This window comes from Pseudomonas sp. PI1, from assembly GCF_000812405.1.
Taxonomy (GTDB): Bacteria; Pseudomonadota; Gammaproteobacteria; order Pseudomonadales; family Pseudomonadaceae; genus Pseudomonas; species Pseudomonas citronellolis.
On record NZ_JWMC01000101.1, the window covers coordinates 1 to 57,208 of the forward strand.

The window sequence follows — 57,208 nt, forward strand, 5'->3', positions numbered from 1 at the left end:
CTCGGCGAAGCCGCCTACGATCGGAATGGCCAGTCCCGCCGCGAACAGTACTACCTGTGGCTCGACCGCCTGCCCCTGGCCACCCTGAGCACGGCCTATGACGACCAGGGCCATCCGGGCAACCCCCGCGTGCTCTACCTGCACAGCGACCACCTCGACACCCCGCGGCTGGCCAGCGACGACGACCAGCGCCTGGCCTGGCAATGGCAATCCGACGCCTTCGGCAACGGCCAGCCCAGCAGCCCGGACAACGCCGTGGTGAACCTGCGCTTCCCTGGGCAGTACTACGACGCCGAGAGCGGCCTGCACTACAACTACTTCAGGGACTACGACCCGCAGACCGGACGGTATGTGGAGAGTGATCCGATTGGGCTCAATGGCGGGCTAAATACTTACGCTTATGCAGGGTCTAATCCAGTTGGACTGGTCGATCCTAACGGATTGAGCCCTACAGCCGGGGCAGGTGCAGCAGGCGGTTTTTTTGTCGCAGGGCCACCTGGAGCAGTGGTTGGGGGGCTTATTGGTCTTGGGGTAGGTGCCTGGGGTGCAAATGCCGCTTGGGATGCTTATCACGAGAACGCTAATGAAGATGGTGGTGCATCTGCAGATTCGAGCCCAGGAAGTGCTGCGGACAAGGCTAGGGAGCGTAAGGAATACAGTCGGATTTGCAAAACTCCGATACCGCCGACTGGAGACCAATGCAAAGATGCTAAAGCTAATCTCGATAGACTTCAGCAATGCTTGGCGTTACGTGAGAATTTCAGTAAGAAATGGTTCAACGATAATGAAGCCGGGCATATTACAGAGATAAACAATACCAGAAAGGCTATTGAGAATTTGAAGGATTTCCTACGGAGGGTTTGCGGTGAGCAATGCAACTAACCAAGAGAAACTTTCACTGCTGCTAGCGGAATACTCGAACCTTCCCGAGTTTAGTGGCTTAGAGTGTGCAGACGTTAATAGCGCGAGCTTATTTGGAGATAAGCCCATTCACATTGCTGCAACACGTGGCGACATTAATGAGATTCAGCTGATATTGAGTCAAGGAGCTGACATTAACTGTAAAGGGGAGCATGGATATACAGCTCTGCACGATGCAGTTGAACAGGGCCATAGAGACGCTGTCGATTATCTTCTAAAGCATGGCGCAAATCCTGAAGCTCTAAATGATGATGGAGTTTCACCAGCTGAACTTGCCAAGTTGCTGGATGAAAGTGAGATCCTTGTCCTACTCCACGAGGATGATTTTTAGGTTGGATCATGATGCATGCGAAGCGCTACGGCTTGAGGGGATGTCGTAGCGCTTCACCCAGACTCCTTCTCTGAGTGTCTGAGTAATCTCATACCATTCTTCAATATCGTCAAAAGGCCGGTCATCTCGGCATCAACTGTATTAATTTCACCAGCAGGGTGTTTAGACCTTTTCGGTTTAAGTATCACGCTGGGCCAGCGCCTTATGTTTGGAGCAGCGGCGTCAGAGTTAGGTATCCGTGGCGAGCTTGCTAGATCTACCGTAAAAACCCGACTGAAGCTATCGTTTGTCAGGTTCTCGTTGACGTTTCCAAACTCTTGCCGGATGGACGATATGATTCCAGCGCTTTGGATTCATCTCGGAGGTATGACCGCATTCGTGAAATCAAAGAAAAGATAAAGCCTGAATATCTTGAGGTTGATTTGGTTTTGCCAGTCAAGGGTTCAGAGGAGCAGGAAGGAGGTTTTTGTCGCCTTCTACGCTGGCAGAACTCAGTCTTTTAGGCGGAACGCTCTCGCTTCAATTCATTTAGGCTTTGGGGTGAGTATCCTGGGCTTCTGAAGGCTTGAGTTCTGCAGATTTCTTATGTGTTCAATGATGAGATTGAAACTGTGTCACCCTGAGCGCTACTGCCTGCAATAGGCTGTAGCGCTCATTAGCGACTTTCACCATGTACTTCGTATATTCAAGGGGACTCAGCAGCAACAGGAAGTATTGGTGTTGGCGGCTTAGGAGCTGCGATATTAGTATGCGAAATGCCACCACCACCCGAAACAAGCTGCGGTCCAGACTGGAAAGACAATATTCCCAGTGGGGGAGCAGTGTCCGGAGCTCCCGGACGCGCAGGGCTATTTGTAGGTGGGCAGTTAAACCCCGACGGAACATTTTGCGCTTACGGAGGACTTATGGGTGGTATTCCTGGACCAAATTTCAGTACTGGTCCTATTGAGTATTAATCCAATGACTCATTATTTCTTTGCAGCACTTAGTCTATTCTATCTAACTTTAATGATTGCGGCATATCCCTATGCCAAGACAGGGCAAAGAATTATAGCAATTGGTCCCTGGTGGTGTTTATACAGAAAAAGCTATACAAATAGCGCCCAAAAATTTTGCACTCTAGGCCAAATTATCTTAACAATTGACCTAATGTTACTTTTATGCATTTTCATCTTCTAAAGAAGCATGAAATTGACGTTACCACCGACACCGGCCTTGTGCCGGTGTCTCTCACTTCAACAAGGCCACAATCGGCACGAGGTTTATCCCCATGTCGATACCCTTAGCGCTTTTCGATTAGCGCCCCAGGGCGAGCCTGATAATGTAAGTCAGCTCCGCCCAGGGCCTTGTACAGCGCCACCAGGTCCAGGCGCAGCTGGCCGTCGCTGTCCACCAGGTCGCGGCGCGCCTGCAGGTAGTTGCGCTGGGCGTCCAGCTCCACCAGGAAATCGGTCATGCCGCCGGCATAGCGCGCCTTGGCCATGTCGTAGGCCTGCCCGGCGCTGTTCAGCCGCGCCTGCAACTGGGCGTTGCGCTGGCGCTCGGCGCCGTAGCCGCTGAGGGCGTCGTCGACTTCCTGCCAGGCCTTGAGCACGGTCTGCTGGTAGTTCACCGCGGCTTCCTGCTGCTCCAGCTTGCGCAGGGTCACCTGGGAGCGGCGCCGGCCGTTGTCGAAGATCGGTACGCTCAGGCTCGGCCCCACCGCCCACTGGCGGCTGCCCCAGTCGGAGAGGTCGCCACTCTCGAAGGAGGAATAGCCGAAGCTGGCGCCCAGGCGGATGCTCGGGTACAGCTCGGCCACCGCCACCCCGATGTTGGCCGTGGCGGCGTGCAATTGCGCCTCGGCGGCGCGGATGTCCGGGCGCCGCCGCGCCACTTCCGAGGGCAGGCCGGGGCTGAGGTCGGGCAAGACGGCGGATTGCGCGGGCGGCGTCTTCAGCTGCGCCTGCAACTCGCCCGGCTGCGCGCCGACCAGCACGCCGAGCTGGTTGATCGCCTGGCCCTCGGCCGCCTGCAGTTGCGGCAGGCGCGAGCGCAGCTCTTCCAGCTGGCTGCGCTGGCGCACCAGGTCGAAGTCGTCCACCAGGCCGCCGTCGGCGCGGGCCTGCACCAGTTCCAGGGATTCCTCGGTGGCGCGCAGGTCTTCCTGGGTCACGGCGATCTGCTGCTGCACCCGGCGCAGCTCGAAGTAGCCGCGCGCCACCTCGCTGGCGACCAGCAGCCGCGCCTGTTCCAGCAAGGCGCGCTGCTGCTCGACGCGGGCGTCGGCGGCCTCGATGGAGCGGCGCACGCGGCCCCAGAAGTCGATTTCCCAGGAGGCGTCGAAGCCGGCTTCGTAGAGGGTGAAGGGCTGGGCCAGGGTCTTCGCCAGCTCGTCGCTGTCGCCCGGCGCCAGGCTGGAGATCATCCGCGCGCTGGCGCCGCGCTCGCTCTGCCGTTGGCGCTGCACGTCGGCCTTGCCGTCGACGTTCACCCCGCGCTGGGCAGCGACCATTTGCCGCTGCATGCGCGCCTGGGCGAAGCGCAGCGCGGCGCTCTGCAGGTCCGGGCTGGCCGCCGTGGCGCGGCGCTGCAGGTAGTCCAGCGCCGGGTCGGCGAACTGCGTCCACCACTGCGCGGGGATGGCCTGGCCGCCCTGCCCCGCGCTCAGCAGCGCGGCATCGCCGGCATGGGCCGCGCGCCAGTCGGCCGGGGCCTGCGGCTGCGGCGCCTGGTAGTCCGGCCCCACCGCGCAGGCGCCCAGCGCCAGCAGCAGCGGCAGGAGGAAGTAGGGATTGGGCGACGACGGCATGGCGGCCTCCGGTCAGGCGAGTCGATTGCGGAACAGCCAGGCGGACAGCGGCAGGGTCACGCTCGCCACCACCAGCATCGGCAACAGGTCATGGGCCACCTCGAACAGGCTGGCGCCTTCCAGGTAGATGCGCTGGATCAGGTCGATGGCGAAGCGCAGCGGGTTGATGTAGGTGGCCATCTGCAGCGCCTCGGGCATGTTGCGCACCGGCGTGGCCAGGCCCGAGAGCAGCATGATCGGCATGATCAGCACGAAGGTGTAGAGCATCGCCTGCTGCATGTTCAGCGACACCGCCGAGATCGACAGGCCCAGGCCGACGCAGGAGACCATGAACACCAGCAGCCCGCCGTAGAAGTCCGGCAGCGAGCCGGCCATGGGGATGCGGAACCAGTACAGCGCCATCAGCAGCACCAGCGACGCCTGCACCAGGCCGATGAGGATCGGCGGCAGGGCCTTGCCGAGCATGATCTCCATGGGCGAATAGGGCGTGACCAGCAACTGGTCGAAGGTGCCCTGCTCGCGCTCGCGGGCCACCGAGAGCGCGCTGAGCATCAGCGTCTGCAGCATGCTCAGCGAGGCGATAAGCGCCGGGATCAGCGGCCAGCGCGTCTCCAGGTTGGGGTTGTACCAGGCGCGGGTGACCACGCTGACCGGCGCCTGGACCAGGCCGCGCTCGCGATTGAAGTCGTTGACCACGCTGGCCAGCCCGGCCGCCGCGGCGCCGGCGGTGGTGGAGTTGCGCCCGTCGAGGATCACCTGCAGCGGCGCCGGCTCGCCGCGGGTCAGGCGCGTCTCGAAGTCGGCGGGAATCTGGATCACCAGCAGCGCCTTCTCGGCGTCGATCACGCTGGCGATGTCGCGCGGCGCGCGCAGGGTCGCCACCCGGTGGAAGATGCCGCTGCCGTCCAGGCGGTTGGCCAGGCGCTGGGACGACTCGCTGTGGCTCTGGTCGAGCAGCGCGTAGGGCGCGTCGTTGAGGTCGAAGGTCACCGCGTAGCCGAACAGCAGGCTCTGCATCAGCACCGGCGCCAGCAGCACGATGCGGTTGGCCGGGTCCTTGAGGATCACCAGCAGCTCCTTGCGCCAGAGATTGGCCAGGCGACGCAGCAGTTCGGCGAAGGCGCCCATCTCAGTCCAGCCTCTTGCGCGTGGCCAGCTGCGCCAGGCCCAGCAGGACCACGGCGTAGCCGGCGAGGATCAGGCAGTTGCGGATGATCAGCGGCCAGAAGTCGCCGGCCAGGAACAGCGACTTCACCAGCTCCATGAAGTAGGTGGCCGGCAGCAGGTTGCCGATCACCCGCACCGCGGTAGGCACGTTGCGCAGGTCGAAGATGAAGCCCGAGAGCATCATCGCCGGGAGGAAGCTGGCGAGCAGGGAAATCTGGCTGGCGAGGAACTGATTCTTGGTCACCGCCGAGATCAGCAGGCCGATGCCCAGGGCGACGAACAGGTAGAGCATGGAGCTGACCAGCAGCGCCAGCAGCGAGCCGTACATGGGCACGTGGAACAGCAGGCGCGCCGCCAGCAGGCACAGCGCCAGGCCCAGCAGGCCGACCAGGAAGCAGGGGATGATCTTCGCCAGGAGGATTTCCACCGAGCGCACCGGGGTGACGAACAGCGCCTCCAGGGTGCCGCGCTCCCATTCGCGGGCCATCACCAGCGCGGTGAGGAAGGCGCCCACCAGGGTCATGATCAGCACGATCAGCCCCGGCACCAGGTACCAGGTGCTGGTGTTGGCGGCGTTGAACCACATGCGCTGCTCGATGCGCACGCCGCCGGATTGCAGGCCGGCGTTGCGCGCCGCCTGCTTCTCGCCCCACAGCGCCAGAGCCTGGTTGAGGTAGTTGCTCACCCCCGAGGCGCGGGTGGCGTCGGAGCCCTGCACCAACACCAGCACCTGGGCATCGCCGTCCTGCAGGCGGCGGCTGAAGTCGGCGGGCAGGTAGACCAGGGCATCGGCCTGGCGCGACTCCAGCATCCGCCGGCCCTCTTCGAAGGACTTCAGCGGCAGCGGCCGCAGGTATTCCGAGTCGCTGATGCTGGCGAGCAGGTCGCGGGCCTGCGGCGCCGGGTCGTCCTGCACCACCGCCACCAGGCTGTGGCGCACGTCCAGCGACAGGCCGTAGCCGAAGATCAGGATCAGCGCGATGGGCAGGCCGATGCCGATCATCAGGTTGCTGCGGTCGCGCAGCAGCTGGCGCACTTCCTTGCGAGTCAGCGACAGCAGCCGGCGCCAGAACGAACCGCTCATGCGCGCGCCTCCTGCTGGTGCTGGCGGGCCTGCTCGACGATCTCGATGAAGGCCTGTTCCATGTTCAGCGAGCTACCCTGGCCGCCGGCCTGCTCGCGCACCTGCTGCGGCGTGCCCATGGCGAGGATGCGCCCGGCGTCCTGGATGACGATGCGGTCGCAGTACTCGGCCTCTTCCATGAAGTGGGTGGTGATGATGATGGTGGTGCCGCCGGCCGCCAGCGCCGTGATGCGCTGCCAGAAGCCGCGCCGGGCCAGGGGGTCGGCGCCGCTGGTGGGTTCGTCGAGGAAGAGGATTTCCGGCTCGTGGAGCAGGCCCACGGCCATGGCCAGGCGCTGCTTGTAGCCGCCGGGCAGCTGGCCGCTGGGCTCGCCCTCGTGGCCGGAAAGGTCGAACTGCCGCGACACCTCGTCCATGCGCCGCCCCAACTGCCTGCCGGCGAGGCCGTAGGCGCCGCCGAAGAATTGCAGGTTCTCGCGCACCGAGAGGTTGCCGTACAGCGAGAACTTCTGCGACACGTAGCCGATCCGCCGGCGCGCCTGGGCGCGGGCGTGGCGCAGGTTGACGCCGGCCACCTGCAGGCTGCCGGACGACGCCGGCAGCAGCCCGCAGAGCATGCGGAAGGTGGTGGTCTTGCCGGCGCCGTTGGGGCCCAGCAGGCCGAAGATTTCGCCGCGGGCCACGCTGAAACTGGTGCGGTCCACCGCGGTGAAGTCGCCGAACTTGCGCACCAGGTCCTTCACTTCGATCACCGCCTCGCCGTTGCCGGAAGTACCGCCCGGCGCGGCGGCCTTGAGCGCCTCGGTATCCACCTGCTCGGCGCCGGTCCTGGCCCGCAGCAGGACCATGAAGCCGTCCTCCAGGCGCGCGTCCACCTCGCGCACCGGGGCGCCGTCGAGCAGTTCGTCCAGGCGCTTTTCATCGGCATCGCGCTGGCGGATGAAGCGCACCTCGCCGCCCTGGGGCACCGCGTCGATGATGTTCTGCGGATCGTCCAGCAGCCGCGCCTGCAGCTTGCGCGCCGGCTCGCCGGCCGGCGGCACGGCGATGCGGCAGAGGCCATCGGCGTGGCGGCGGATGTCCTCGGGCAGGCCCTGGGCCAGCAACTGGCCCTGGTGCAGCAGGTACACCTCGGAGCAGCGCTCGGCTTCGTCCATGTAGGAGGTGGTCAGCAGCACGCTCAGGCTCTCCTCCTCCACCAGTTGCTGGACGATCTCCCACAGCTCGCGGCGCGACAGCGGGTCGACGCCCACGGTCGGCTCGTCGAGCAGCAGGAGTTGCGGCGAGCGCACCAGGGTGCAGGCCAGGCCGAGCTTCTGCTTCATGCCGCCGGACAGCTTGCCCGCAGGGCGGTCGGTGAAGCGTCCCAGGTCGGTCATCGCCAGCAGGCGCTCGAAGCGCTGGCGGCGCTGCTGCGCGCCGACGCCATGAAGGTCGGCGTAGAGATCGAGGTTTTCCTGCACGCTCAGGTCTTCGTAGAGGCCGAAGCGCTGCGGCATGTAGCTGATCAGGTCCTGCACCCGCTGCGGGTGCGCCTTGACGTCGATGCCGAGCACCTCCAGCTCGCCGCCGTCGGCGCGCAGCAGCCCGGCCACCAGGCGCAGGAAGGTGGTCTTGCCGGCGCCGTCCGGGCCAACCAGCGCGGTCAGCGCGCCCTTGCGCACCTGCAGGTCGAGGCCGTGCAGGGCCTGCACGATCTGCCCGGATTCCTTGACCAGGAACTGCCTGGCGACGCCGCGGGCGTCTATCACCAGGTCCATCAGTCGGCCTTCCCGTCGCGCAGCTGGTCGCCCTCGGCGATGCGCACCGTGGCCGGCATGCCCAGGCGCAGGCGGTTGCCCTTGTCCTCGACTATCACCCGCACCTCGTAGACCAGCGCGGTGCGCAGCTCCTCGGTCTGCACGGCCTTGGGGGTGAACTCGGCGACGTCGGAGATGTAGCCGACGCGCCCCTGCACCGGCTGCTGCGGATGGCTGTCGGTGCTGACGCTGGCGCGCATGCCCGGCTTGATGTGGCCGAGCTGGGTTTCGTTGACGTACACCCGCACCCACTTCGGATCGGTGATGGCCAGGGCATAGACCGCGCGCTGCGGCGAGGCCATGTCGCCCGTCTCCAGCAGGCGCGAGCGCACCGTGGCGTCCTGCGGGGCGCGCAGCTGGGTTTCGTCGAGGTTGTGCTGCAGCAGCGCGAGCTGGGCGCGGGCGCCTTGCAGCTGGGCCTCGGCCTGGGCGATGTCCTCGGCGCGCGGGCCGATCTTCGCCAGGCGCAGGGCCTTTTGCGCATCCTCCAGCCGGGCCTGGTCGACCTTCAGCTGGGCGCTGGCGTTGTCCAGGTCCTGCTGGCTGACGGCGCGCCCGCCGGGGCTGTTGGCGCGGATGCCCTGCAGGCGGCGCAGCTGGATGCCGGCCAGTTCGACCTGGGCCTTGGCGCCGTCCACCTGGGCCTTGGCGCGGTCGATGTCCTCGGGGCGCGAGCCGTTGTGCAGGCGCAGCACGTTGGCTTCCTGGGCGGCGATCTGCGCCTTGGCCTGGTCGATCTGCAGCTTCAGGGTGCGGCTGTCGAGGCTGGCCAGGACCTGCCCGGCCTTGACCGCGTCGCCCTCCTCCACGCGCATCTCGGCGATGCGCTCGCTGCCGGTGAAGGCCAGGGACACCTGGCGGATGTCGACGTTGCCGTAGAGCACCAGGTCGCCGCCCTGCTCGGCCTTCGAGTGGAAGTAGTACCAGGCCCCCAGGCCCGCTACGGCGAGCAATGCCAGGACAACGATGAGCTTCTTGCGCATGATGACGACCCGCTAGCCAGTGGCGACGAGAAACAAGCATACAAGCATAGACCAGTAATTCAAATTTGAATTTGATCTATGCAGGCTTTAGTCTGCTACACCTGATCCAGCAGGGTGCAGTCATGCCTAGCTCTCCTTCCAAGCCCCGCCCAGCGCCGCAACGCGCCCCCCGCCAGGACGGCGAAGCCACCCGCCGGCGCATTCTCCTGGCGGCCGGCGAACTGTTCGCCGAGCGTGGCTACGCCGACACCACCAGCAAGGCCATCTGCCAGCGCGCACAGTGCAACATGGCCGCGGTGAACTACCACTTCGGCAGCCGCGACGGCCTCTACCGCGCGGTGCTGCAGGACATGCACAAGCACCTGATCGGCTACGACCAGCTCGAACAGCTGACCCGCAACGAGCGCCCTCCCCGCGACAAGCTCGCCGGCCTGATCGCGGCGCTGACCCTCAACGTCGCCAACGGCCAGCGCTGGCAGGCGCGCCTGTGGGCCCGCGAGCTGCTGACGCCCTCGCCCTTCCTCTCCGAACTCATCGACCGGGAGGCCATGCCCAAGGTGCGCCTGGTGCTGGCGCTGCTCGGCGAGGTCACCGGCATCCCCGCCCAGGAGCCGGCGCTGCTGCGTTGCCTGTTCAGCGTGATAGCGCCCTACCTGACGCTGCAGGTGATCAGCCGGGAAATCCCCACGCCGCTGACCGGCCTGTTCGAACAGCCGCCGGAAGACCTCGCCCGCCACCTGCAGCTGTTCGCCCAGGCGGGGCTGGAGGCGGTGGCGCGGGATTACCGCGACGGGCGGCTGTAGTACGGCGCGGGCCGGCCTACAGCGCCGCCGGTGGGGCCCATCCTACGGGTGGGAACGCCATGTCTCCGGGCAATCTGGAGGAGCGGACCTTGTCCGCGATAGCCGGAGGTATCGGCGCGGTTCGCGGATGAGATCCGCTCCTACGCGGCCCCACCCACGCCATTCCCCCGTAGGATGGGTTGAGCGAAGCGATACCCATCGCCATGGCGGGTCGGGCCCGGAGTGCCCGGGAACAGGTGACCCGGAACGCGCCTGGAATCACGGTCAAACGGCGGGTAACGCCGTAGGCGTTATGCGCCCTACGCAATGACCAACCATGACGTAGGGCGCATGACCGTTCGCGGTCATCCGCCGCAAACAAAAGGCCGCATCCCGGTAGGAATGCGGCCCTTTCTCGTCCAGCGCAGGCGGGATCAGGCGGTAGCCCGTGCCTCGCCCTTGCGTTTGATCAGGTAGCAGATGCCCATCAGCACCACCCATACCGGGATGGCGTACACCGACACGTCGATGCCCGGGATCTGCAGCATGATGCCGAGGATGAACACCACGAAGGCCAGGCACAGGTAGTTGCTGAACGGGTAGAACAGCGAGCGGAACGAGGTCTTCACGCCCTCGCGGTCCTTGGCGCGGCGGAACATCAGGTGGGCCAGGCTGATCATCGCCCAGTTGATCACCAGCGCCGCCACCACCAGCGACATCAGCAGCTCCAGCGCCTGGTGCGGGATCACGTAGTTGACCACCACGCAGGCCAGGGTGATGAAGGCCGAGACGCCGATGGCCAGCAGCGGCACGCCGCGGTCGTCGACCTTGGCGAAGGCGCGCGGGGCGTCGCCCTGCTCGGCCAGGCCGAAGAGCATGCGGCTGTTGCAGTACACGCAGCTGTTGTAGACCGACAGCGCCGCGGTCAGCACCACGAAGTTCAGCACGTTGGCCGCGACATCACTGCCCAGCAACGAGAACACCTTGACGAACGGGCTACCGCTGTACGGGTCGCCGGAGCTGTTGATGCTCTGCAGCAGCGCGTCCCACGGGTACAGCGAGAGCAGCACGGCCAGGGCGCCAATGTAGAAGATCAGGATGCGGTAGATCACCTGGTTGATCGCCTTGGGGATCACCTTCTTCGGCTCCGCCGCTTCGGCCGCGGTGATGCCCACCAGCTCCAGGCCGCCGAAGGAGAACATGATGATCGCCAGGACCATCACCAGGCCGGAAATGCCGTTGGGGAAGAAGCCGCCGTGGCTCCACAGGTTGCTCACCGAGGCCTGCGGGCCGCCGTGGCCGCTGGCCAGCAGCCAGATGCCGAGCAGGATCATGCCGATGATGGCGGCGACCTTGATGATGGCGAACCAGAACTCGGTCTCGCCGAAGGCCTTCACGTTGAACAGGTTGATGGCGTTGATCAGCACGAAGAAGATCGCCGCCGTGGCCCAGGTGGGGAACTCCGGCCACCAGAACTGGATGTACTTGCCGACCGCCGTGAGTTCCGACATGCCGACCAGGATGTACAGCACCCAGTAGTTCCAGCCGGACATGAAGCCGGCGAAGCCGCCCCAGTACTTGTGGGCGAAGTGGCTGAAGGAACCGGCGACCGGTTCCTCGACGATCATCTCGCCGAGCTGACGCATGATCAGGAAGGCGATGAAGCCGCCGATGGCGTAGCCGAGGATCATCGACGGGCCGGCGGATTGCAGTACACCGGCCGAGCCCAGGAACAGGCCGGTACCGATGGCGCCACCCAGGGCGATCAACTGGATGTGGCGGTTCTTCAGGCCACGCTTGAGCGAGCCTTCATGCAGATGGGGGTGTCCATCCATTGCGGGGTTCCTCGGTAGAGGGGTTGGCATTTTTATCGTTATGGTGCGCGGGTAAACGCGAAGACTAACGAAAAACGGGAGCCCGAGAGCTCCCGTTTTCGATTTTCAGGCCTGGCTTAGCGCGGGAAGGCCGGCGGGTTGACCCCAGCCATCTCTTCCATCACGCGGACCACCTGGCAGCTGTAGCCGAACTCGTTGTCGTACCACACGTACAGCACGACGCGGTTGTCGTTGCAGATGGTGGCTTCGGCATCGACCACGCCGGCGTGGCGGGAACCGACGAAGTCGGTGGAGACCACTTCCTGCGAGCTGACGAAGTCGATCTGCTTCTGCAGGTCCGAGTGCATGGCCATCTGGCGCAGGTACTCGTTGATCTCCTCGCGGGAGGTCGACTTGTTCAGGTTCAGGTTGAGGATGGCCATGGACACGTTCGGGGTGGGAACGCGGATGGCGTTGCCGGTCAGCTTGCCCTTGAGCACCGGCAGGGCCTTGGCGGCGGCGGTGGCGGCACCGGTCTCGGTGATCACCATGTTCAGCGGAGCGCTGCGGCCGCGGCGGCTGCCCTTGTGGAAGTTGTCGATCAGGTTCTGGTCGTTGGTGTACGAGTGAACGGTTTCGACGTGGCCGTTGACGATGCCGTACTGGTCATCGACTGCCTTGAGCACCGGCACGATAGCGTTGGTGGTGCAGGAGGCGGCGGAGACGATCTTGTCGTCGGCGGTGATGTCGCCATGGTTGATGCCATGGACGATGTTCTTCAGCGCGCCCTTGCCCGGAGCGGTGAGGATCACGCGGTCGACGCCCGGGCACTTCAGGTGCTGGCCGAGGCCGTCGGCGTCGCGCCACTTGCCGGTGTTGTCGACCAACAGGGCGTTCTTGATGCCGTACTGGGTATAGTCCACCGAGGACGGATCGTTGGAGTAGATCACCTGGATCAGGTTGCCGTTGGCGGTGATGGTGTTGTTAGCCTCATCGATGGTGATGGTGCCGTCGAACTTGCCATGCACGGAGTCGCGGCGCAGCAGGCTGGCGCGCTTGACCAGGTCGTTCTCGGCGCCCTTGCGCACGACGATGGCGCGCAGGCGCAGGCCGTCGCCGCCACCGGTCTTCTCGATGAGGATGCGCGCCAGCAGGCGGCCGATGCGGCCGAAGCCGTACAGCACGACGTCGGTGCCTTCGCGGGCGGCGCCGTTCTGCTTGCCGACCACGTCGGCCAGCTCGTCCTTGGTGAACTGCTCGATGCTGCGGCCGTTACCCTCGGCCTTGAACTTGGCGACCATCTTGCCCAGGTCGACCGAGGCGGCGCCGAGTTTCAGCTCGCTCATGGCCTTGAGGACGGGGAAGGTGTCGTGAACCGACAGCTCGGCTTCGTCGGCCAGGCGGTGGCGGGCGAAACGGTGCGCCTTGAGAATGTCGATCACCGAACGGTTGATCAGGCCACGGCCGTAGATCGAGGTCACCACGTTGTTGTTGCGGTAGAGCTGGCCGATCAGCGGAATCATGGCTTCCGCGAGGGCTTCACGATCGATCCACTCACCGAGACACTGGTCGGGCTTCTGATTCACGGGCATTACCTTCCACATGTAGGAGAAGAAAAAAGGGGCTACATTATGACGGTGCAGGCCATCGCCGGCAATCTGCAGCGCTGCAAAGACTGACAGCCGTCAATCGGGATAGTTACAATCCACCCGGTCAAATTTCCGACCGGAGCCCGCTACGCCCGTGTCCGTATTGCGTATTCCCACCTTGCCGGCCGCGGCCGGCAAGCAAACCTGGGGCAACCTGCCCGGCGCCGCCCTGAGCCTGGCGGTGGCCGAGGCCGCCGCCCGGGCCAGCCGTTTCACCCTGCTGCTGACCACCGACAGCCAGAGCGCCGAGCGCCTGGAACAGGAGTTGCGTTTCTTCGCCCCGGACCTGCCGGTATTGCAGTTGCCGGACTGGGAAACCCTGCCCTACGACGTGTTCTCGCCGCACCAGGACATCATTTCCCAGCGCGTCGCCACCCTCTACCAGTTGCCCGAGCTGCGCCGGGGCGTGCTGGTGGCGCCCATCGCCACCGCCCTGCACCGCCTGGCGCCGGTGAAGTTCCTGCTGGGCGGCAGCCTGGTGCTGGACATCGGCCAGAAGCTCGACGTCGAGCAGATGCGCCTGCGCCTGGAAGCCGCCGGCTACCGCTGCGTGGACACCGTCTACGAACACGGCGAGTTCGCCGTGCGCGGCGCGCTCATCGACCTGTTCCCGATGGGCAGCGAGCTGCCCTACCGCATCGACCTGTTCGACGACGAGATCGAGACGCTGCGCACCTTCGACCCGGAGAACCAGCGCTCCATCGACAAGGTGCAGAGCATCCGCCTGCTGCCGGCGCGCGAATTCCCCCTGCGCAAGGAGGCGGTCACCGGCTTCCGCGGGCGCTTCCGCGAGCGTTTCGACGTCGACTACCGGCGCTGCCCGATCTACCAGGACCTGGCCAGCGGCCTGACCCCGGCCGGCATCGAGTACTACCTGCCGCTGTTCTTCGAGGAGGGCGAGACCTCCACCCTGTTCGACTACCTGCCGCAGGACACCCAGGTGTTCTCCCTGCCGGGCATCGAGCAGGCCGCCGAGCAGTTCTGGAACGACGTGCGCAGCCGCTACGAGGACCGCCGCTACGACCCCGAGCGGCCGCTGCTGCCGCCGGCCGAGCTGTTCCTGCCGGTGGAGGACTGCTTCGCCCGCCTGAAGAGCTGGCCGCGCGTGGTGGTCAGCGCCGAGCCGGTCGAGCCGGGCGTGGGCCGCGAGAGCTTCCCCGCCGAGCCGCTGCCGGACCTGGCCATCGAGGCCAAGGCCAGCGAGCCGCTGGCCCGGCTGCGCCGCTTCATCGAGGAATTCCCCGGGCGCATCCTGTTCAGCGCCGAATCCGCCGGGCGCCGCGAGGTGCTGCTGGAACTGCTGGCACGGCTGAAGCTGCGCCCCGGCGAAGTCGACGGCTGGCCGGCCTTCCTCGCCCAGCCCGAGCGCCTGGCCATCACCATCGCGCCGCTGGACGACGGCCTGCTGCTGAGCGGCGAAGTCGCGCTGATCGCCGAGAGCCCGCTGTTCGGCCAGCGCGTGATGCAGCGCCGGCGCCGCGAGAAGAGCCGCGACGGCGGCGAGAACGTCATCAAGAACCTCACCGAGCTGCGCGAAGGCGCGCCGGTGGTGCACATCGACCACGGCGTCGGCCGCTACATGGGCCTGATCACCCTGGAGATCGACGGGCAGAACGCCGAGTTCCTGGCCCTGGAGTACGCCGACGAGGCCAAGCTCTACGTGCCGGTGGCCAACCTGCACCTGATCGCCCGCTACACCGGCAGCGACGACGCCCTGGCGCCGCTGCACAAGCTCGGCTCCGAGGCCTGGCAGAAGGCCAAGCGCAAGGCCGCCGAGCAGGTCCGCGACGTCGCCGCCGAACTGCTCGACATCTACGCCCGCCGCGCCGCGCGCAAGGGCTATGCGTTCAAGGACCCGCAGGCCGACTACGCCACCTTCTCCGCCGGCTTCCCCTTCGAGGAGACGCCGGACCAGCAGGCGGCCATCGACGCCGTGGTGGCCGACATGCTCGCCGACAAGCCGATGGACCGCCTGGTGTGCGGCGACGTCGGCTTCGGCAAGACAGAAGTGGCCATGCGCGCCGCCTTCGTCGCCGTGCACAGCGGCAAGCAGGTGGCGGTGCTGGTGCCCACCACCCTGCTAGCCCAGCAACACTACAACAGCTTCCGCGACCGCTTCGCCGACTGGCCGGTGACCGTGGAGGTGATGAGCCGCTTCAAGACCGCCAAGGAAGTCGAAGGCGCGGTCGGCCAGCTCGCCGAAGGCAAGGTGGACATCGTCATCGGCACCCACAAGCTGCTGCAGGAGGACGTGCGCTTCAAGAACCTCGGCCTGGTCATCATCGACGAGGAACACCGCTTCGGCGTGCGCCAGAAGGAGCAGCTCAAGGCCCTGCGCAGCGAGGTGGACATCCTCACCCTCACCGCCACGCCGATCCCGCGCACCCTGAACATGGCCGTGGCCGGCATGCGCGACCTGTCGATCATCGCCACGCCGCCGGCGCGCCGCCTGTCGGTGCGCACCTTCGTCATGGAACAGCAGAACGCGGTGATCAAGGAGGCGCTACTGCGCGAGCTGTTGCGCGGCGGCCAGGTCTACTACCTGCACAACGAGGTGAAGAGCATCGAGAAGTGCGCCCGCGACCTGGCCGAACTGGTGCCCGAGGCACGCATCGGCATCGGCCACGGGCAGATGCACGAACGCGATCTGGAACGGGTGATGAGCGACTTCTACCACAAGCGCTTCAACGTGCTGGTGGCCTCGACCATCATCGAAACCGGCATCGACGTGCCCAGCGCCAACACCATCCTCATCGAGCGCGCCGACAAGTTCGGCCTGGCCCAGCTGCACCAGCTGCGCGGGCGCGTCGGCCGCAGCCACCACCAGGCCTACGCCTACCTGCTGACGCCGCCGCGCAAGCAGATGACGCCCGACGCCGAGAAACGCCTGGAGGCCATCGCCAACGCCCAGGACCTGGGCGCCGGCTTCGTCCTAGCCACCCACGACCTGGAAATCCGCGGCGCCGGCGAACTGCTCGGCGAAGGCCAGAGCGGGCAGATCCAGGCGGTGGGCTTCACCCTCTACATGGAAATGCTCGAACGCGCGGTGAAAGCCATCCGCAAGGGCGAGCAGCCCAACCTGGAGCAGCCCCTGGGCGGCGGCCCGGACATCAACCTGCGGGTGCCGGCGCTGATCCCCGAGGACTACCTACCCGACGTGCACGCGCGGCTGATCCTCTACAAGCGCATCGCCAACCAGTTGGACGAGGACGGCCTGCGCGAACTGCAGGTGGAGATGATCGACCGCTTCGGCCTGCTGCCCGAGCCGGCGAAGAACCTGGTGCGTCTGACGCTCCTGAAACTGCAGGCGGAGAAGCTCGGCATCGTCAAGGTGGATGCCGGCCCCCAGGGAGGCCGGGTAGAATTCGCCGCCGATACCTGCGTCGACCCGCTGGTGCTGATCAAGCTGATCCAGAGCCAGCCGAACCGCTACAAGTTCGAAGGCGCGACCCTGTTCAAGTTCCAGGTGCCCATGGAGCGCCCGGAAGAACGCTTCAACACCCTCGAGGCGCTGTTCGAGCGCCTCGCGCCCAACGCATCCTGAAAGGACCAGTATGTTCCGCTACCTGCCGCTGCTGCTTGCCCTTATCGCCCCGGCGAGCTTCGCCGACGACCTCTACCAGGTCGAACTGATCCTGTTCCAGCAGGAAGGCGACGTCGTCTACTCCAGCCAGCCGGCGCCCGACGACTGGGCCAAGGGCGCCCAGCCGCTGGGCGAGGACGCCCGCCGGCCGACGGCGATGGACGCCCAGGCCAACAAGCTGGCCCAGGCCCAGGGCTACCACGTGCTGATGCACAAGGCCTGGAAACAGTCCATCGGCGACACGCCGGTGAAGATCGCCCTCAGCGAAGGCCGCCAGCAGGATGACCACTTCCCCGTGGAAGGCACCATCAGCCTGCGCCAGCAGCGCTTCGTCGACACCCAGGTGGACTTCTGGATCAACCAGTTCGGCGCCGACGGCCTGCTCGCCAACAGCCAGCACATGGTCCAGGACGTCAGCCTGAAGAACGACGTGCTGGCCTACCTCGACCATCCCAGCCTGGGCATGCTGATCCGCGTCAGCCCGCTCAACGCCAAGCCGACCACACCGCCGCCGGCGGAAATGCAGGAAGAGGCGCCGGCCGGGCAACCGCAGCAACCCGCCCCGGAAGCCCCGGCCAACGGCGGCTTCGACGCCCCGCCGGCGAGCGAGCCAGACCAGCAGTAAACGCAAAGGGGGGCAGCATGCCGCCGTTCATCGAGCATCTGCGACGCATTCCCTGGCGCCGCCTGTTCCCCAGCGTCACCCTGGTCCGCGGCGAAGCCTACGCCCGCGAGGGCCGGATACAGATCACCCGCCTGACCGAGCGCACGCTGGACAGCGTGTGCGATGGCTCGGGCAGCAATCGTTACCGCCAGCGCATCGGCCTTTCCGCCAGCGGCGACACCCTCGACTGCCAGTGCGATTGCCCGGTCGGCTTCGACTGCAAGCATTGCGCGGCGGCGCTGCTGCACCTGCTGGAAGGCCTGCCCCCCTCGACCTCCGCGGAGCCCGCGCCAGCCGCCCGCCCACCCCAGAGGACCGCCACCGAGCTGTCCTACGACCTGCAGCACTGGCTGAGGAAGCTGCCCGCCGTCCTCAGGGAGCAGCCGCCCGGCACGGCGCTGCACGAGTCGCCCCTGTACTACCGCCTGACCAAGAGCGGCCGAATACTGATCCACACCGCCGCCCATACGGCAGGCGGCAAGCTCCAGGGCTACCTGCGCATCTCCTCGATAACCCAGAGCCTGCCCTGCGTGGATGCCGTGGACCAGCAAATCCTGGTCCGCGCACTGGACGCCCCGGGCACCCAACCCCACACCAGCGAAATAGCGCTCAAGGGCCGCAAGGGCGCCGAGCTGCTGGAGCTGATCCTGCGCAGCGGGCGCCTGTTCCTCGACCTGGGCCCGCCGGCCAGCCAGTTGCTCGCAGGCCCGGAACTGCCCGCTCGGCTCGCCTGGCGCAGGGACGAGTACGGTGACTACAGGGTCGCCTGGGATACCGACGCCGAACCCCGGCCACAACTGCTGACGCAACTGACGCCCCCCTGGTACCTCGACCGCAAGAACCTGCGCGTAGGCCCGCTGCACCACGGCCTGCCCGAGGCCCTGGCCAGCTATCTGCCGAGCGCACCGCCGGTGAGCGAAGAAGAGGCCATGCTGTTCGCCCTGCAACTGAAGGAACTGGCGCCCCAGGCGCCCCTGCCGGTGAGCTACGCGGAACAGCGCCTGGAAGACGTCCGCCCCGTTCCCCACCTGTACCTGACCAGCCTGACCCAGCGCTCCTACAGCAGGGAACGCTATGGCTTCGTCGAGGAACTGCGCCACCTCGCCGCCCTGGACTTCGCCTATCAAGGGCAGCGGGTGCATGGCCCTGCACGCAAGGACCAGCCGATCCGCTTCCACGTCGATGGCAGCTTCGTCACCATCGAGCGCCAACCCAAGATCGAGCAGGCCTTGCGCAAGAGCTTGCAGAAGCTGGGCCTGGAGAAACTCGGCAAATACGACACTCCCCGCCAGTTGGAGTACAAGTCCGAAGTCTTCTCGGCGGATGCCGAGCGCTGGCCCGCGGCTCTCCGCGGCCTGCCGAAACTGCGCGAACAGGGCTGGGTGGTGGAGATGGCCGACGAGTTTCTCCTCGACTTCAGCGAAGTCGAGGACTGGTTCGTCCACATAGAGGAAGAGGCCGGCAACGCCTGGTTCGACCTGGAGCTGGGCATCCGCGTCGACGGCCAGGAAGTCAGCCTGCTGCAACCGCTGCTGGAACTGCTCCGCCAGCGCCCCGAGGCGCTGCGTGATGGCGCAGCCAACGCCCCCGGAGCCGAGCTGCCCATACGGCTCCACGCGCATCGCCAGGCCGACGGCAAGCCGCTGAAGGTCAGCCTGCCGCTGGAGCGGGTCAAGGCGATACTGCAGGTTCTGGAGGGGCTGTACCTCGCCAGCCCGGAAAACAACGGCGACAGCCTGCGCCTGTCGAGCGCCGACGCCGGGCTGCTCGCCCCGCTCGACGAACATCCCCTGCACTGGCAGGGCGGCGAACGCCTGCTGCGCTTCGCCAAGCGCCTGCGCGACCACCACCAGCAAGCGTGCCGGCCCCCCGAGGGCCTGCGGGCCGAGCTGCGCTCCTACCAGCTGCAGGGCCTGGCCTGGATGCAGGCGCTGCGCGAACTGGAAGTGGGCGGCATCCTCGGCGACGACATGGGCCTGGGCAAGACGCTGCAGGTGCTTGCGCACGTTCTCACGGAAAAACGCGCCGGGCGCCTGGACCGCCCGGCCCTGGTGCTGATGCCCACCAGCCTGGTGGCCAACTGGCAGGACGAGGCACAACGCTTCGCCCCGGACCTGCGCGTGCTCACCCTGCACGGCAGCGACCGCCACAAGGGCTTCGAAGAACTCGGCCAGTACGACCTGCTGCTCAGCACCTACGCCCTGCTGCCGCGGGACATCGAGGCGCTGAGCCGCCAGCCGCTGCACCTGGCGGTGTTCGACGAGGCGCAGTACCTGAAGAACGCCAGCAGCAAGTCGGCCCGGGCCGCGGCGAAGCTCGACGCCCGCCAGCGCCTGTGCCTGACCGGCACGCCGCTGGAAAACCACCTGGGCGAGCTCTGGGCGCTGTTCGACCTGGTCATGCCCGGCTGGCTGGGCGATGCGCGCAGCTTCGCCCGCCTGTATCGCACCCCCATCGAAAAGGCCGGCGACAGCCAGCGCCTGGCCCACCTCAACGCCCGCATCAAGCCCTTCCTGCTGCGGCGCAAGAAGGAACAGGTGGCCAACGAACTGCCGCCCAAGAGCGAGATCACCCACTGGGTGGAACTCAGCGACGTCCAGCGCGACCTCTACGAAACCGTGCGCCTGGCCATGGACAGCAAGGTCCGTGCGGAAATCCAGCGCAAGGGGCTGGCGCGCAGCCACATCGTGGTCCTCGAAGCCCTGCTCAAGCTGCGCCAGGTCTGCTGCGACCCGCGCCTGCTGGACCAAACCCAGCCGGCGGCGGGCTCGGGCAAGCTCGCCGGCCTGCTGGAAATGCTCGACGAACTGCTGGAGGAAGGCCGCCGCGTGCTGCTGTTCTCGCAGTTCACCTCGATGCTCGAACTGATCCAGGCGGAGCTGGAGCAACGCGGCATCCCCTACGCCCTGCTCACCGGCGACACCCGCGACCGCCGCCAGCCGGTAGAAGACTTCCAGCAGGGCCGCGTGCCGCTGTTCCTGATCAGCCTGAAGGCCGGCGGCACCGGCCTCAACCTCACCGCCGCCGACACCGTGATCCACTATGACCCCTGGTGGAACCCGGCAGTGGAACAGCAGGCCACCGACCGCGCCTACCGCATCGGCCAGGACAAGCCGGTATTCGTCTACAAGCTGATCGCCCGCGGCACCCTGGAAGAAAAGATCCAGCAGCTACAGGCCAGGAAAGCAGCGCTGGCCGCCGGCGTGCTGGAAGAAGGCAAGGACAGCGGCCTGCAGTTGCAGGACAGCGATATAGACGCCCTCTTCGCGCCCCTGCCGAAAGCCTGACCTGCCGCACGATTCTCATGTAGGAGCGCGCCCTGCGCGCGAAATCGCGGGCAGGGCCCGCTCCTACAGCCGCCGGGAGACATGGCATTCCATTGTAGGAGCGGACCTTGTCCGCGATAGCCGGACCTCCCGGCGCGATTCGCGGATAAGATCCGCTCCTACGGGTACGCCCTCACACCATACGCGCGCCCTGCGCGCGAAATCGCGGGCAGGGCCCGCTCCTACCGCCGCCGGGAGGCATGGCGTTCCATTGTAGGAGCGGACCTTGTCCGCGATAGCCGGACGTCCCGGCGCGATTCGCGGATAAGAGGTACACCCTCACACCATACCCTTGTAGGAGCGCGCCGAGGGGCTCAACACCATCCTACGAAAAGCCATGCTCGCTCATGCGATAGCGGACCTTGTCCGCGATCAGCACGAATCGCGGCGGCAGGCCTATCAGCCCGCCAACACCCGCGCCAGCACCTCGCGCACTTTGCCGATGCCCTCGTGCAGGGCCTGTTCGATCTCGGCCATGGTGATGATGCCGCTGGACTTGCCGGCCGCCGGGTTGACCACCAGCGACAGGCAGGCGTAGGGCAGCTCCAACTCGCGGGCCAGGGCGGCTTCGGGCATGCCGGTCATGCCGACGATGTCGCAGCCGTCGCGCTCCAGCCGGGCGATTTCCGCCACCGTCTCCAGGCGCGGGCCCTGGGTCGCGGCGTAGACGCCATGGCTGCTGTGCGGGTGGCCCAGCGCCTGCAGCGCCGCCACCAGCTTCTGACGCAGCCCTTCGTCATAGGGATGGCTGAAGTCGATATGGGTGACGTGATCGATATCGCCGGCGAAGTAGGTGTGCTCGCGACCGTAGGTGTAGTCGATGATCTGGTGCGGCACGCAGAGATGGCCGCTGCCCATGGCGGCGTGGATGCCGCCCACCGCGTTGACCGCCAGCACCGCCTGGGCGCCGGCCTGCTGCAGCGCCCAGAGGTTGGCGCGGTAGTTCACCTGGTGCGGCGGGAAGCGGTGCGGGTGGCCGTGGCGGGCCAGGAACAGCACCTCGCGGCCGGCGTACTCGCCGCGCTGGATCGGCGCCGAGGGCACGCCGTAGGGCGTGTCCAGGTTCAGCGAATCCTTCAGAGTCAGGCCTTCCAGCTGGGTCAGGCCGGTGCCGCCGATGATGGCGTAGACGGTCATGGCGAATCCTCAGTCGATCAGTTGTGCCGCGCGCAGTTCGCCCACGGCCTGCTGCCAGCGCGGCAGCTGCTTGTATTCGATGCCCGGCCAGGCCCTGGCGCGCATCCGCGCCAGGCGCTCGGGAGCTTTCGTCTTCAGGCGCTGCAGGGCGCCCAGGGCCAGTTCCGCCGAGCCACGGTCGTTGCACACCAGGCCCATGTCGCAGCCGGCATTCAGCGCGGCCTGGATGCGGCTGGCGGCATCGCCCACCACGTGGGCGCCGGCCATGGACAGGTCGTCGCTGAAGATCACCCCGTCGAAGCCCAGTTCGCCGCGCAGGATGTCCTGCAGCCAGCGCCGCGAGAAACCGGCAGGGCCGGCATCCACCTGCGGGTAGATGACGTGGGCGGGCATCACCGCATCCAGCTCGCCGGCCAGGCGCTGGAAGGGCACCAGGTCGCTGCGGCGGATCTCGTCGAGGCTGCGCTCGTCCTCGGGAATCCCCACGTGGGAATCCACCTCGGCCCAGCCGTGACCGGGGAAGTGCTTGCCGGTGGCGGCCATGCCGGCGGCGTGCATGCCGCGGATGAAGGCGCCGGCCAGCCGCGTGGCGCGCGCCGGGTCGCCCTCGAAGGCGCGGCTGCCGACCACGGCGCTGCGCTGGTGGTCCAGGTCCAGCACCGGGGCGAAGCTCAGGTCCAGGCCCACCGCCAGCACCTCGGTGGCCATCAGCCAGCCGCACTGCTCGGCCAGGCGCTCGGCATTGGCGTTGTCGGCGATGGCGCGCATCGCCGGCAGGCGCAGGAAGCCCTGGCGCAGGCGCTGCACGCGGCCGCCCTCCTGGTCCACCGCCAGCAGCAGGTCCGGGCGCAGGGCGCGGATGGCCGCGCAGAGTTCGCGCACCTGGCGCGGGCTTTCGATGTTGCGGGCGAAGATGATCAGCCCGCCCACTTCGGGGTGGCGCAGGATCCGGCGGTCCTCGGCGGTGAGCCAGGTGCCGCCGATGTCGAGCATCAGGGAGCCTTGCATGGGGGAATCCTTAACAGAGTTCGGCCGCGCGCCACTGCGGCTGCGGCGCCTCGTCGAGGCGCACGGGGCAGTGCAGCGGCACACGGGGGAAGAGTTGCAGCAGGTCGGCGTTGCGCAGGCGCACGCAGCCATGGGACAACGGCGCGCCCATGGGTTCGCAATCCGGCGTGCCGTGCAGGTAGATGTAGCGACGGAAGGTATCCACCTCGCCCAGGCGGTTGACGCCGGGCTCGCAGCCGCTCAGCCAGAGGATGCGGCTGAGGATCCAGTCGCGCCCGGGAAACTGCTCGTGCAGCGCCGGGCTCCACACCTCGCCGGTCCAGCGCCGGCCACGCAACACCGCGCCGCAGGGCAGGCCTTCGCCGATCTTCGCCCGCACCTGGTGCAGGCCGCGCGGCGTGCAGCCGGAGCCTTGGCGCTCGCCGGCGCCGTTCAGCGCGGTGGAAACGGGCAAACGCAGCACCAGACGCTGCGCGGCGAAGCCGTAGAGCACCTGGTCGGCGAGGGAAATGTGCAGCAGGTCGAGATCGGGCATCGTCCGCCAGCGACAGCAGGAATGGCCCGCTACTTTAGCCGATCGGCCGTGGCAGGCCCAGCGCGGTCAGACCTTGGCCGGCGCCGGCGCCTTGCTGCGCGGCTTGGGCTGGGCGCCGGCCAGGGACGGGTCGCTGACGCCGCTGTCGGCGCGCATGCCGGCGGCGAGGAACGGCACCATCAGGCGCATCACCTGCTCGATGGAGGTGTTCACCCCGAAATCGTTCTCGGCCATGGCGCGCAACGCCTTGATCCCGGACATGCTGAAGGCGGCGGCGCCGAGCATGAAGTGCACGCGCCAGAACAGCTCGATGGGCGGCAGGCGCGGCGCGGCTTCGTTGACCAGCTGCATGTAGCGGCGGAACACCTTGCCGTAGACCTCTTCGAGGTACTTGCGCAGGTGCCCCTGGCTCTGGCTGAAGGCCAGGCCCAGCAGGCGCATGAAGATCGACAGGTCGTTGCCGCTGCGCGGCTTCACCGCCATGGCCTGCACCACCAGCAGTTCGAGCAGTTCCTCGAGGCTGGCGCGCGGCGCGTCGGGCTTGGCCTGGCGCCGGTCCAGCTCTTTTTCCAGACTGGCGCAGAAGGGCCCGAGGAAGCGCGAGAAGACCGCCTGGATCAGCGCCTTCTTCGAGCCGAAGTGGTAGTTCACCGCCGCCAGGTTGACCCCGGCCTTGCTGGTAATCAGACGCAACGAGGTTTCGGCGAAGCCTTTTTCCGCGAACAGCTGCTCCGCAGCATCGAGGATACGTTCGACGGTTTCCGACTGGGCCATGGATGATTTCACCTGACAAACACTTGTTTGAAACTTACGTTTCAAATCAATCCATTGTCAAGCCTGGCGCGGGGGGATTGTTGCGGATTCTCGGGCAATACGACGAACGATGCCAGCGGGACGTTGGCCGAATCCGCCGAATTACAGCCCCCGGCCGATGAAATAATTCGTTGCCAGTGGCCGACTACTGTATATAATCCCAGCCACTGTACAAAAAGACAGAGTAGGGACATGCAGAAGCTGACGCCGCGCCAAGCCGAGATCCTCGCCTTCATCAAGCGTTGCCTGGAAGACAACGGCTACCCGCCGACGCGCGCCGAGATCGCCCAGGAGCTCGGCTTCAAGTCGCCCAACGCCGCCGAGGAGCACCTCAAGGCCCTGGCCCGCAAGGGCGCCATCGAGATGACCCCCGGCGCCTCGCGCGGCATCCGCATTCCCGGCTTCGAACCCAAGGCCGCGGCCAACGAGGACGAACTGCCGATCATCGGCCGCGTCGCCGCCGGCGCGCCGATCCTCGCCGAGCAGAACGTCGAGGACGCCTGCCGCATCAACCCGGCCTTCTTCAACCCGCGCGCCGACTACCTGCTGCGCGTGCGCGGGCAGAGCATGAAGAACGTCGGCATCCTCGACGGCGACCTGCTCGCCGTGCACGTCACTCGCGAGGCGCGCAACGGCCAGATCGTCGTCGCCCGCCTTGGCGAAGAGGTCACGGTGAAGCGCTTCAAGCGCGAGGGCAGCAAGGTCTGGCTGATCGCCGAGAACCCCGAGTTCGCGCCCATCGAGGTCGACCTCGAGGAACAGGAACTGACCATCGAAGGTTTGAGCGTCGGCGTCATCCGCCGCTGACAGGAGGCCCCATGCAGTATCCCCAGCCGCTGGACCTGCCCCAACTGCCGCTGTTCCAGGAGGCGCTCTGGGCGAACGCCGAAGAGCCCCTGCTGGCCAAGCTGGCAGAACCGGATGCCGTCGAGGACCAAGCCTTCAGCGAACTGTCGCTGCGCGGCCTGCCGGGCCACTGCCAGAGCCTGCTGGCGCCCATCCTGCGCGAACTCAGCGAAGAGAAGGATGCCCGCTGGCTGACGCTGATCGCCCCGCCGGCCAGCCTCACCCACGACTGGCTGCGCAAGGCCGGGTTGAACCGCGAGCGCATCCTGCTGCTGCCGGCGCGCGACCAGGCCTCCGCCCTGAGCCTGGCCTGCGAGGCGCTGCGCCTGGGCCACAGCCACACGGTGGTCAGTTGGCTGCCGGCGCTCGGCGGCAAGGCGCGCGCGCAACTGTCCCGCGCGGCGCTCGCCGGGCAGGCGCAGAGCCTGAATATCCGTCTGGGGTAGAAAAGAAAGGAATCAGTGCAGGACGCGCGGGCCGTCCTGCTCGACTTCGCCACCTTCGGCGAGGCGGCCGGCCAGTTGCACGCCGACGTTGAACATCGCCTTGGCGATCTCGATGTGCTGGCCCTGCAGGAAGCCCTTGGCGTCGTTGGAGAACTCCAGGGTCACCAGCGCCTCCTCGTCTTCCGCGCGGCGCAATACGATGCGCCCATCGGGCAGTTCAACGATTTCCAGGAATGAGGTCGGCATGGCTAGGTTCTCTCACAGCAGAACGGCCATTGTAACAGTCATGGCCGCTCTCCCCTAGCCCAACCGACTTCCGGCAGGCTCAGAGTTCGGTCAGCGCCCCGCGGAAGCGCAACACCATTTCCTTCAGCGACTTGCGCCAGGCTTCCAGTTCGGCGTTGCCCAGGGCCTGCGGCTCTTCCTCGTCCAGGCTGACGGCCTGGATCAGCGGCTGGGTCGGGTCGACCTTGGCCTTGCGCGGCTCGCGCGGCGGCTGGAACAGCTCGGCGTAGGCGGCCAGCAGCTGCGCCAGCCAGGTTTCCGGCTGCTGCGCCAGCTCCACCAGCTCGGCCAGTTCCGGGCTCGGCGAGGCCGCCAGCACCTCGGCGTTGAGCAGCAGCTCGACGCGCGGCGCATTGGCCTCGGGCAGGCGGTAGTAGCCGGCGATCTCATGGGCTACGCCCAGCACCGCGCCATACAGGTGGAACAACGCCGCCTCGCGCTCGGCCTGCACCAGCGCCTGGGCGTTCATCGGCCGCGCCTCTTCCGCCTTGCGCCAGGCTTCCAGGGCCAGGCCGGCGAAATACAGCTTCTGGTTGGTGCGGGTGTAGAGTTCCTGAGCCATCAGCGCGCCCTCATGCGGTCACTCGGCAGTATATGCGCGCCCCGCCTGCGCGGGCGCGCCGCCCATCAGCGCTTGTCCTCGACCTTCCACTTGCCGCCGTCGAAGAAGGCGCGCCAGCCGCTGGGCTTGCCGTCCACCTCGGACTGCACGTACTGCTCCTTGATCTTGCGGCTGAAGCGGATTACCGCCGGGCGGCCATCCGGGTCCTTCTGCGGCGCGGCGAGCAGGAAGTGGTATTTCGGGTCCAGCTCGTCCTTGTGCGGGATCAGCTCGCTCACCAGGGGCGCGCGGGTCTCGCGGTTCTTGGGGAACTGGCTGGCAGCCAGGAACAGGCCGGAAGCGCCGTCGCGCAGCACATAGACGTCGTCGACCTTCTCGCACTTGAGCTCGGGCATGCGGATGGCGTCCATCTTCGGCGGCGCCGGCTCACCGTTCTTCAGCAGCTTGCGGGTGTTCTTGCAGGCCGGATTGGTGCAACCGAAGAACTTGCCGAAGCGGCCGGTCTTGAGCTGCATCTGGCTGCCGCATTTGTCGCATTCCAGGCTCGGACCTTCGTAGCCCTTGATGCGGTACTGGCCTTCCTCGATCTCGTAGCCCGGGCAATCCGGATTGTTACCGCAGATGTGCAGCTTGTGCTTCTCGTCCAGCAGGTAGGCATCCATCGCCGTGCTGCAGATCGGGCAGCGGTGCTTGCCGCGCAGCACGCGGGATTCGGACTCGCCCTCGTCGTCCGCGGCGATCTCGTCGCCGGGGATGAGGTTGATGGTCGCCTTGCAGCGCTCCTTCGGCGGCAGGCTGTAGCCGGAGCAGCCGAGGAACACGCCGGTGGAGGCGGTGCGGATCATCATCGGCCGGCCGCACTCGCGGCAGGGGATGCTGGTCAGCGTCGGCTGGTTGGCGCGCATGCCTTTCTCGCTGACCTCGGCCACTTCGAGCTTCTTCTTGAAGTCGCCGTAGAACTCGTCGAGCAGGTGCTTCCAGTCGCGCTCGCCCTGGGCCACGTCGTCGAGGTGCTCTTCCATGCCGGCGGTGAAGCCGTAGTCCATCAGGTTGGAGAAGCTCTCGTTGAGGCGGTCGGTGACGATGTCGCCCATCTTCTCGGCGTAGAAGCGCCGGTTGTGGGTGGTGACGTAGCCGCGCTCCTGGATGGTCGAGATGATCGCCGCGTAGGTCGACGGGCGGCCGATGCCGCGCTTCTCCAGCTCCTTGACCAGGCTGGCTTCGGAATAGCGCGCCGGCGGCTTGGTGAAGTGCTGGCTCGGGTCGAGCTTGAGCAGCTTCATCGCATCGCCCTGGTCCATCATCGGCAGCACGTCGTCCTCGCCCGGCTTGCCCTGCTGCGGCAGCACCCTGGTGTAGCCGTCGAACTTGAGGATGCGGCCCTTGGCGCGCAGCTCGAAGTCACCGGCGGCGACGCTGACGGTGGTGGACAGGTACTCGGCCGGCGGCATCTGGCAGGCCACGAACTGGCGCCAGATCAGGTCGTACAGGCGCTCGGCGTCGCGCTCCATGCCCGACAGCTGGGTCGGACGCAGGTTGACGTCGGACGGACGAATCGCCTCGTGCGCTTCCTGGGCGCCTTCCTTGCTGGAATAGAAGTTCGGCTTGGCCGGCAGGTATTTCTTGCCGAACTCGCTGTCGATGAAGCCGCGCACCATGTCGATGGCGTCGGCCGACAGGTTGGTCGAGTCGGTACGCATGTAGGTGATGTAGCCGGCCTCGTAGAGACGCTGGGCCATCATCATGGTCTTCTTCACGCCGAAGCCCAGGCGGTTGCTCGCGGCCTGCTGCAGGGTCGAAGTGATGAAGGGCGCAGAGGGCCGGCTGGAGGTCGGCTTGTCCTCGCGCTTGGCCACGCTGTAGCTGGAGGCCTTGAGCTTCTCCAGGGCGGCCATGGCCTGGGCTTCGTTGAGCGGCTTGAAGGCTTCGCCCTTCTCGCGCACCACTTCGAAGCGGGCCTTATCGCCGCGCGGGGTGTTCAGGTCGGCGTGGATTTCCCAGTATTCCTCGGGAACGAAGGCGCGGATCTCGCGCTCGCGCTCCACCACCAGCTTCACCGCCACCGACTGCACGCGGCCGGCAGACAGGCCGCGGGCGATCTTCGACCACAGCAGCGGCGAGACCATGTAGCCCACCACGCGGTCGAGGAAGCGCCGCGCCTGCTGGGCGTTGACGCGGTTGATGTCCAGCTCGCCGGGCTGCGAGAAGGCTTCCTGGATGGCCTTCTTGGTGATTTCGTTGAACACCACGCGCTTGTAGCGGCTGTCGTCGCCGCCGATGGCCTCGCGCAGGTGCCAGGCGATGGCCTCCCCTTCGCGGTCCAAGTCGGTTGCGAGATAGATGGTGTCGGCATCCTTGGCCAGGCGGCGTAGCTCCTCGATCACCTTCTCCTTGCCGGGGAGGATCTCGTACTTGGCCTTCCAGCCGTGCTCCGGGTCCACGCCCATGCGGGTGAACAGCTGGCGCTTGGCCTTCTCCTTCGGCGACAGCGCAGGGGCTTCGGCAGCGCTCTTGCGGGCCTTGGCCGCGGCCGGCTCCTTCGCGCTGGACGAACCGCTGGTGGGCAGGTCGCGAATGTGGCCGATGCTCGACTTCACCACGTACTGGCTGCCCAGGTACTTGTTGATGGTCTTGGCCTTGGCCGGTGATTCCACGATGACCAGCGATTTACCCATGGATCGGAAGATTCCTGCTTCGAGAAGATGAATATAAGGAGGGAGGCGCCCGGAACGGCACCGCTATATATAGTGGTGGTCCGCCCAAGGTCAAGTTCAGGATTCGCCGAAACCGACCTGGGTCAATCCCAGCGGGTCGTTTTCGGCGCTCACCAGAGCAAAGCGCGGAACCAGCTCGCCGTCCACCTCCACCGCTTCGGTGAACATGCCCAGCGGGCGCACCCAGAGGCCGAACTCGCCGTACAGCGCCTGGTAGACCACCAGGGTCTCCTCGCTCTCCGAATGCCGCGCCACGCCCAGCACGCGGTAGTGCTGGCCCTTGTAGTGACGGTACAGGCCGGTCTGCAGTTCCATTCGCTGCCCTCCTCGGCAAAAAAGCCGCGATTCTCCAGGCCCGGGGCGATCGGGGCAACCCCGCCGCCCGGAAAAACGAAAGCCGGGGCACAAGGCCCCGGCTCGTCCATCGACGAAAGCTTAGACGCGTTCGAAGATGGTGGTGATGCCCTGGCCGAGGCCCACGCACATGGTGGACACGCCCAGGGTGCCGCCGTTCTGTTTCATCACGTTCAGCAGGGTGCCGGAGATGCGCGCACCGGAGCAGCCGAACGGGTGGCCCAGGGCGATGGCGCCGCCGTGCAGGTTGACCTTCTGGTCCATCTTGTCGAGCAGCTTGAGGTCCTTCAGCACCGGCAGGGCCTGGGCGGCGAAGGCTTCGTTGAGCTCGACGAAGTCGATGTCGTCGATGGTCAGGCCGGCGCGCTTGAGCGCCTTGTTGGTCGAGGGCACCGGGCCGTAGCCCATGATCGCCGGGTCGACGCCCGCCACGGCCATGGCGCGGACCACGGCCATCGGCTGGATGCCCAGGTCCTTGGCGCGCTGGGCGCTCATGACGATCATGCAGGAAGCGCCGTCGGTGATCTGCGAGGAGGTGCCCGCGGTCACGGTGCCGCCCTTGGGGTTGAACGCCGGCTTCAGCGAGGCCAGGCCTTCCAGGGTGGTTTCCGGACGAATGGTCTCGTCGAAGTCGAAGACCTTCAGGAAGCCGTTCTCGTCATACCCTTCCATCGGGATGATCTCGTCCTTGAACTTGCCTTCCTGGGTGGCCTTCCACGCCAACTGGTGCGAACGCACGCCGAACTTGTCCTGGGCCTCGCGGGTGATGCCGTGCATCTTGCCCAGCATCTCGGCGGTCAGGCCCATCATGCCGGAGGCCTTGGCGGCGTACAGCGACAGGTGCGGGTTCGGGTCGACGCCGTGCATCATGCCGACGTGGCCCATGTGCTCCACGCCGCCGACGACGAAGACGTCGCCGTTGCCGGTCTGGATCGCCTGCACGGCGGTGTGCAGGGCGCTCATCGACGAGCCGCACAGGCGGCTGACGGTCTGGCCGGCGCTAGTGTGGGGGATCTGGGTCATCAGCGAGGCCATGCGCGCGATGTTCCAGCCCTGTTCCAGGGTCTGGTTCACGCAGCCCCAGATGACGTCCTCGACTTCCGCCGGGTCGACCTTCGGGTTGCGTGCAAGCACGCCGCTGATCAGGTGCGCGGACATGTTCTCCGCACGGGTGTTGCGGTGCATCCCGCCCTTGGAACGGCCCATCGGGGTGCGGCCGAAGTCGACAATGACGGCGTCTCTCGGATTCAGGCTCATAAATTCACTCTCGCTCTATTCGTTCGCACTCAACCGAAGAACTTCTGGCCGTTCTTGGCCATTTCACGCAGCTTCGCGGTCGGGTGGTACAGCGGGCCCAGGTCGGCGTACTTGTCGGCCAGGGCGACGAATTCGGCCACGCCGATGGAGTCGATGTAGCGCAGCGCACCGCCACGGAAGGGCGGGAAGCCGATGCCATAGATCAGGCCCATGTCGGCCTCGGCGGCGGTTTCGACGATGCCGTCTTCCAGGCAGCGCACGGTCTCCAGGCACAGCGGGATCATCATGTAGTTGATGATGTCCTCGTCGCTCAGCTCACGCTGCTCGCTGACGATGGCCTTGAGCAGTTCGTAGGCCTGCGGGTCGCTGACTTTCTTCGGCTTGCCGCGCTTGTCGGTCTCGTAGGCGTAGAAGCCCTTGCCGTTCTTCTGGCCCAGGCGGTTGGCCTCGTACATGACGTCGACGGCGGTCTTGCCTTCCACCGCCATGCGGTCCGGGAAGCCTTCGGCCATTACGTCGCGGCCATGGTGGCCGGTGTCGATGCCGACCACGTCGGACAGGTAGGCCGGGCCCATGGGCCAGCCGAACTTCTCCATGACCTTGTCGATGCGCGCGAAGTCGACGCCGAAGCCCAGCAGCTTGGAGAAGCCGCCGAAGTACGGGAACAGCACGCGGTTGACCAGGAAGCCGGGGCAGTCATTCACCACGATGGGGTTCTTGCCCATCTTCTTGGCGTAGGCCACGGTGGTGGCGACGGCCACGTCGCCGGACTTCTCGCCGCGGATGACCTCGACCAGGGGCATCATGTGCACCGGGTTGAAGAAGTGCATGCCGACGAAGTTTTCCGGGCGCTTCAGGGCCTGGGCCAGCAGGCTGATGGAGATGGTCGAGGTGTTGGAAGCGAGGATCGCGTCCTCCTTGACCACGCCTTCCACCTCGGCCAGCACGATCTGCTTGACCTTGGGGTTCTCGACCACGGCTTCGACGACGATGTCGACGTTGCCGAAGTCGCCGTAGGACATGGTCGGGCGGATGGCGTTCAGCGCCTCGGCCATCTTGGCCGGGGTCAGGCGGCCCTTCTCGACGCGCTTGCCGAGCAGCTTGGAGGCCTCGTTCAGGCCCATCTGGATACCCTCTTCGCGGATATCCTTCATCAGGATCGGGGTGCCCTTGACCGCCGACTGGTAGGCGATGCCGCCGCCCATGATGCCGGCGCCGAGCACGGCGGCCAGTTTCACGTCCTTGGCGACTTCGTCGTACTGCTTGGCTTTCTTCTTCAGTTCCTGGTCGTTCAGGAACAGGCCGATCAGGCTTTGCGCAACCGAGGTCTTGGCCAGCTTGACGAAGCCCTGGGCCTCGACTTCCAGCGCCTTGTCACGGCCGAAATTGGCAGCCTTCTGGATCGACTTGATGGCTTCGACCGGGGCCGGGTAGTTCGGGCCGGCCTGGCCAGCGACGAAGCCCTTGGCGGTCTCGAAGGCCATCATCTGCTCGATGGCGTTGAGCTTGATCTTTTCCAGCTTGGGCTGGCGGCGGGCCTTGTGGTCCAGCTCGCCGGCGATGGCGCGCTTGACCAGGTCCAGGGCCGCGGCCTGCAGCTGCTCGGGGGCGACCACGGCGTCGACGGCGCCGACCTTCAGGGCGTCCTCGGCACGGTTTTCCTTGCCCGAGGCGATCCATTCCACGGCGTTGTCCACGCCGATCAGGCGCGGCAGGCGCACGGTGCCGCCGAAGCCCGGGTAGATGCCCAGTTTGACTTCCGGCAGGCCGATCTTGGCGGTGGCGCTCATCACGCGGAAGTCCGCGGCCAGGCACATTTCCAGGCCGCCGCCCAGGGCGATGCCGTTGATCGCGGCGACGGTCGGGACCTCGAGGTCCTCGAAGGCGCTGAAGATCTTGTTGGCTTCGAGGTTGCCGGCCAGCAGTTCTTCGTCCGGCAGCTTGAAGTTGTCGACGAATTCGGTGATGTCGGCGCCGACGATGAACACGCCTTTGCCGCTGGTCACGATCACGCCCTTGACGGACGCATCGGCCTTGATCGCATCGACTGCTTCACGCAGTTCGTTCAGGGTGAGCCGGTTGAACTTGTTGACGGACTCGCCCTTGAGGTCGAAATTCAGCTCGACGATGCCGCTCTCAAGAGCCTTAACCGTGATGGCTTTACCTTGGTAAATCATCAACTGATCTCCACGCTAGGGAAGCTTGAACTCACGCATCGGACGCCGTGTATCGGGACCGTTCCGCAGTCGCGGAGCATAGTCCCAAAGCCTGCGGCACACCCGCCGATGCGATAGTCGGGGCCTTGGTTCGACCGTTCGTACATGGCAAACGCTCGATTCATACGCCCGTTTGATTCGGGTGTGCACACCTTCTTCGAAAAGCCTGCGCTTGTCAATCGCGGACGGCTGTCCGAAAGGCCTCTGGTTCGCCGCATTCAGCGAGGTTCTGCCGCGACATTCAGCAAAACCATGGCGCCCCGTGCCGCTGTCTGGCCCGGGGCCAGCCGCGTCGTTGGCAAAATGCCCGGACGCGGGTTAGAGTCCGGCGAATCGCTTGTCGCCGAGCACCGCGAAGAACAACAAGAAGCCCCACGGCACCAAGGAGACGCGCCCATGCCATGCCGCCCGCTGGCCCGCCTGTTGTCCCTGTTCGTACTGTCCGCCCTGCCCTTTCTGGCCCACGCCGAGCCCGCCGGCGACCTGCTGGCGCTGCACCAGATGCGCCTGGCCGCCCAGCGCAGCCTGAGCGACCTGTTCCTGCTCAACGCCATGGCCGGGGACCCGCGCTACGCGGGCCTGGTGGCCAGCTCCACGGCCGACGCCGGCGCCGCCCTGGAGCGCCTGGGGCAGATGCCCGGCAGCGCCTCGGCGCAGCTCAGGAGCAAGCTGCAGGAACAGTGGGACGGCTACCGCCAGGCCCTGGAGCAGCAGCTGCAGGCGCAGAAGCAGAACGGCTACAACGACTTCCAGCCCCTGGGCGACCTGGCCCGCCGCAACAGCCAGCTGCTGGATACCGCCGAACAGCTCTACGAGGGCATCCAGAAGGACAGCGGCCAGCAGGTGCCGCCGCTCACCCAGCAGAGCCGCGAGCAGAGCCTGCTGATGCAGTCGATCACCTGGAACTACGTGTCGCGCAACGCCTCGGTGGGCGCCAACCCGGTGCGCAGCGAGGACCAGCAGGCCCTGGACGACCTGACCAACCGCTTCGCCATCAACCTGCTGCAACTGCAGCAGGCGCCGCAGACCAGCCCGGAGATCGGCCGCGAGCTGCGGGCCATCTCCACCAAGTGGCGGTTCATCGAGAAATCGCTGCAGGGCGCCGCGCAGAGCAGCGTGCCCTTCCTCATCGACAAGTACTCCGACGGCATCATCGCCGACCTGGAGCAGGTCTCCGGCCGCTATGCCGCGGCGCAGCTCTGAATGACGGCAGCGCCACGGCGCTCAGGCGCGCCGGGAAAGGAACTCGGCGATGCGCTGCAGGTGGCTGGCGTCGCCGCGCTCGCCCCAGTACAGGGCGATGAACTGCGCCGAAGCCTCGACCATGTACACGTCGCCCGGCAGCGTCGCCAGGTCGGCGAGCAGCTGCGCATCGGCGCAGGGCTCGCGCCAGCGGTCCAGCCAGACGCCCGGCGCGCTCTGCCAGTAGCGCCACTCGTCGTTGCGCCCACGGCTGCGGCCGCGGTGGTACTGCGCGCAGCTCTGCGGCGGCTGCCGCTCCAGCCAGTGCGGCCACTCCTGGCGCGCCATCTGCATGGCCAGCCCCAGGCGCCGCGCCTGCAGGCGCAGGTCCATCTGCCCGCGCTGGCCGCGCGAAGGCATCAGCCAGGCCAGCGGGCTGAGCACCAGCGCCAGGAGCAGAATCGACCACCAGACCGTCATATCGGGTATACCTCGGCCCAAAGAGCCATACTTGCATTCATAACTGTCCCCCGGAGGAGACGCTCATGCCCTACCAACACATCCTGGTCGCCGTGGACCTCACCGACGAATGCGATCCGGTGATGAAGCGCGCCGTGGCGCTGGCCTCCAGCACCCAGGCGCAGCTGTCCACCGTGCACGTGGTCGAGCCCATGGCCATGGCCTTCGGCGGTGACGTGCCGATGGACCTGTCGATGCTGCAGCAACAGCAGTTCGACCAGGCCAAGGAGCGCATGCACCAGTTCACCCTCTGCTACCCGCAGGTGTCCATCGCCCAGAGCCACCTGGTCTACGGCCAGCCGCGCCAGGAAATCCACCGCCTGGCCAAGGAACAGGGCTGCGACCTGATCATCGTCGGCAGCCACGGCCGCCACGGCCTGGCCCTGCTGCTGGGCTCCACCGCCAACGACGTGCTGCACGGCGCGCCCTGCGACGTGCTGGCGGTGCGCCTGCAGAAGACCGAGTGAGTCAGCCCGGGCGCCTGCCGCGGCGGGCGCCCGGTTTCAGAACACCTCTCCCCCGCTCATCAGGACCGGGCGAACCTTCTGCAACTGCGCCTCCAGCGAATAGCTCACGCTCGAGGACATGGAAAAGAAGCTGAGGAAGGCCTTGAGGTTGGAGTCGCCCACGCAACTGTCGTGGATGCGCTGCCAGAACGCCTGGTTGACCAGCTGCAGCTGCTGGTACAGACGCACCAGCCCCTTCAGTTCCCAGTCGGCGTGGCGCCCCTCGCGGTAGTTGAAGTACTGGCGCATCAGGTATAGCGACACCGCGCGGGTGATGAACTCCTGGTTGCTGGCGAACGGCAGGTGCTGCTGGGCCATGGGCTTGAGCCGCCCCAGCAGCGGGCAGGCGCTGGTGGCCATGATCACCCCCAGCAGCGCCCGCAGGCCCTCCTCCAGGCCGACCTGCTTGCGGTACTCGCGCTCGGGGGTGCGCACCAGCACGTCCACCTTCTTCAGCGCCGGCAGGCCGCGGAAATCCTCGATCACCCGGTGCAGGTCCACCGCCGCCGGGCAATGCCTGTGCTGCTCGCGGGACAGCGGGCAGTTGCTGCACTGGTTGTGCTCCAGGCGCGTCCACGCCGGCGCCCCGACGGCCTGCTCGCCATCGAAGCGGCGTTCCAGCTCGATGCGGTAGCTGAAGCCCTGTTCGTCATCCAGATTGATGCGGTACTCGATCGCCATGCCCTTCCCCAACTCGCCGATCGCCGCCGCAGCGGCAGCCCCCGGGCACCTTCCCGACGGGGCGGGTCATTCTTCCAGTTCGGCCCAGCGCTCGATCAGCCGGTCCAGCTCGGCCTGCAGGCTGTCCAGGCGCTCCAGCACCACGCGGGTTTCCTCCGCCGGGCGCTGGTAGAAGCTGGGCGCCGAGATTTCCTCCTGCACGCCGGCCAGTTCGGCCTCCAGGGCGTCGATCTGCCCGGGAATGGCCTCCAGTTCGCGCTGCAGCTTGTAGCTGAGCTTCTTCTTCGCCGCCTCCGGCGCCGCGGCCGGTGCCGCAGCTGCCTGCGGGGCGGGCTCGGATTTCGCTGCCTTCTCCTCGCCCACGCCCAGCAGGCGCGGCGAACCGCCCTGGCGCAGCCAGTCCTGGTAGCCGCCGACGAACTCGCGCACGCGGCCCTCGCCTTCGAACACCAGGGTGCTGGTCACCACGTTGTCGAGGAAGGCGCGGTCGTGGCTGACCATCAGCACGGTGCCGTCGAAGCCCAGCAGCACCTCTTCCAGCAGCTCCAGGGTTTCCACGTCCAGGTCGTTGGTCGGTTCGTCCAGCACCAGCAGGTTGGCCGGCTTGCTGAACAGCTTGGCCAGCAACAGCCGTGCCCGTTCGCCGCCGGACAGCGCCTTGACCGGGGTGCGGGCGCGCTGCGGGGAGAACAGGAAGTCGCCCAGGTAGCTCAGCACGTGGCGGTTCTGGCCGTTGATGGTGATGAATTCGCGGCCTTCGGCGATGTTGTCGATGACGGTCTTTTCCGGCTCCAACTGGTGACGCAACTGGTCGAAATAGGCCACTTCCAGGCGCGTGCCTTCCTTGATGCTGCCGGAAGTCGGCTGCAGGTCGCCCAGCAGCAGCTTGAGCAGGGTGGTCTTGCCGGTGCCGTTGGCGCCCAGCAGGCCGATGCGGTCGCCGCGCTGCAGCACCAGGGAGAAATCGCGGATCAGCGGCTCGCCGCCAGGGTGGGCGAAACCGACCTTCTCGGCGACTATCACCTGCTTGCCGGACTTCTCCGCCGTCTCCATCTGGAAGCTGGCCTTGCCGGTGCGCTCGCGGCGCTCGGCGCGCTCGTTGCGCATGGCCTTGAGCGCGCGCACGCGGCCCTCGTTGCGGGTGCGCCGGGCCTTGATGCCCTGGCGGATCCACACTTCCTCCTGGGCCAGGCGCTTGTCGAACAGCGCATTGGCCGCCTCTTCCGCCGCCAGTTGCTGCTCCTTGTGCACCAGGAAGCTGGCGTAGTCGCCCTTCCAGTCGATCAGGTGGCCGCGGTCCAGTTCGAGGATGCGGTTGGCCACGGCCTGCAGGAAGGCGCGGTCGTGGGTGATGAACAGCACCGCGCCGGGGAAGCCGGACAGCGCCTCTTCCAGCCAGGCGATGGCGCCGATGTCCAGGTGGTTGGTCGGCTCGTCCAGCAGCAGCAGATCCGGCTCGGCGACCAGCGCCTGGGCCAGCAGCACGCGGCGGCGCCAGCCACCGGAAAGCTCGGCGAGGGTCTTGTCGGCCGGCAGTTGCAGGCGCGTCAGGGTGGTTTCCACCAGTTGCTGCAGGCGCCAGCCGTCGCGGGCCTCCAGGGCCTGCTGGACGCGCGCCAGCTGGGTCAGGTCGTCGTCGCCCTGGATGTGCTGGCTCAGGTGGTGGTAGCGGCTGAGCAGCTCGCCGACCTCGGCCAGGCCCTCGGCGACCACATCGTAGACCGTGCGCTCGTCGGCCACCGGCAGCTCCTGCGGCAGCTCGCCGATCTTCAGCGCCGGGGCGCGCCAGATGTCGCCGTCGTCGGGCATCTGCTCGCCCTTGACCAGCTTGAGCATGCTCGACTTGCCGGTGCCGTTGCGACCGATGATGCAGACCCGCTCGCCCTTCTCGATCTGCCAGGACACCTTGTCCAGGAGCGGCGTGGTGCCAAAGGCGAGGGATACATCGGTGAACTTCAGCAGGGTCATGGGGCATCTCCGGAAACTGGGGCCGCAGTGTAAGGGAAACTCGAAAAAAGTCAGAGCCTTGCACGAGCGCCGCGGCTGTCATCTTTTGTGCCCGACGGTACCGCCGCAACGCTTCCGCCATCGCGTCGCAACAGGCTAAGCTTGTGCCTATCGGCGCCGGCCAGACCGCGCCACGAATCACTTTGCGGAAGAGTCATGCGCGGTCGCCTTTCACTATTGTTCTCCTGCCTGATCCTCACCCTGACCAGCGCCGCGCCGGCGCACGCTGCCCCGCTGCAGCAACAGCGGCAGATGTACGACGAGGCCAAGGCCGCCCTGGCGCGCAACGACAACGGCCCCTACCTGCGCTACCGCCAGGCCCTGGCGGATTATCCGCTGGAACCCTACCTGGGCTACGACGACCTGACCAACCGTCTGAAAAGCGCCAGCGACGCCGAGATCGAAGGCTTCCTCACCGAACACGGCGACCTGCCGCAGATCAACTGGCTGAAGCTGCGCTGGCTGCGCCAGTTGGCCGACCGCCAGGACTGGAAGACCTTCCTCAACTACTACGACCCGAAGATGAACTTCACCGAGCTGGACTGCCTGTACGGCCAGTACCAGCTCACCCACGGGCAGAAAGCCGCCGGCTACGAGACCGCGCAGAAGCTGTGGCTGGTGGGCAAGTCGCAACCCGACGCCTGCGACACCCTGTTCGACCTCTGGCAGGCCGACGGCCAGCTCACCGAGGACATGGTCTGGAGGCGCCTGAAGCTGGCGGCCGAGAAAGGCAACTACGGCCTGGCCACCACCCTCGCCAAGCGCCTGCCGACCCTCGGCAGCCTCGGCGAGCTGATGGTCAAGGTGGCGCAGAACCCCGCCCAACTGAGCCAGACCGAACGCTTCAGCCTGCGCACCCACGCCATGGCCGACGTCGTCGGCCTGGGCCTGCGGCGCCTGGCCAAGCAGGACCCGGAACGCGCCCTGGGCCTGCTCGACGGCTACGAGAGCAGCCTGCCGTTCACCGGCGAGGAAAAGGTCAACATCGCCCGGCAGATCGGCCTGGGCCTGGCGCGCCGCTACGACCCGCGCGCCCTGCCGCTGATGACCCGCTACGATCCCGAGCTGCGCGACAACACCGTCAGCGAATGGCGCCTGCGCCTGCTGATGCGCCTGGGCCGCTGGGAAGACGCCTACCAGTTGACGCGCCAGCTGCCCAAGGACCTCGCCGAGACCAACCGCTGGCGCTACTGGCAGGCGCGCACCCTGCAACTGGCCCAGCCGCAGAACCCGCAGGCCATGGCGCTGTACCAGCCGCTGGCGCGCGAGCGCGACTTCTACGGCTTCCTCGCCGCCGACCGGATCAACGCGCCCTACCAGTTGAACAACCGCCCGGTGAGCATCAGCCCGCAGGTGATGCAGCGCGTGCGCAACGCCGCCAGCACCCGCCGCGCCCTGGAGTTCTACGCCCGCGGCGACGTGATCAGCGCCCGCCGCGAGTGGTATTACGCCGCGCGGGTGTTCAACCGCGACGAACTGCTGGCCCAGGCCCGCATGGCCTACGACATGCAGTGGTACTTCCCGGCCATCCGCGCCATCAGCCAGGCGCAGTACTGGGACGACCTCGACATCCGCTTCCCGGTGGCGCACCGCGACAGCCTGCTGCGCGAAGCGCGCAACCGCGACCTGCACCCCAGCTGGGTGTTCGCCATCACCCGCCAGGAAAGCGCCTTCATGTCCGATGCGCGCTCCGGCGTCGGCGCCACCGGCCTGATGCAGCTGATGCCGGCCACCGCCAAGGAAACCTCGAAGAAGTTCGGCATTCCCCTGGCCGGACCGCAGCAGCTGATAGTGCCGGACCTCAACATCCGCCTCGGCGCCGCCTACCTCAGCCAGGTGCAGGGCCAGTTCAACGGCAACCGCGTGCTCGCCACCGCCGCCTACAACGCCGGCCCCGGCCGCGTACGCCAGTGGCTGAAGGACGCCCGCCACCTGTCCTTCGACGTCTGGGTGGAGAGCATCCCCTTCGACGAAACCCGCCAATACGTGCAGAACGTGCTGTCCTACGCGGTCATCTACGGCCAGAAGATCGGCGTGCCGCAGCCGCTGGTGGACTGGCACGAGCGCTTCTTCGACGAGCTCTGACCGCCCCTCCCGCACGCTTGGCGTAGGGTGGATAACCGTTCGCGGTTATCCGCCGCCTGACCTTCGCATCCGCGCACTTCGAGCGCGGGCCGGAGCGCCTTTCAGAATCGTGGCGATGGGTATCGCTTCGCTCCACCCATCCTACGCCGGCCGCGCCGAGATGCTCTTCGTAGGATGGGTTGAGCTTGCGAAACCCATGCGGTTGCGCTGATGGGTATCGCTTCGCTCAACACCATCCTACGGGGTGGTTTGCCGGCGGGGGTAGGAGCGGACCTGGTCCGCGATAGCTGGACATTCCGGCGCGATTCGCGGATGAGGTCCGCTCCTCGCCGCTCTTCTGTAGGAGCGCGCCCTGCGCGCGAAATCGCGGGCAGGGCCCGCTCCTACAGGTGCGGGCGAAAGCCCATCCGCGGGAGCTGGATCACTCCAGGACTTCCACCGGCATGCCCACGCGCAGCTCGCCGCGGCCGAGGGGGAGCAGGTTCTGCCCGAGCAACGCCTCGCCGTCCACCTGGCGGTACTTGAGCAGCGTCGCCAGGGGTTCGCGGTTGGGGTCGCGCTCGCCGGTGTGCGGGTCGATGGTGGTGAGGATGCAGCGGCCGCAGGGCTTGGCCACGCGGAATTCGACGTCGCCGATGCGGATGCGCTTCCAGCCGTCCTCGGCATAGGGCGCGCTGCCCTCCAGCACCAGGTTGGGGCGGAAGCGCAGCATCTCCAGGGGATGGCCGACGCGCGCGGCCAGGTCGTCCACCGAGGCCTGGCTCATCAGCAGCAGCGGGAAGCCATCGGCGAAATGCACCTTCTCGCCCGGCTCGGCATAGGCGGTGTCCACCTGCCGCGCGCGCTGCTCGGGAATCTCCACCAGCCGGCACGGGCGGCCGAGGAAGCGGCTCAGCCAGTCCGCCGCGGCCTCGCCGGCATCCGGCACCTGCAGACTGTCGCGCCAGATGGTCACGCCACGCAGCGCATCGTCCACGCCGGGCACCGCCACCAGCAGGTCCTCCATCCCCGGCGCACGCAGGCGCAGGGCCTGGCCGCCGTCCTGCCAGCGCGCCTCGATGCGGCCCAGCTGCGGCAGCAGGCGCTGGGTGAGGAAGCGCCCGCTGGAAGCCTCCACCGCCATCCAGCGACGGTCGCCCTGCAGGCCGAGGGCGTCCAGCCCGATGCGCTCCAGGGGCTCGAACTGCCCGGACTTGAGCGGGTAACGGTAGAGGGCGCTGAGGGTGATCATGCTGGCGGCTTCCTTGATGCGGCAAAGAAGCCGTTATACGGGGCAGACCGGCGCCTCGCAATCGGGCATCGCGGATGGAAGCCAGGGGCCGCCTGTAGGAGCGCGCCCTGCGCGCGAAATCGCGGGCAGGGCCCGCTCTACACGGGAGGCATGGTATTTCACCGTAGGATGGGTTGAGCGAAGCGATACCCATCACCGTGGCAGCATGGGTTTCGCAGGCTCAACCCATCCTACGAAGAGCACCTCGGCGCAACCCGCAAGACAGGTTGACGCCGAACCACCCAGCCGTGCCGGGCGGTCACGGCTCAGGCCGGGAGCTTCTCCAGGCGCCGGCGGATCACGTCCACCAGCAGGTCCGGCTGGAACTTGGAGAGGAAGTCGTCGCAGCCCACCTTGCGCACCATGGCATCGTTGAAGCTGCCCGACAGCGAGGTGTGCAGCACCACGTAGAGCCCGGCCAGGCGCGGGTCGTTGCGGATCTCGGTGGTCAGGCGGTAGCCGTCCATCTCCGGCATCTCGGCGTCGGTGAAGACCATCAGCAGCTTCTCGTCCATGTCCTCGCCGGCATTGGCCCAGGCCTGCAGCTGGCGCAGCGCGCGCAGGCCGTCGGTGGCCACGTGCAGCTTCAGGCCAAGCTGGCCGAGGGTGTCGCGCAGTTGGTTGACGGCGACGCTGGAGTCGTCCACCACCAGCACCTCGCGGCCGCTGGTCTGCGCCAGCAGGTCGTCGTCCAGGCGCTCGGCGGAGACGCGGGTGTTCATCGGCACGATCTCGGCCAGCACCTTCTCCACGTCGATGATTTCCACCAGGCGCTCGTCGATGCGGGTGATGGCGGTCAGGTAGTGCTGGCGCCCGGCCCCGCCGGGCGGCGGCTGCACCGCCTCCCAGTTGAGGTTGAGGATGCGCTCCACGCCGCCGACCAGGAAGGCCTGCACCGAGCGGTTGTACTCGGTGACGATGATGGTGCTGCGCTCCTCGGGGCGCAGCGGGCGCATGCCGATGGCATGGGACAGGTCGATCACCGGCAGCGTCTGGCCGCGCAGGTTGATCACCCCGCAGATCATCGGGTGGCGCTGCGGGATCAGCGTCAGGCGCGGCAGCTGCAGCACCTCCTGGACCTTGAACACGTTGATCGCGAACTGCTGCCGGCCGGCCAGGCGGAACACCAGGATCTCCAGGCGGTTCTGCCCCACCAGTCGGGTGCGTTGATCGACGCTGTCGAGAATGCCGGCCATGGGGGCTCCTGAAATCGGGATGAATAGCGTGTCGCTGTATCGGCCAGAATTCCGGCGACGAAATACTGGCGCAACGCCATCATGCCTCAGAAGCCCGTCCCGGGCCAGCCCCGGCGATCAGCCGCCGAGCAGCGGCGAACCTGGCGGCAGGTGCAGGCGCAGCGCCGCCGGGCGCACCTCGAAGCGCGCCCGGCTGGCCTGAAGGGGCTCGCCGTCGAGGTTGATCGCCAGGCCCTCGCCGGCCTCCAGCTCGAGCCACGGCAGGCGCGCGCGGACGAACAGCTCCTGCAGCCCGCCACCGCTGCCGAGCAGGCTGCCCAGGGCGGACAGCATGTCGCCCGGCGCCGGCAGGATGCTGACGTCGAGCAGGCCGTCGTCGGCCAGCGCCTGGGCGCACAGCGGGTGCCCGCCGCCGGCCTGGCGGCCGTTGCCGATGCCCAGGGCGAGGAATTCGCCCTGCCAGTCGAAGCCCGGGCCGCGGAAGTGGCCTTCGGCCGAGTGCACCTCGGAGAAGCGGCTGATCCCGGTCAGCAGGTAGGCCGCGCCGCCCAGGGCCTTCTTCAGGTCTTCGGAGGTGTTGGCCGTGACCGTGGAACCGAAGCCGCCAGTGGCCATGTTGAGGAAGATGCGCCCCTCCACCTCGCCCAGGTCGATGGGCCGCGCCGCTTCCTCCAGCAGGCCCAGCGCCGCGGCCGGCTCCAGCGGGATGCCGGCGGCGCGGGCGAAGTCGTTGGCCGTGCCCAGCGGCAGCAGCGCCAGGCTGGCCTCGGCATCGGCGCGGTACAGCGCCTCGGCCACGGCCCGCGCGGTGCCGTCGCCGCCGCCGGCGACCAGCGTCGGGTAGCCGGCCGCCAGGGCCTCGCCGACCAGGCGCTCGGCATCGCCCTCCTCCCAGGTGACGCGCACGTCCAGCCGCCAGCCGGCCTCGCGGCGCGCCAGCACCGCCGCGCGCACCTCGTCGTTGGCCGCCTGCTTGCCGTGCAGGATGAGCATCGCTTCGGGTTTCGCCATGGTCCCTCTCCCCTCCTTGAAGTCCATTCACTATGGACCATCGAACCGGGGCGCGAAGTTCAGGCCGGGTAGCCGGTGATTTCGCGGATGCTCCGGTACAGCGGCTTCAGTTGCCGGTACATGCGCTGGTAGACCTCGCGGTACAGCCGCTCGTAGGTGCGCTGCGCCTGCGGGCGCGGCTGGAACACCTGGCCGACGCGGGTCATGGCGGCGATGGCGGCGGCGAAGTCAGGGAACAGCCCCAGCCCCACCGCGCAATCGATGGCCGCGCCCAGGCCGGAGGCCTCGTAGACGTGCGGGCGCTCCGCCGGCAGGCCGAAGATGTCGGCGGTCAGCTGCATGGCCGCATCGCTCTGCGAGCCGCCGCCGGCCACGCGCAGGCGCTCGATGCGGGTGCCGGAGCGCTTCTCGATGCGCTCCTTGCCCTGGCGCAGCGCATAGGCCAGGCCTTCAAGAATGGCGCGGTAGATGTGCGCGCGGGTGTGCACGTCACCGAAACCGATGATCGCGCCCTTGGCTTCCAGGCCGGGTTCGCGGATGCCCGGCGTCCAGTAGGGCTGCAGCATCAGGCCCATGGAGCCGGGCGGCACCTGCTCGACCAGTTCGTCGAACAGTTTCTCCGGCTCCACACCCAGCTCGGCGGCGCGCTGCATCTCGCGCAGGCCGAACTCGCGCTTGAACCAGCTGACCATCCAGAAGCCGCGGTAGATCATGACTTCGGTGTTGAAGTGATCGGGAATCGCCGCCGGGTACGGCGGGATCAGCGGGATGGTCTCCAGGTAGCGCGCGCGGGTGGTGTTGATGGTCGCGGTGGTGCCGTAGGACAGGCAGGCCACGCTGGGTTCGATGGCCCCGGCGCCGAGCACCTCGCAGGCCTTGTCGGCGCCGGCGGCGATCAGCGGCAGGCCCTCGGGGATGCCGGTGTGGCGGCTAGCCTCGGCGCTGATCGTGCCGAGCCTGGCGCCGGGCTTGAACAGCTCGGGCAACTGCTCCTGGCGCGCCTTCACCGCCTGCCATTTCCAGTCCCGCGGGGCGGCCCACTTCAGGCGTTTGTAGTCGAACGGCAGGTAGGCCACGCTGCACGCCAGGGAGTCGACGAAGCGCCCGCACAGGCGATGGGTGAGGAAGCCGGACAACAGCAGCACCTTGTGCGTGGCCGCGTGCAACTCCGGCTGCTGCTGAGCGACCCAGTTGACCTCGGCCTGGCTGCGGAAGTAATCCACCGCGCCTTCGGCGCCGGCCAGCTTGAACAGCCAGCCCCAGGGCCCCTTGATGCGGCCCTCGACCTCGGCGCGGCGCTGGTCCAGCCAGAGGATCGCCGGGCGCAGCGGCTTGCCCTGCCCGTCGACGTGGATCACGGTGCCGCGCTGGGTGGTCAGCGACACGCCGCGGATCAGCCTGCGGTCGATGCCGCTCTGCGCCCAGAGCAGCTGGCAGGCCTCGCCGAGCTTGGCCCAGTAGTACTCCGGGTCCTGCTCGGCCCAGCCGGGCTGGCTGGAGTAGTAGGCCTCCAGCTCGACCTTGCCCTTGCCCACCAGGTTGCCGGCGAGGTCGAAGAGCAACGCGCGTACGCTCTGGGTGCCGTTATCGATGGCCAGCAGGTAGCTCTGTTCGCTCAAGGTGCGATCCTTCTCGTCAGGGGACCTTGCCGGTGATGGGTATCGCCGCGCCGATGGCACGGGCTCCACGTAGGATGGGTTGAGCCTGCGATACCCATCACGCTTCACCCGGCAAGCTATAACAGCGCCGCCAAAGCTCCAGGTAGGCGCGCTCTTCTTCGTGCCAGCGCCCGTCGTCCCAGCCCAGGCGCGCCTGGCACAGCGCGCGGATGGCCGGCAGTTCGCCGGCGCCGCCGTTCTCCAGCAGCAGGCCCAGGCGCGTGCGGCGCAGCAGCAGGTCGTCCAGGTGCAGCACCAGCTCGCCTTCGGCGGCCCAGGCCAGTTCGGCCCACAGGCAGTCGCTGTCGCCCACCCGCCCGTTGCCGACTTCCGCCAGCAACCTCGCCAGTTGCGGCAGGTTGCGGCCGTGGCGGCCGGCCAGGCGCCGCCGCTGCTGCGGACCCAGGCCGGGCAGGTCGACCTCGGGCACTGCGGCAAAAATTGCTGAGCCGCTATCCTCCAGCGTCTTGCCGAGCATGGGCGCGCAGGCCTGCAGCACTTCCAGGGCCAGCAGGCGGAAGGTGGTCAGCTTGCCGCCGGCCAGGGTCACGCAGCCGGGCTCCTGCCACAGGGCGTGCTCGCGCTTTTCGTCCGAGGGTTTCTTCCGCGCCGCGCCGCTGCTGACCACCGGGCGCACGCCGGCCCAGGTCGAACGGATGTCGGCCCGGCCGATGCGCGCGGCGGGGAACTGCTGCGCGCAGGCGGCCAGCAGATAGTCGACTTCCTCCTCGCTGATGCAGGCATCGCTGTCCAGGCCGTCGCCATGGTCCAGGTCGGTGGTGCCGACCACGCTGGCGCCCTCCCAGGGGAAGACGAACACCGGGCGCCGGTCCGCCGCGTGCATGAAGCTGAAGGCGTGGGCCACTGGCAGGCGCCAGGCCGGCAGCAGCAGGTGGCTACCGCGCAGGGGGCGGATGTGCTCGTCGCCTTCCCTGCGGCGCAGGTCGTCGGCCCAGGCGCCGGTGGCCAGGGCCACCGCGCCGGCGCGCAAGACGAAGCGCTCGCCGCTCTCCCGGTCCTCGGCCAGCAGGCCGCTCACCCGGCCGCCTTCCCGTCTCAGTTCCAGTACGCGCAGGCCGTTGAGCGCCTCGCCGCCGTCGGCGCGGGCCTCGTCCAGCACGCGCATGACCAGGCGGGCGTCGTCCACCACCGCATCGGCGAAGCGCGTGCCGCCCAGCAGGCCGTCCTCCTTCAGCCCCGGCGCCAGGTAGCGCAGTTGCTGCAGCGGGTAATAGAGGTGGTTGCGCTTGCCGGCCAGGGCGTCGTACACGGCCAGCAGGCCGCCGAACACCTTCGGCCCGGGGAAGCCGCCGCGGTAGTGCGGCATGATGAAGCTCAGCGGCTCCACCAGCCCCGCCGCCTCGCCGAGCAGGCGCTGGCGTTCGCGCACCGAGTCGCGGGTCAGGCCGAACTGGCCCTTGGCGATGTAGCGCAGGCCGCCGTGGACCATCTTCGAGGAACGGCTGGAGGTGCCCCAGGCGAAGTCGCGCTGCTCCAGCAGCAGGCAGCGCCAGCCGCGCCGCGCGGCCTCGCGGAGGATGCCGGCGCCGGTGATGCCGCCGCCGACCACGATCAGGTCCCAGTCGCGCCCGGCCAGTTCGGCCAGCGCCTGCCTGCGCCAGGCGGCGTTCCACATGGCGTCAGTCCTGCAGCAGGGTGCCGGGGTTGAGCCGGCCCGCGGGGTCGAAATGGCCGGCCAGGGCGCGCAGGGTGGCCATGCCCAGTTCGCCCTTCTCCAGCGCCAGGTACGGCGCGTGGTCGCGGCCCACGCCGTGCTGGTGGCTGATGGTGCCGCGGTTCTCGACGATCGTCCGGCTGGCGGCCTGCTTGAGCCGGCGCCAGCGCTCATGGGTGGCGGCATAGCTGGACGCCGGGCGGAACACGTAGGTGGTGTAGATGCTGGAGCCTTCGCCATAGACGTGGGACAGGTGGCTGAACACGTGCACCCGCTCGCCTTCCGCCGCCAGGCCGTCGCGCAGGCTGGCCTCGATGCGCCGCATCAGGTTGTCGACGTTGCTCCAGTCGGTGGCGGTCTCCAGGGTGTCCACCACGTAGCCGGCCTGCCAGAGCGTCTCGCGCAGGTAGGGCGAGCGGAAGCGGCTGGCTTCCCACTTGCGCCCCAGCAGGGTGCCGGTGAACACTCCGCCGAAGCCCTTCAGCAGGCGCCGTGCGAGCTTCAGCGAGGCGGCGTTCTGCGCGCGGCTGCCGGTGACGCCGAAGGTCAGCATGCACTTGCCCTCGCCCGCCCCGCGCCACTTCAGGTAGCGCTCCAGCCAGGCGATCTGCCCGGGATGGCCGGCCAGGGTCAGTTGGGTGCGGGTTTCCACCGCGTTGGACAGGCGCAGCATGGACAGCTGCACACGCGCCTGGGCCAGGCTGCGGATGGCCGCCAGGCCCTGTTCCCAGGACGGCAGGAAGACCACGTAGAAGCGCTCCTGCTCGGCCAGCCGCGAGACGCGCACCTTGACCGAGGAGATGACGCCGAAGCGGCCCTCCGAGCCCAGCACCAGCTCGCGCAGGTCGGGGCCGGCGGAGGATGCCGGGAAGGTGGGGATTTCCAGCGGCCCGGCGAAGGTCTCCAGGGTGCCGCCGGCGAACAGTTGCTCGATGCGCCCGTAGCGCAGCGACTGCTGGCCGCTGGAGCGGCTGGCCACCCAGCCGCCGAGGGTCGACAGCTCCCAGGACTGCGGGAAGTGGCCGAGGGTGTAGCCGCGGGCGCGCAGCTGGCTTTCCACCTGCGGGCCGTTGGCGCCGGGGCCGAAGGTGGCCACCAGGCTTTCCTCGTCCAGCTCCAGCAGGCGGTTCATGTGCGCCAGGGAAACGGTCAGCACCGGCTTGTCGGAGGCCGGCGGGTTGATGTGCCCGGCCACCGAGGTTCCGCCGCCGTAGGGGATCAGCAGGCAATCGGTGCGTTCGGCATAGCGCAGCAGTTCGCGGATCTGCTCGGCGCTCTGCGGGTAGGCCACGCCGTCGGGGAAGCGGCCGAACTCGCCCTCGCGCATGGCCAGCCAGTCCGGCAGGCTCTGGCCGCGGGCGTGCAGCAGGCGGTCCATGGGTTCGCGCAGCAGCAGCGGGTGCTCGGCCAGGCGCGAGGCCGGCACCTTGGCCAGCACGTCGTCGAGGCTGGCGTCGGGCAGCGCGAGGCCGGGGCCGATCTGCTCGGCGAGAAAGGTCCGGCCCGAGCCGGGCAGTTCCATCGAAGTGCTTTCCTCACCCCAGCCATTCCAGCGTCGCATGCCTGCCGTGCTCCTGTTCCGGTCGCTCGCAATGGCTGCCTATACTAGTCGGCCGCCCGGGCCTGTCACTGTCGGATCGGGCCAGCGCCAGTCGCCAATAGAGCCACCAGAACAAGAGCGCACCATGCACGCCCTCGGCTATACCTCCGTACCCGCCCTGCTCAAGTACCTGCGCCAGGCCGAGCACCTCGGCCTGGACGTCGACGCCGCCCTGCGGGCTGCCGACCTCACCCGCGCGCAGCTGGCCGACAACAGCCAGCGCCTGCCCAGCGAAGCCCACGAACGCCTGCTGGGGTATTTCTGCGAACACGCCAATGATCCGCTGTTCGGCCTGCATGCCGCGCGTTTCGTGCAGCCGGGCTCCTGGAGCGTGCTCGGCTACATCACCATGAACTGCGCCACCCTGGGCGAGGCAATGAACCGCATCATTCCCTACGAGAAGCTGGTGGGGGACATGGGCGTGAGCCGCGTCGAACCGGGCGACGGCCACGTGCGCCTGGTCTGGAACTGCCGCCACCAGGCCGCCGACATCCGCCGCCACATGGTGGAGAACGTGCTGGCCTCCTGGCTGCTCTACGCGCGCTGGATCGCCGACTTCGAGGGCTCGCCCGAGGAAGTCTGGTTCGAGCACCCGCAGCCGGCCGGCACCGAGCTGGCCGAGTACGAGCGGCTGTTCGGCTGCCCGGTGCGCTTCGAGAAACCCTGCAGCGCCCTGTTGGTGCCGCTGCCCCTGCTGGCTTTTCCGCTACGCCAGGCCGACGCCAACCTGCTGCGCACCCTGGAAGAACACGCCCTGGCCATGATGGCCGAACTGGACGACGACGAACCGCTGCCGCTACGGGTGAAGAACGCCCTGCGCCTGCTGATGAAGGACGGCCTGCCGCGCAAGGAACGCGTCGCCGAGCGCTTCGACATGACGGTGCGCACCCTGCAGCGCCACCTGCAGCAGGCCGGCACCAGCTACCAGCAGATCCTCGACACGCTGCGCCAGGAACTGGCCGAGCACTACCTGCTGCACAGCGACCTGCAGATCCAGGACATCGCCCAGTACCTGGGCTTCACCGAATCGCGCTCCTTCCACCGCAGCTTCAAGGGCTGGACCGGGGAGACGCCGGGGGAATACCGCCAGCGCCATCGGCCGGCGGCGGGGTGAGTAGATTCGCGGGCAAATGCCGGGAGGCACGGCATGTCCCCTGTAGGAGCAACTGTCTTGCCGGCCGCGCCGGGGTGCTCTTCGTAGGATGGGTCGAGCTTGCGAAACCCATGCGGTGGCGGTGATGGGTATCGCTTCGCTCAACCCATCCTACGGGGCCTTGTGTTTGCCGGAGGTGTAGGAGCGGGCCCTGCCCGCGATTCGCGCGCAGGGCGCGCTCCTACATGGAATGGTGCGGGTGGGGCGGCGTAGGAGCGGATCTTATCCGCGAATCGCGCCGGGGGTTCCGGCTATCGCGGACAAGGTCCGCTCCTACATTACCGGCGAGCACGGCGCAGCCGGCAAGACAGTTGCACCTACAACAGCACTTCGCTCAGAGGAATGAAGGGCACCGCCTCGCCCTCTTCCAGCGTCCGCCCTTCACGCACTTCCACCAGGCCGTCGGCCCAGGCGGCGCTGCGCAGTACGCCGGAGCTCTGGTTCGGGTAGATCAGCGCGCGGCCGTTCTCCAGGCGTGCGCGCAGGTATTCGCGGCGGTTGCCGGCGTGCTTCCAGGCGAAGCCTGCGGGCACCTCGAAGCGCAGCGGCGTCACCGCGTCCACGCCCAGGCGGCGCAGCAGGTAGGGGCGCGCCAGCAGGGCGAAGGTGACCAGGGTGGAGGCCGGGTTGCCCGGCAGACCGATCACCGGCATCCCCTGGTAGTGGCCCAGGGTCAGCGGCTTGCCCGGCTTGATCGCCAGCTTCCACAGCGCCAGCTCGCCGGCCTCGCGCAGGGCCGCGCCGAGGAAATCGGCTTCGCCCACGGAAACGCCGCCGGTGGTCAGGATCAGGTCGGCGCCGCCCAGCGAGCCGAGCACTTCGCGGGTCTTCGCCAGGTCGTCGGGGAGGATGCCGGCATCCCGCACCTCGCAGCCGGAACGCAGCAGCCAGGCCTTCAGCAAGGCGCGGTTGCTGTTGTAGATCTGCCCGGTGCGCAGCGGCTGGCCCGGCTCCACCAACTCGTCGCCGGTGGACAGCAGCGCCACCCGCGGCTTGCGCCGCACGTTCAGCACGGCCTGGCCGAGCGAGGCGGCCAGGCCCAGTTCGATGGCGCCCAGGCGCGTGCCGGCCGGCAGCACCTGGTCGCCCTGGCGGGTCTCCTGGCCCTGCGGGCGGATGTGCTGGCCGAAGCGCAGCGCTTCGCGGAAGCGCACGCGGCCGTCCTCCAGCACCTCGACGTTTTCCTGCATCTCCACGCAATCCGCGCCATGGGGCACCGGCGCGCCGGTGAAGATGCGTGCGCAGGTGCCGGGTTGCAGCGGCTCGGGGGCGATGCCGGCGAAAATCTTCTGGCTCACCACCAGCGGCTCGCCCTGCCAGTCGGCCAGGCGCAGCGCGTAGCCGTCCATGGCGCTGTTGTCCCAGGGCGGCAGGTCCAGGCCGGCCAGCAACGGCTCGGCCAGCACGCGGCCCTCGGCCTCGCCTAGGGAGACCTGTTCGACTTCCGCGATCGGTGCCTGCTCCGCCAGCGCCATCAGCCGCGCCAGGGCTTCCTCGACCGGCAGCAGGCCGGGCTTGTCGCAGCCGCTCATCCGCGGCTCTCGCAGGGCGCGGCCTGCTTCAGGTGCGGCACGAAGTTGCACGGGCGGTGGCGGGCGTCCAGTTGCTCGGCGAGGATGCCGTCCCAGGCGGTGCGGCAGGCGTTGGTGGAACCCGGCAGGCAGCACACCAGGGTGCCGTTGGCCAGCCCGGCCAGGGCGCGGGACTGCACGGTGGAGGTGCCGATGTCGGCCACCGAGATCTGCCGGAACAGCTCGCCGAAGCCGTCCACCAGCTTGTCCAGCAGGCAGGTGACCGCCTCCGGGGTGCTGTCGCGGCCGGTGAAGCCGGTGCCGCCGGTGACCAGCACCACCTGCACCTGCTCCTCGGCGATCCAGGCGGCGACCTGGGCGCGGATGCGATAGAGGTCGTCCTTCAGCAGCACCCGCGCGGCCAGGTTGTGCCCGGCGGCGGTGAGGCGGTCGACGAACAGCTGGCCGGAGGTGTCGGTCTCCAGCGTGCGGGTGTCGCTGACGGTGAGCACGGCGATGTTCAGCGGCACGAATTCGGGCGTGGCCAAATGGCTCATGGACGGTGTCCTTGCTTGAGAGACGGGGATGCCGGTGTTATATCACAGGCCCGTTCCGGAGACCTCGCCATGCCTGACGCCACCCTGCCGCCCTGTTCCGTCCTGCTGCTCGCCGGGGGGCGCGGCCAACGCATGGGGGGACGCGACAAGGGCCTGCTGGAATGGCGCGGGCGGCCCTTGATCAGCTACCTGCGCGAACGCGTGCGCCCGCTGAGCGACGACCTGATCATCTCCTGCAACCGCAACGCCGACATCTACCGGGCCTACGCCGACCAACTGGTGCACGACGACACCCCGGACTACCCCGGCCCGCTCGCCGGCATCCGCGCCGGCCTGCAGGCCGCCCGCCACCCCTGGCTGCTGGTGCTGCCCTGCGACGCCCCGCTGTTCGACGAAGAGCTCATCGAACGCCTGCGCCAGGCCGCCGCGGCGCAACCACTGGCGCCGCACATGCTGCACGACGGCGACCATTGGGAACCGCTGTTCTGCATCCTGCCCAAGGCCCTGGCGCCGCAGCTGGAAGCCGCCTGGCAACGCGGCGAGCGCAGCCCGCGCCAGGTCCTGCTGCCCCTGGGCGCGCGTCCCGTGGCCTGCGCCAAGGGGGACCCCCGCCTGGCCAACCTGAACTCCCCCGAACTGCTGAACGGCCCGGGCTAGACAGCCGATACACTGTCTTTCGAGAATTTACCGGGAACTTTGCCACTACTCTCCCAGTCGGAAACTCCGAACAAACTTCGATTCGTACAGGAGATATACGAATGATCAATCGCGCGCTCCCAGCTTTCCTGCTCGTCCTGGGCCTTGGCGCACTCGCTGGCTGCTCCAGCCCCAGCGTCATCACCCTGAACGACGGCCGCGAGATCCAGTCCGTCGACACGCCCAAGTACGACGACGACACCGGTTTCTATGAATTCGAACAACTGGACGGCAAACGCGTACGCGTGAACAAGGACCAGGTGCGTACCGTCAAGGATCTCTGATCCCCGACCGCCAGCACCCGGGCGCCCCGCCGGACTCCGAGTCCCGCGGGGCGTCGGCTTTTTCGGGGGGCGGAAAATATTTCTGAAAAAATTTTCGCTAACCCCTTGTGCATCAAAAGTTTTTCGGTAGAATGCGCGCCATCAAACGGAGCGTAGCGCAGCTTGGTAGCGCGTCTCGTTCGGGACGAGAAGGTCGCTGGTTCGAATCCAGTCGCTCCGACCAAACCCGAGTTTCTAGAAGTCTATGACTGTCTACGGAACACCCTGAAAAGCCCGCCTAGTGCGGGCTTTCTTGTATCTGGCTGTCCACCCTTATCTACCCCTAGCATTGACTGCCGTGTACACCAGCGTGTACACCTGAGGAAAAGTCGAACTAGCGGTGTACAAGGATGAAACGGAGCGAGATCAAGCGGCGCCCCCTAGCTGATACAGCCTTGGCCAGCCTGGAACCGGAGAGCACTCCCTACCGGGAATTGGATGGCAACGGCCTGTACTTCCGAGTCAAGCCCAACGGCCAGAAGTCCTGGAACTACCGGTACAAGAAGCCAGACGGCAAATGGTCCTGGCTCGGTCTAGGCAGCTACCCCGATGTCAGTGGATCGGCCGCCCGCCAGAAGGCCGCCGAGCTGCGCGCCGATGTCTCGGACGGCAAGAGCCCACTCGCCGCCAAGCAAGCCCGCAAGGCCGCCGAGATCGAGGCAGCCAACAACACCTTCGAAGCCCTGGGCCGTGAGTGGTTCGACAGCCGCCGACATGCCTGGGAGGAAGGCACTGCTCGCCGAATCCTCGGCGCCCTTGAGCTGCACGTCTTCCCAGCGTTCGGCAAGCGCCCCTATCCCGGCATCCTGCCCATGGAGTGGATGGAGTTCCTCCGGGCCATGGAGCAGAAGGGGATCATCGACCAGACCGGCAACGTCCGCCGCTACTGCAAAGAGATATACGACCTGGCCCGCGTCACCGGCCGGGCCACCCACAACCCCCTAGAGGGGCTGCACAAGTTCCTGACCACTAAGCCTGCAGAGAACTACGCCCACGTCAGTGCCCAGGAACTGCCTGCCCTCCTGCGGGCCATCTCTGCTTACCCACACGCCCATGACGTTCGTCTCGGCCTACGCCTCCTGACGATCACCGGTGTACGCCCCAGCGAACTGCGCGAAGCCCGCTGGGACGAGTTCGACCGCGACGCCGGCCTCTGGCACATCCCCGCCGACCGCATGAAGAAACGGCGCCCCCACACCGTGCCGCTGTCGCGCCAGGCCTTGGCCGCCCTGGAACAACTGCACATCTTGACTGGTGCCTATCCCCTACTCTTCCCTGGTCGCAACGACCGCACCAAGCCCCGTAGCAACATGGCGTTCAATATGGCGCTCCGGCGAATGGGATATGAGGGCCGGCAGACTGGCCACGGATTCCGGCACATCGCCTCTACGACGCTCCGCGAACACGGCTTCGCCAAGGAACACGTAGAGGCTCAGCTGTCTCACGCCGAGGACGGGGTAGCCGGCGTCTATAACAAGGCGATCTACATTGAGCAGCGGCGAATCATGATGCAGTGGTACTCCGACCACCTGGATGAACTGGAGCGGGGTAACGTGGTGCATGGCAATTTCGGCAAGGCCGGCTAGGGCATGGCATATCCGGCCCCTAAAAAATCCGGTGTAATTTGAGTAATTTGTGTAATTGATCCTCTGCAGACCTAGTGCCACTAAACCTGCAAAAAAGCTACACAAATGGAAAGGGCCATAACACAAAGGTGTTTTTCGCCAGTTTGTGTAGTGACTCATGAGAAGAGCCGAAAGCGCCTGCCCCTCCTGTTGGCCGCTCTAAACAGCAGAATCCCGCGCATTTGCCCGCGCTCTATGCGGCGCCAATCAGGGGCGGGGGGGAACAATGGAAAGTGGAATGCTGCTGGATAGTCAGTCGATCAATCCAATCGGGACGCCGATTGAAGTCATCAGGGGCAGGCTAGAGGTGCTGCCCCGCTTCCCGCGTTACGCGGATCAAGTCGACGCGGCGCTGGCTTTGCTCGGTTCGATTCGCCCCTGGCTTTCGGGCGAGACTGGCCCAACGCTGGCGAGCGCTGCCTATGACCACAACGACGCCATCTTCCAGTTGGTCGATGGTTACTCGGTGCGATTCCTGCCTAACAGCCTCAGGCAGTTCAGCAAAGTTCCGTCCGCTTCTGACGTGGAGACCATCATGGCCTTCGCGTTGGGTTGCAGTTTGCGGGCTTTGGGCGCCCTAGCTTCCGTTCTGGGGGGCGATCAAGAGGACGAACTATCGTCACTTGAGATGTTCAGCCTGCACCTAGAGACCATTGCTGAATATCTCCCGGCAGCGGCAGTTTCCTTGGATGTTCCGGATGATGGCTTGCGGGCTTGCGATGAATTAGGCGAAAGAGCGCGTGATGGGGCGAAGCGAGCCACGGCGAAAGCTGATGGCATTCGGGGAGGGTTCGCCCGCCGCGGCCTGGACGGCACCGGCCCTAGAGATGCAGCGATCCGGGCAAAGGCCCTGGAGCTGATCCGGGCAGGAACTCGCCTGCACAATCTAAACAGCAAACTTCGCGCCTGGCAGAACCGCGAAACCGGCCAGGCCCTTTCGAAGCCTGCGATGGGGGCCATACTGTGCCGGCTGGGCCTTGTGCTAGATGACTAACTGCAGAGCTACAGTCTACTTAGGCAACTGCTTGCATTCGACTTAACCGGATCAGCAGATGACCGCCAAACGCGGGCATTGATACGCGGCTCGATTTCTTACAAAGTTGCAACGCCTTGAGCGAATTTTGGACAACTAGTTTTTCATCGGATTGCTATGGCTAGCCATTTTGATGGGTACATTCCGCTTGATCGAACTTTTCACGAGCTCGCAATTGAGCCTAGTGAAGGTGACGATGTTGATCTGCCCCTCCAGTTCGGTAAGCGTGAAACTCTTCGCTGGCCCAGCCTACTGGATGAGTATCGCGTAATCCTCCTGTCCGAGGCTGGCTCCGGCAAGACCGAAGAAATCCGCAATACGGCCCGCGCGCTTCGGAAAGATGGAGAGCACGCCTTCTTTGTGCGGATCGAACATGTCAGCCAAGACTTCGAAGATGCCTTCGAAGAAGGTAGCCTCGAGGAATTCAATGCATGGGCGGCGTCAGGAGAGGAGGGATGGTTACTTCTTGACTCGGTCGACGAGGCTCGACTGCGCGACCCCAAAGACTTTGAGCGCGCAATCAGAAAGCTCGGGCGGCTGCTATCCCCAGTACTTCAGCATGCACATATCGTCATTACTGGACGAACAACCGCATGGCGCGCCAGGACCGATTTACTCCTGTGCCGAGCTGCGTTCCCTTATTACCAAGTCAAAAATGCCGCTGATGAGGACGCGTTAGGAGAAGATGCAACGGGCTTTGCCACCCAGCAAGTGGCCGCCCGCACAACCCCCACTACCCCATTCAAGATCGTCGCACTCGATGATCTTCACGGCGACCAGATCGACACCTTCTTGCGCGGCAGACAGGTGAAGGACCCCAAGGCATTCCGCGCTGCAGTGGAGCGTAAGGATGCTTGGTCGTTGACGACCCGTCCGCAGGACCTGGCTGAGCTCGTTGAGTTCTGGAACGACCATCAGAGAATCGGTTCACGCTTTGAGCTTATGCAGAGCAGTATCTCCCGCCGCCTGGAGGAGCGTGATCAGGATCGCTCGGAGTCACGCCCGATTGCTAGCAAAAGATTGCGCGCAGGTGCACAGCTAGTAGCTGCGGCGAGTACGCTCGCTAAAGAGTCAGCAATTCGAGTACCCGATGGGACTGAGAACTCAAAAGGTATAGCGATTCGCGAGGTCCTTACGGACTGGGACGACGTTGACTGCGCTACCTTGCTTAGCAGACCGATATTTGACGAAGGCATCTACGGAACAGTCCGTTTCCATCACCGGTCGGTACGCGAATATCTCACCGCGGAATGGCTTCATTCCCTGATCGTTGACGAAAGCTCGCGCGCCCGAATTGAAGGCCTTTTTTTCCAATCACAATATGGCATTGAGGTGGTCGTCCCAACAATGCGGCCGGTTCTACCCTGGCTCGCAATATTGGACGCACGAATCCTCGCTCGAGTTTGTCGCCTAGCGCCGGAAATTCTCTTCGAGGGTGGTGACCCGAGCCAATTACCGCATGAGACGCGAAGCAACATCTTGCGCCAAGCCTGCGAGCAGCTAGCGCAGCCGGCGCACGGCCGGTCACTTACCGATTATTCCGCAGTCCAGCGTTTCGCGAATGCCGACCTCTCTGACGATATCAAGGCGCTGCTCGCACAGTACGGTGAAGACGATGATATTGCCTGGTTCTTGCTACGGATGGTCTGGCAAGGTGAGATCGCAGGAGTAGCGGCCGAGGCCAAAAACTTCGCGTTGAACTCGCGCAGCGAATACACACGGATCGCGGCTTTTCGGGCGTTGGCTACAGTAGGCTCTTCCGCCGATCAGACAGAGGTGCGGACGGCCTTCCTTGGCGAAAGTGAAGAGCTTAATCGTAACTGGTTCGCTGAATTGATTGCCGACCTTCCACA

45 protein-coding genes and 1 tRNA gene (1 of these 46 cut by a window edge) are annotated in these 57,208 nt (G+C 66.8%); 18 read left to right on the plus strand and 28 right to left on the minus strand.

The genetic code is table 11. The annotated features are described in order from the left end of the window. The coding region (locus RN02_RS32925) for an RHS repeat domain-containing protein (RefSeq protein ID WP_328286747.1) at positions 1 to 882 on the plus strand (882 nt) is incomplete at its 5' end. Next, positions 866 to 1,252: an ankyrin repeat domain-containing protein gene (locus tag RN02_RS32930; RefSeq protein ID WP_082033926.1), complete on the plus strand. Its 387-nt coding sequence runs from the start codon at positions 866 to 868 to the stop codon at positions 1,250 to 1,252. The genes RN02_RS32925 and RN02_RS32930, both read left to right, overlap by 17 nt. 1,282 nt (positions 1,253 to 2,534) lie before the next feature. On the opposite strand, the gene RN02_RS29830 is transcribed toward RN02_RS32930, so the two are convergent. Genes RN02_RS29830 through RN02_RS29850 form a run of 5 tightly spaced genes read right to left on the minus strand, consistent with a single transcriptional unit; the run spans position 2,535 to position 9,076 of the window. Continuing rightward, positions 2,535 to 4,043, minus strand: a complete 1,509-nt coding sequence (locus RN02_RS29830) for an efflux transporter outer membrane subunit (RefSeq protein ID WP_052267950.1) — start codon at positions 4,041 to 4,043, stop codon at positions 2,535 to 2,537. A gap of 12 nt (positions 4,044 to 4,055) precedes the next feature. Further along, positions 4,056 to 5,171: an ABC transporter permease gene (locus tag RN02_RS29835; RefSeq protein ID WP_043318999.1), complete on the minus strand. Its 1,116-nt coding sequence runs from the start codon at positions 5,169 to 5,171 to the stop codon at positions 4,056 to 4,058. Between the two features lies 1 nt (position 5,172). Continuing rightward, complete coding sequence (locus RN02_RS29840; protein WP_043319001.1) at positions 5,173 to 6,294, minus strand: ABC transporter permease; 1,122 nt, start codon at positions 6,292 to 6,294, stop codon at positions 5,173 to 5,175. Beyond that, positions 6,291 to 8,054: an ATP-binding cassette domain-containing protein gene (locus RN02_RS29845; RefSeq protein ID WP_043319003.1), complete on the minus strand. Its 1,764-nt coding sequence runs from the start codon at positions 8,052 to 8,054 to the stop codon at positions 6,291 to 6,293. The genes RN02_RS29840 and RN02_RS29845 overlap by 4 nt, the downstream gene beginning before the upstream one ends. Continuing rightward, positions 8,054 to 9,076: an efflux RND transporter periplasmic adaptor subunit gene (locus tag RN02_RS29850; protein ID WP_043319005.1), complete on the minus strand. Its 1,023-nt coding sequence runs from the start codon at positions 9,074 to 9,076 to the stop codon at positions 8,054 to 8,056. The genes RN02_RS29845 and RN02_RS29850 overlap by 1 nt, the downstream gene beginning before the upstream one ends. A 122-nt stretch (positions 9,077 to 9,198) precedes the next feature. Here RN02_RS29850 and RN02_RS29855 point away from each other — a divergent pair, with 122 nt between their 5' ends. Continuing rightward, the gene (locus tag RN02_RS29855) at positions 9,199 to 9,879 is read left to right on the plus strand and encodes a TetR/AcrR family transcriptional regulator (RefSeq protein WP_043319007.1); all 681 of its coding nucleotides are present in this window, start codon (positions 9,199 to 9,201) and stop codon (positions 9,877 to 9,879) included. A 413-nt stretch (positions 9,880 to 10,292) separates the two neighbouring features. On the opposite strand, the gene RN02_RS29860 is transcribed toward RN02_RS29855, so the two are convergent. Further along, the gene (locus RN02_RS29860) at positions 10,293 to 11,693 is read right to left on the minus strand and encodes an amino acid permease (protein ID WP_043319009.1); all 1,401 of its coding nucleotides are present in this window, start codon (positions 11,691 to 11,693) and stop codon (positions 10,293 to 10,295) included. A 116-nt stretch (positions 11,694 to 11,809) separates the two neighbouring features. Next, positions 11,810 to 13,276: a glyceraldehyde-3-phosphate dehydrogenase gene (locus tag RN02_RS29865; RefSeq protein WP_043267306.1), complete on the minus strand. Its 1,467-nt coding sequence runs from the start codon at positions 13,274 to 13,276 to the stop codon at positions 11,810 to 11,812. A 139-nt stretch (positions 13,277 to 13,415) separates the two neighbouring features. Here RN02_RS29865 and mfd point away from each other — a divergent pair, with 139 nt between their 5' ends. The 3 genes from mfd to RN02_RS29880 are packed head-to-tail and all read left to right on the plus strand — an operon-like array spanning position 13,416 to position 20,855. After that, complete coding sequence (gene mfd, locus RN02_RS29870) at positions 13,416 to 16,865, plus strand: transcription-repair coupling factor (RefSeq protein WP_043319011.1); 3,450 nt, start codon at positions 13,416 to 13,418, stop codon at positions 16,863 to 16,865. Between the two features lie 10 nt (positions 16,866 to 16,875). Further along, positions 16,876 to 17,529: a CsiV family protein gene (locus RN02_RS29875; protein WP_009621368.1), complete on the plus strand. Its 654-nt coding sequence runs from the start codon at positions 16,876 to 16,878 to the stop codon at positions 17,527 to 17,529. Positions 17,530 to 17,546: 17 nt separating this feature from the next. Next, a complete protein-coding gene (locus tag RN02_RS29880) occupies positions 17,547 to 20,855 on the plus strand; it encodes a DEAD/DEAH box helicase (protein ID WP_082033927.1) in 3,309 nt (1,102 codons plus the stop codon). 438 nt (positions 20,856 to 21,293) lie between these two features. On the opposite strand, the gene RN02_RS29885 is transcribed toward RN02_RS29880, so the two are convergent. From RN02_RS29885 to RN02_RS29900, 4 genes are all read right to left on the minus strand, one after another. Then, positions 21,294 to 22,031: an S-methyl-5'-thioinosine phosphorylase gene (locus RN02_RS29885; protein WP_043319013.1), complete on the minus strand. Its 738-nt coding sequence runs from the start codon at positions 22,029 to 22,031 to the stop codon at positions 21,294 to 21,296. Positions 22,032 to 22,040: 9 nt separating this feature from the next. Continuing rightward, positions 22,041 to 23,039: a beta-N-acetylhexosaminidase gene (gene nagZ / locus RN02_RS29890; protein ID WP_043319015.1), complete on the minus strand. Its 999-nt coding sequence runs from the start codon at positions 23,037 to 23,039 to the stop codon at positions 22,041 to 22,043. A 10-nt stretch (positions 23,040 to 23,049) separates the two neighbouring features. After that, a complete protein-coding gene (locus RN02_RS29895; RefSeq protein WP_043267314.1) occupies positions 23,050 to 23,574 on the minus strand; it encodes a L,D-transpeptidase in 525 nt (174 codons plus the stop codon). Between the two features lie 66 nt (positions 23,575 to 23,640). Beyond that, positions 23,641 to 24,348, minus strand: a complete 708-nt coding sequence (locus tag RN02_RS29900; protein WP_009621360.1) for a TetR/AcrR family transcriptional regulator — start codon at positions 24,346 to 24,348, stop codon at positions 23,641 to 23,643. 231 nt (positions 24,349 to 24,579) lie between these two features. On the opposite strand from RN02_RS29900, the gene lexA reads away from it, so the two are divergent. After that, on the plus strand, positions 24,580 to 25,194 hold the full coding sequence (gene lexA / locus RN02_RS29905; RefSeq protein WP_043319017.1) for a transcriptional repressor LexA: 615 nt from the start codon (positions 24,580 to 24,582) through the stop codon (positions 25,192 to 25,194). Between the two features lie 11 nt (positions 25,195 to 25,205). Then, the gene (gene sulA / locus RN02_RS29910; RefSeq protein ID WP_043319019.1) at positions 25,206 to 25,679 is read left to right on the plus strand and encodes an SOS-induced cell division inhibitor SulA; all 474 of its coding nucleotides are present in this window, start codon (positions 25,206 to 25,208) and stop codon (positions 25,677 to 25,679) included. 12 nt (positions 25,680 to 25,691) lie between these two features. Here the strand turns inward: sulA and RN02_RS29915 are convergent, their stop codons facing one another. The 6 genes from RN02_RS29915 to fadB form a co-directional block, all read right to left on the minus strand. After that, positions 25,692 to 25,925 (minus strand): hypothetical protein, encoded by a 234-nt coding sequence (locus RN02_RS29915; RefSeq protein WP_009621357.1) that lies wholly within the window; start codon positions 25,923 to 25,925, stop codon positions 25,692 to 25,694. Between the two features lie 79 nt (positions 25,926 to 26,004). After that, positions 26,005 to 26,526 (minus strand): DUF6586 family protein, encoded by a 522-nt coding sequence (locus RN02_RS29920; protein WP_009621356.1) that lies wholly within the window; start codon positions 26,524 to 26,526, stop codon positions 26,005 to 26,007. 65 nt (positions 26,527 to 26,591) lie between these two features. Continuing rightward, positions 26,592 to 29,201, minus strand: a complete 2,610-nt coding sequence (topA, locus tag RN02_RS29925; protein WP_043319020.1) for a type I DNA topoisomerase — start codon at positions 29,199 to 29,201, stop codon at positions 26,592 to 26,594. Positions 29,202 to 29,297: 96 nt separating this feature from the next. Continuing rightward, complete coding sequence (locus tag RN02_RS29930) at positions 29,298 to 29,555, minus strand: DUF1653 domain-containing protein (protein ID WP_009621354.1); 258 nt, start codon at positions 29,553 to 29,555, stop codon at positions 29,298 to 29,300. Between the two features lie 120 nt (positions 29,556 to 29,675). Further along, on the minus strand, positions 29,676 to 30,851 hold the full coding sequence (gene fadA, locus RN02_RS29935; protein WP_043319022.1) for an acetyl-CoA C-acyltransferase FadA: 1,176 nt from the start codon (positions 30,849 to 30,851) through the stop codon (positions 29,676 to 29,678). A gap of 29 nt (positions 30,852 to 30,880) precedes the next feature. Further along, positions 30,881 to 33,028 (minus strand): fatty acid oxidation complex subunit alpha FadB, encoded by a 2,148-nt coding sequence (fadB, locus tag RN02_RS29940; RefSeq protein WP_009621351.1) that lies wholly within the window; start codon positions 33,026 to 33,028, stop codon positions 30,881 to 30,883. A gap of 435 nt (positions 33,029 to 33,463) precedes the next feature. On the opposite strand from fadB, the gene RN02_RS29945 reads away from it, so the two are divergent. Next, positions 33,464 to 34,270, plus strand: coding sequence for a hypothetical protein (locus RN02_RS29945; protein ID WP_043319024.1), 807 nt, complete (start codon positions 33,464 to 33,466; stop codon positions 34,268 to 34,270). A gap of 21 nt (positions 34,271 to 34,291) precedes the next feature. Here RN02_RS29945 and RN02_RS29950 read toward each other — a convergent pair whose 3' ends face one another. Next, complete coding sequence (locus RN02_RS29950; RefSeq protein WP_009621349.1) at positions 34,292 to 34,729, minus strand: hypothetical protein; 438 nt, start codon at positions 34,727 to 34,729, stop codon at positions 34,292 to 34,294. A gap of 65 nt (positions 34,730 to 34,794) precedes the next feature. Here RN02_RS29950 and RN02_RS29955 point away from each other — a divergent pair, with 65 nt between their 5' ends. Then, entirely contained in the window at positions 34,795 to 35,235 is a 441-nt protein-coding gene (locus tag RN02_RS29955; RefSeq protein ID WP_043267328.1) for a universal stress protein, read from the plus strand. Positions 35,236 to 35,271: 36 nt separating this feature from the next. On the opposite strand, the gene RN02_RS29960 is transcribed toward RN02_RS29955, so the two are convergent. Both RN02_RS29960 and RN02_RS29965 read right to left on the minus strand, forming a co-directional pair. Beyond that, positions 35,272 to 35,955 (minus strand): DUF6901 family protein, encoded by a 684-nt coding sequence (locus tag RN02_RS29960; protein ID WP_009621347.1) that lies wholly within the window; start codon positions 35,953 to 35,955, stop codon positions 35,272 to 35,274. Positions 35,956 to 36,021: 66 nt separating this feature from the next. Continuing rightward, positions 36,022 to 37,923 carry an ATP-binding cassette domain-containing protein gene (locus tag RN02_RS29965; RefSeq protein WP_043319026.1) on the minus strand — a complete coding sequence of 634 codons (1,902 nt, stop codon included), beginning with the start codon at positions 37,921 to 37,923 and terminating at the stop codon, positions 36,022 to 36,024. A 195-nt stretch (positions 37,924 to 38,118) separates the two neighbouring features. Here RN02_RS29965 and RN02_RS29970 point away from each other — a divergent pair, with 195 nt between their 5' ends. Further along, positions 38,119 to 40,047, plus strand: a complete 1,929-nt coding sequence (locus RN02_RS29970; protein ID WP_009621344.1) for a transglycosylase SLT domain-containing protein — start codon at positions 38,119 to 38,121, stop codon at positions 40,045 to 40,047. 421 nt (positions 40,048 to 40,468) lie between these two features. On the opposite strand, the gene RN02_RS29980 is transcribed toward RN02_RS29970, so the two are convergent. The 6 genes from RN02_RS29980 to RN02_RS30005 form a co-directional block, all read right to left on the minus strand. Continuing rightward, positions 40,469 to 41,278 (minus strand): MOSC domain-containing protein, encoded by an 810-nt coding sequence (locus RN02_RS29980; RefSeq protein WP_043319030.1) that lies wholly within the window; start codon positions 41,276 to 41,278, stop codon positions 40,469 to 40,471. 305 nt (positions 41,279 to 41,583) lie between these two features. Next, entirely contained in the window at positions 41,584 to 42,513 is a 930-nt protein-coding gene (locus tag RN02_RS29985; protein ID WP_043319032.1) for a chemotaxis protein CheV, read from the minus strand. Positions 42,514 to 42,630: 117 nt separating this feature from the next. Continuing rightward, a complete protein-coding gene (gene yegS, locus RN02_RS29990) occupies positions 42,631 to 43,524 on the minus strand; it encodes a lipid kinase YegS (RefSeq protein ID WP_043319034.1) in 894 nt (297 codons plus the stop codon). A 59-nt stretch (positions 43,525 to 43,583) separates the two neighbouring features. After that, positions 43,584 to 45,143 (minus strand): FGGY-family carbohydrate kinase, encoded by a 1,560-nt coding sequence (locus RN02_RS29995; protein ID WP_043319036.1) that lies wholly within the window; start codon positions 45,141 to 45,143, stop codon positions 43,584 to 43,586. 97 nt (positions 45,144 to 45,240) lie between these two features. Continuing rightward, entirely contained in the window at positions 45,241 to 46,818 is a 1,578-nt protein-coding gene (locus tag RN02_RS30000; RefSeq protein WP_043319038.1) for a glycerol-3-phosphate dehydrogenase/oxidase, read from the minus strand. Between the two features lie 4 nt (positions 46,819 to 46,822). Further along, positions 46,823 to 48,418, minus strand: coding sequence for an FAD-binding oxidoreductase (locus tag RN02_RS30005; protein ID WP_043319040.1), 1,596 nt, complete (start codon positions 48,416 to 48,418; stop codon positions 46,823 to 46,825). Positions 48,419 to 48,542: 124 nt separating this feature from the next. Between RN02_RS30005 and gliR the strand changes: the two genes are divergently transcribed. Further along, positions 48,543 to 49,571 (plus strand): AraC family transcriptional regulator GliR, encoded by a 1,029-nt coding sequence (gene gliR, locus RN02_RS30010; RefSeq protein WP_043267345.1) that lies wholly within the window; start codon positions 48,543 to 48,545, stop codon positions 49,569 to 49,571. Between the two features lie 356 nt (positions 49,572 to 49,927). Here the strand turns inward: gliR and RN02_RS30015 are convergent, their stop codons facing one another. Both RN02_RS30015 and moaB read right to left on the minus strand, forming a co-directional pair. After that, positions 49,928 to 51,142, minus strand: coding sequence for a molybdopterin molybdotransferase MoeA (locus RN02_RS30015; RefSeq protein WP_043319042.1), 1,215 nt, complete (start codon positions 51,140 to 51,142; stop codon positions 49,928 to 49,930). Continuing rightward, a complete protein-coding gene (moaB, locus tag RN02_RS30020) occupies positions 51,139 to 51,678 on the minus strand; it encodes a molybdenum cofactor biosynthesis protein B (protein WP_009621330.1) in 540 nt (179 codons plus the stop codon). Before moaB ends, RN02_RS30015 begins: the two co-directional genes overlap by 4 nt. A gap of 69 nt (positions 51,679 to 51,747) precedes the next feature. Here moaB and mobA point away from each other — a divergent pair, with 69 nt between their 5' ends. The 6 genes from mobA to RN02_RS32935 form a co-directional block, all read left to right on the plus strand. Beyond that, on the plus strand, positions 51,748 to 52,335 hold the full coding sequence (mobA, locus tag RN02_RS30025) for a molybdenum cofactor guanylyltransferase MobA (protein ID WP_052267952.1): 588 nt from the start codon (positions 51,748 to 51,750) through the stop codon (positions 52,333 to 52,335). 101 nt (positions 52,336 to 52,436) lie between these two features. Beyond that, positions 52,437 to 52,658: a YgdI/YgdR family lipoprotein gene (locus RN02_RS30030; protein ID WP_009621327.1), complete on the plus strand. Its 222-nt coding sequence runs from the start codon at positions 52,437 to 52,439 to the stop codon at positions 52,656 to 52,658. 146 nt (positions 52,659 to 52,804) lie between these two features. Next, a tRNA-Pro gene (locus tag RN02_RS30035) sits at positions 52,805 to 52,881 on the plus strand. A gap of 166 nt (positions 52,882 to 53,047) precedes the next feature. Further along, positions 53,048 to 54,283, plus strand: a complete 1,236-nt coding sequence (locus RN02_RS30040) for a tyrosine-type recombinase/integrase (protein WP_043319045.1) — start codon at positions 53,048 to 53,050, stop codon at positions 54,281 to 54,283. Between the two features lie 277 nt (positions 54,284 to 54,560). Further along, entirely contained in the window at positions 54,561 to 55,316 is a 756-nt protein-coding gene (locus tag RN02_RS30045) for a hypothetical protein (RefSeq protein WP_043319046.1), read from the plus strand. Between the two features lie 156 nt (positions 55,317 to 55,472). Beyond that, positions 55,473 to 57,208, plus strand: partial view of an NACHT domain-containing protein gene (locus RN02_RS32935; RefSeq protein WP_082033928.1) — the 5' portion only. 2,587 nt of this gene lie beyond the right edge of the window; only the first 1,736 of its 4,323 coding nucleotides appear in the window; the start codon lies at positions 55,473 to 55,475; the stop codon falls past the right edge of the window.

What these genes read in the sequence shown, in the direction of transcription:
- RN02_RS29830 (WP_052267950.1), bottom strand. Translation starts at nt 4,043, where the DNA reads ATGCCGTCGTCGCCCAATCCCTACTTCCTCCTGCCGCTGCTGCTGGCG.
- RN02_RS29835 (WP_043318999.1), bottom strand. Translation starts at nt 5,171, where the DNA reads ATGGGCGCCTTCGCCGAACTGCTGCGTCGCCTGGCCAATCTCTGGCGC.
- RN02_RS29840 (WP_043319001.1), bottom strand. Translation starts at nt 6,294, where the DNA reads ATGAGCGGTTCGTTCTGGCGCCGGCTGCTGTCGCTGACTCGCAAGGAA.
- RN02_RS29845 (WP_043319003.1), bottom strand. Translation starts at nt 8,054, where the DNA reads ATGGACCTGGTGATAGACGCCCGCGGCGTCGCCAGGCAGTTCCTGGTC.
- RN02_RS29850 (WP_043319005.1), bottom strand. Translation starts at nt 9,076, where the DNA reads ATGCGCAAGAAGCTCATCGTTGTCCTGGCATTGCTCGCCGTAGCGGGC.
- RN02_RS29855 (WP_043319007.1), top strand. Translation starts at nt 9,199, where the DNA reads ATGCCTAGCTCTCCTTCCAAGCCCCGCCCAGCGCCGCAACGCGCCCCC.
- RN02_RS29860 (WP_043319009.1), bottom strand. Translation starts at nt 11,693, where the DNA reads ATGGATGGACACCCCCATCTGCATGAAGGCTCGCTCAAGCGTGGCCTG.
- RN02_RS29865 (WP_043267306.1), bottom strand. Translation starts at nt 13,276, where the DNA reads ATGTGGAAGGTAATGCCCGTGAATCAGAAGCCCGACCAGTGTCTCGGT.
- RN02_RS29875 (WP_009621368.1), top strand. Translation starts at nt 16,876, where the DNA reads ATGTTCCGCTACCTGCCGCTGCTGCTTGCCCTTATCGCCCCGGCGAGC.
- RN02_RS29880 (WP_082033927.1), top strand. Translation starts at nt 17,547, where the DNA reads ATGCCGCCGTTCATCGAGCATCTGCGACGCATTCCCTGGCGCCGCCTG.
- RN02_RS29885 (WP_043319013.1), bottom strand. Translation starts at nt 22,031, where the DNA reads ATGACCGTCTACGCCATCATCGGCGGCACCGGCCTGACCCAGCTGGAA.
- nagZ (WP_043319015.1), bottom strand. Translation starts at nt 23,039, where the DNA reads ATGCAAGGCTCCCTGATGCTCGACATCGGCGGCACCTGGCTCACCGCC.
- RN02_RS29895 (WP_043267314.1), bottom strand. Translation starts at nt 23,574, where the DNA reads ATGCCCGATCTCGACCTGCTGCACATTTCCCTCGCCGACCAGGTGCTC.
- RN02_RS29900 (WP_009621360.1), bottom strand. Translation starts at nt 24,348, where the DNA reads ATGGCCCAGTCGGAAACCGTCGAACGTATCCTCGATGCTGCGGAGCAG.
- lexA (WP_043319017.1), top strand. Translation starts at nt 24,580, where the DNA reads ATGCAGAAGCTGACGCCGCGCCAAGCCGAGATCCTCGCCTTCATCAAG.
- sulA (WP_043319019.1), top strand. Translation starts at nt 25,206, where the DNA reads ATGCAGTATCCCCAGCCGCTGGACCTGCCCCAACTGCCGCTGTTCCAG.
- RN02_RS29915 (WP_009621357.1), bottom strand. Translation starts at nt 25,925, where the DNA reads ATGCCGACCTCATTCCTGGAAATCGTTGAACTGCCCGATGGGCGCATC.
- RN02_RS29920 (WP_009621356.1), bottom strand. Translation starts at nt 26,526, where the DNA reads ATGGCTCAGGAACTCTACACCCGCACCAACCAGAAGCTGTATTTCGCC.
- topA (WP_043319020.1), bottom strand. Translation starts at nt 29,201, where the DNA reads ATGGGTAAATCGCTGGTCATCGTGGAATCACCGGCCAAGGCCAAGACC.
- RN02_RS29930 (WP_009621354.1), bottom strand. Translation starts at nt 29,555, where the DNA reads ATGGAACTGCAGACCGGCCTGTACCGTCACTACAAGGGCCAGCACTAC.
- fadA (WP_043319022.1), bottom strand. Translation starts at nt 30,851, where the DNA reads ATGAGCCTGAATCCGAGAGACGCCGTCATTGTCGACTTCGGCCGCACC.
- fadB (WP_009621351.1), bottom strand. Translation starts at nt 33,028, where the DNA reads ATGATTTACCAAGGTAAAGCCATCACGGTTAAGGCTCTTGAGAGCGGC.
- RN02_RS29945 (WP_043319024.1), top strand. Translation starts at nt 33,464, where the DNA reads ATGCCATGCCGCCCGCTGGCCCGCCTGTTGTCCCTGTTCGTACTGTCC.
- RN02_RS29950 (WP_009621349.1), bottom strand. Translation starts at nt 34,729, where the DNA reads ATGACGGTCTGGTGGTCGATTCTGCTCCTGGCGCTGGTGCTCAGCCCG.
- RN02_RS29955 (WP_043267328.1), top strand. Translation starts at nt 34,795, where the DNA reads ATGCCCTACCAACACATCCTGGTCGCCGTGGACCTCACCGACGAATGC.
- RN02_RS29960 (WP_009621347.1), bottom strand. Translation starts at nt 35,955, where the DNA reads ATGGCGATCGAGTACCGCATCAATCTGGATGACGAACAGGGCTTCAGC.
- RN02_RS29965 (WP_043319026.1), bottom strand. Translation starts at nt 37,923, where the DNA reads ATGACCCTGCTGAAGTTCACCGATGTATCCCTCGCCTTTGGCACCACG.
- RN02_RS29970 (WP_009621344.1), top strand. Translation starts at nt 38,119, where the DNA reads ATGCGCGGTCGCCTTTCACTATTGTTCTCCTGCCTGATCCTCACCCTG.
- RN02_RS29980 (WP_043319030.1), bottom strand. Translation starts at nt 41,278, where the DNA reads ATGATCACCCTCAGCGCCCTCTACCGTTACCCGCTCAAGTCCGGGCAG.
- RN02_RS29985 (WP_043319032.1), bottom strand. Translation starts at nt 42,513, where the DNA reads ATGGCCGGCATTCTCGACAGCGTCGATCAACGCACCCGACTGGTGGGG.
- yegS (WP_043319034.1), bottom strand. Translation starts at nt 43,524, where the DNA reads ATGGCGAAACCCGAAGCGATGCTCATCCTGCACGGCAAGCAGGCGGCC.
- RN02_RS30000 (WP_043319038.1), bottom strand. Translation starts at nt 46,818, where the DNA reads ATGTGGAACGCCGCCTGGCGCAGGCAGGCGCTGGCCGAACTGGCCGGG.
- RN02_RS30005 (WP_043319040.1), bottom strand. Translation starts at nt 48,418, where the DNA reads ATGCGACGCTGGAATGGCTGGGGTGAGGAAAGCACTTCGATGGAACTG.
- gliR (WP_043267345.1), top strand. Translation starts at nt 48,543, where the DNA reads ATGCACGCCCTCGGCTATACCTCCGTACCCGCCCTGCTCAAGTACCTG.
- RN02_RS30015 (WP_043319042.1), bottom strand. Translation starts at nt 51,142, where the DNA reads ATGAGCGGCTGCGACAAGCCCGGCCTGCTGCCGGTCGAGGAAGCCCTG.
- moaB (WP_009621330.1), bottom strand. Translation starts at nt 51,678, where the DNA reads ATGAGCCATTTGGCCACGCCCGAATTCGTGCCGCTGAACATCGCCGTG.
- mobA (WP_052267952.1), top strand. Translation starts at nt 51,748, where the DNA reads ATGCCTGACGCCACCCTGCCGCCCTGTTCCGTCCTGCTGCTCGCCGGG.
- RN02_RS30030 (WP_009621327.1), top strand. Translation starts at nt 52,437, where the DNA reads ATGATCAATCGCGCGCTCCCAGCTTTCCTGCTCGTCCTGGGCCTTGGC.
- RN02_RS30040 (WP_043319045.1), top strand. Translation starts at nt 53,048, where the DNA reads ATGAAACGGAGCGAGATCAAGCGGCGCCCCCTAGCTGATACAGCCTTG.
- RN02_RS30045 (WP_043319046.1), top strand. Translation starts at nt 54,561, where the DNA reads ATGCTGCTGGATAGTCAGTCGATCAATCCAATCGGGACGCCGATTGAA.